This is a genomic window from uncultured Fibrobacter sp., assembly GCF_947166265.1.
GTDB lineage: Bacteria > Fibrobacterota > Fibrobacteria > Fibrobacterales > Fibrobacteraceae > Fibrobacter.
On record NZ_CAMVDO010000007.1, the window covers coordinates 57,672 to 115,175 of the forward strand.

The window sequence follows — 57,504 nt, forward strand, 5'->3', positions numbered from 1 at the left end:
CTTGGCCGTTAATTCTTTTCTTGGTTGGCACACTACTGCTGCTATAGCATTATCTGATTATGATGTAAAAATGAAAGGCCCTTATCTTGGCCCCTATACGATTTCGTTGAATGTTGATCCGCTTGGTCCAGGTAGTTTTGATGTTGATATTATGGAAAAAGATCCGCTTGCTGATTCACGAGAACAGGCTAACTATACAAGAAATATTGGAAAGCATCTTTATAGTGAAAGTGACTTTATGCAAAATCTGAATTATGGAAAAAATGGGGAATCTTATCCAAAGAAACCAAATGGAGATAATCTTGAAATTGTGCCACTGTATTCGGGGAATACTAAAGTCGTTGTCTCTGCAGCCCTAGAATCTATTGCTGAAAATTTGAAAATTTCCTGTCCTGAATTAGACGATGACGATTCAAAGGCTGCATGTGTATCCCTTGAATCGTATCTAGAATCAAAATCGAGTGATTATGAAAGTTTAGTGTATAGCACAGTCGATATTGACGATGTTGATTTGGATATGGATTTGGTAAGTATTTTAAATAGCTTGGTAAATGATTGGCTTGCAAATAGTGATTTAATTGTGGAATCAAATAGTCAAAAGTATGAAAGCGCAGAATTGGGGATAACTAGCAGTACCATACCTGAGCTGAAAGTGCCTCGCAAATTTGAATTCCATGATGCGTTGGCTCCATGGGAAACGGTCACTCATCTGGATTTGAAAATGGGCGAAATGGCTGCGTCTGCTCGACAGGGACTAGATATTGCTTGTGCATTGCATCTATATTGTGATGAATTACTTGCTGAAAGGGCTGGTGTAGAATTGATATATTTGGAAGATGGTTCCGTTGGCTTGGCTGGAGATTTTGATTTGTCTCCATTCTATCTTACCGTTGGTAAACAAGGTTCTCGTGTTTCTGATGGTGTTAACTATTTGGAAGCTGTATATGAACATGGCGTGGGTTCCTATATAAATTACACTGATGCAAAAGGAAATTTACAGCATGACGTGGTGTTGTCATCCGACATTGCGACCAACCCGCGTCTTCAGAGGAAAGGGTCTGTTTTTACAGTTAGCTTTGATAATCAATCTGGCAAGACATTCTTTAAAGACTATTTTATGCCTAATATGTCATCGCAAATATCCTTCTCCATTATTGCCGATGAAGGTGCTGTGCTGCCAAAGGTCATTGTTGGCTCAGGTACTGCTAGCAATTTGAATTCTCAAGTTGCTCCTGTTTCACCAACCGCTTGGAAAAAAAATAAAGATGTATTTATCATGCATCGCGAAGCACGTAGTGGGTATGAATCTAATACATCAAGACCTAGAATACTTGTGGCTAATTCAACAGATAAGGATATTATGGGTTTCAAGGTTGCTTATTATTTTACGGCGGATCCTGCAAGGAATCCTGAGGTTGAGGTTGATTATCCGAAAATTCCTGTTGTTTTGGAAAATCTTGGTGGAGACCAATGGCGTTTTGTTCTGGATGCAACTGATTCTGTATTGAAGGCTAAGTCTGTATTTCCAAGTTTGGATGGATGGCAAATCCGTGTACATTATAACGATTGGACAGACTTTGACCATCTTGATGATTGGTCTGCGGATTATAATATTGGCTTCCCCCAAAACAATAAGAAAATTGTTGTCTATGACGTAAGTGGTCATATTTTATGGGGACAAGAACCTCCAATGTTCAAAAGTAGAGATGATGGTGTAATTGCGTCACCGAAGGGTATCTTATCTTGGAGAGATTCTGCTCCATGGGAAAATAATGCGTTTAAACCTCAAGTCACTGTTAAGAATACGGGGACTGTAGCTTTGAATAATTACCATGCTAAACTTTGGTTTCGCGTTCCCGAAGAAAAGTCACTTTACGTTCCAACTGATGATTGGTTTACGCCTGTGTCTAAGCCAAGCCTTAAGAACGTAGATAAAAATGTTTGGGAATTAGATATGTTTTTTGATACATACATGCTTTACCCGAATAAGTCTGTTGTCGAAGGGAATATTGGTCTTCATTTGACCGATTGGAGTTCTTTTGACAAAATTGTTTGTGGAATCGCATTGCTTGATTCTCAAGAAAATATAATCTTTGGAAAAATCCCTTCTGTCGAAGAGTGTATGACATATGAATTTTCTGATTTCTTGAATATTCAATATGTATGGAACTTCTAATATGAAAAAAATATTCATCCTTTTTATTGTCATAATTTTATTTGCTTGTTCCGATGAGCCTTCTGTGACTCGCTCTTCTGGTACACATAATGAAGATCCGGATTTTGGCTGGCGTAAGGGTGATTTCATTCCGGAGTTACATGACTCTAAGATGTATGGAGGTTTGAAGTCTATTTATCATGTTAATGATAGAATTGTTCTGGTAGACAACTACTGGTCTAGCAATCAGTATTCTTCACTGGGTTCTGTTACTTACACCCCAAGGGTCTTTGCTTCGAAGATTGGGTCAACTCATTGGGATACGCTTGTCAGTTCCGAATGGATTCGTTACGTGTATGGCGATTCCACGGGGCTTTATGCGGGAACCCAGCTTAGTGGCAAGGTCCTGAAATACGACTTTGAACGTTGCTCATGGAACGAGATTTATGCGTTGCCGTTCGATTCAATCGGTTATTATAATGTATACGGAATTGCCATTTATCAGGGGCGTCCCGTTGTCTGTTTTGCCGGGTACGAGGATAGCACTGATAGGCGTAGCGAAGTCATAAAGATTGCGTTCAAAATGCAAACAGATGCTGGATGGGTGGATGTTACCTACGATTATGATTCTTCTAAGGAATACCCTATGCAGTTCCATAAAGGTGTGGAACTAAACGGCAAATTATATACCATTAGCGGAGATCGTGGAATGTGGCGCTATGATGGTAGCTGGAAAAGAATGGCGAAAATTCCAATTCCAAGTTGGGCGACTTGGGTTCCTGTTTATGACACAAGCGACATTGCGTTGGATATTGTAGTTCATAAGGGAAAAATATATGTGATTGGCGAAAAAACTTCGTCTAATGTACTGGAATATGACGAAACTCTTGATCTTTGGAATCCTATAGACAGTGTTATTGAAACCTATGACGAGACAATTGATACGACAGACCCTTATGCTGACCCATATCGCGGACACATGACTTATCACAATACACCGTTCAAGCGTTTTTCCTTAGCGTCGGACGGAAAACATCTCTTTATTGCGGGAAGTGATCCCTGGCCTAGTGTTTACATGGGAGACTATGGAACTCCTTATAAAAATGAAGAAAAGGGTTGGCGAAAAGTCTATGGCAACTTTTGCCCCAATTATATTTGTCTATCTCATGGTTCATCTTATGATATGGTTACAATAGGGGATACTCTATATGTGGCGAATGAAACGGCTCTTTTGAAATTTCCTTTAAAGGATTTGGATAGTGTTATTTCAGATCAGGAATCCTATCCGACGGTTGAATGAAAAAATCTAACGAGGCTTTCTTCTACGAGGAACTTAAAAAGATTATGAAAAAAATGGCTATATGTGCAATAACGTTGTTTGTAAATTGTATTTATGCATCAGTGTCCTTCGGTGGCATTGGTGTGTTGATTTATCAGGTACGCGATGGTGTTAAGGTTGCTGAGGTTGTCCCCGGCACACCGGCTGCGGAAACGAAGTTGCAAGCAAATGATGTTGTCATTGCGATCGATGGAGAATCGCTCAAAGGCAAGTTTCTCGAATACCAAATGGTTAAGGTCGAGGCTGGTGGAACTTTGAAGATTGGTCCCGGTGAAATGAAAATAGGCGTGATTCAATTAGAATCGGGAAGCTCTATTGAATTTACAAATCCAGGTCAAGGAACTATAATTTGGACTAATGGTAAAACATTGTGGAAAACTTCCATTGTGAATGAAAACCAGGAACTTGTTGCAAGAGACTTTAAGCTCATACAACTAAGTGATAAGGATATGTTTATTGAAGGAGACTGGGCAGGGACAATTCATGCAGCTAAGGCTGATTTGATAATGGGGCAAACAAATAAGTTGATGTATGGTCGATTTGTTGGGAAAATGTAACATTCCATCAAAATTCAAGAGTATACCGAGTAGATTTTGATCCGATTGTTCCTGTATTGGATGTTGTTCTAAAATAAGGAGTAACATATGAATAGACTTCTATTTTTGTTTGCTTTGGTTTCTTTTATTTATGCTGCGGAGTGGTCTCAATGGAGAACTTCGACGGTGTTGCAATTTGAATCAGGATATTTGAATTTCCATCGAGATAGAGTATGCAGTAATGATTCGCTGAAGAAATTTCTTCACTGTGCGAAGGATTCTTCAATTGCTTATTATTCTTTTCTTGACACAGATTATGTTGTATATGTATTTAAAAATGGCGTTGGAATTTGGGGAATCCATGATGAAGTCGAGGAAAGCTACCAGTATAAAGAGCGTTTGACCAATGTTATGGAATATGAGTTTATGAATTTGCAAAAATGGAATATACTGGATATTTCGATGGATAGCGCATCGCATTTAATAAATAGGGTGCTTTCTGAAATGTCCTGTGTTCCAGATTCGAGCCTACGAAAGGGAAGTATAATAGGTGTTGAATTTACTCATAAATTTGAGATGGATAAGGACTCTGTACTTTATTGTTCTGCTGGGGGAGAAGATGGTGGATCGATACCAGCTCCAGCGCAGTTGTTTGAATTGTTGCCCGAACTACTTCAAAAGGCTAGTTTGCATGTGATACCATTTTCCTCTGCAATGAGGGCTTGCAAGATAGGAATGAAAACATTCTATATCAACGATATAAAAAACTCTGAGTCTTTTATGCTTTATGACTTGAATGGAGTTCTTTTGAATCGAGGTCTCATTAAGAATGGGATTGTAAGCGTGAAGAAAATACCGGCAATTCTAGAAATTTCTAATAAAAGATTTTTGTTAAAATAGGGTGGAATGTATGAAAAGTAAATATGGTTTATTTGTTTTTGAAGTCGCATTATTTGCATCTCCACTTTTTGCTTCCGAATCCTTCGGTGGCATTGGTGTGTCAATTTATCAAGTGCGCGATGGTGTTAAGGTTGTTGAGGTAATCCCAGGTACACCAGCTGCGGAAACAAAGTTGCAACCAAATGATGTTATCATTGCGGTAGATGGAGAATCGCTCAAAGGAATATCTATCGAAGAGTCGAAGGCGAAACTTCGCGGTCAGAAAAACAAGCCGCTTGAGATTACCTTTGTAAGTGGCGTTGATACGCTGTCGGCGACTCTTCGTCGCGCTCAAATTACGGTAAAGGACTTGGAAAGCGAACGTGTCGAATCTTGGTATGGTGACAAGTCCGAATTCAATGCTCAGGAACTTGAAACCTACGCAAGTGCGACAGAAAATAACAAGCAACTTGTAGCCGTACTACAAAACGGAACTTTGGTGAAATCTGAGTCGCAGGTTTCCGCTAAGTCACTGAACGGAATCTATGTCGAAAAAGCGGACGAGTTTGCACCCAAGATAAAGCAACCTAATTTGAACAAAAACGCTTCTGCAACATTGAAGGGGCTTAGCCGAACATCCGTTGGCTTTGAACTGAAATCCGCTGGTAGGGCTGTAATCACCATTATGGATGCAGATGGTGCTGTGGTTGCAACGCTTGTCAGCGAGAATGCCCAACCCGGTTACAATTCCCTGAAATGGAATTCCGAAAATGTTCCGAGTGGTCGCTACATGGTGACTATCGAACACAACGGTTTTGTTAGTGGACGAAATGCTTTGCTGAAATAATTAAAAAGTTAATTGAAGGATGGTTGGTGTGGGAGTAGTAGGCTACACTTGGTAAGATGTAGTTCGTTTATTGGCTCAACGAAGTCGATGTTTTGAATGTGAAAATATTGCACTTATCTAATATCATATGGAGGTATATAATATGTACAAATTTGAAGGAAAATATCGGTACAAAAAGAAAATGGGCCAAATTGAAGAAGAATGGGCTATCTATAGTCATTATGGGAAAGATGACTTGAATGAATGCCTTCGTTTAGATTATGAGAAAATGAGAGTGCAGAAATTAGTTGACAAGGATTATATGGACTTGCCTGTTGTAAAACCGAGTTGGTGTAATTGTCCTTAAATTCTTATCTGACTCTCTGGATGAACCCGTTGTAGTGCGTGGAGGGGGCGTTGACATGCAGGAATCGTTTAGAAATGCTACAGGCCAAAGGTGCGTAAGAATATCTGGAGCTTTTTGAAGCATCTGCGGTTGCCCCAACGCCCCAAAAGCCTATTTTGGCGGTTGGCACGGTATTTGCAAAAGAAAATTACATTTAACAATGAGAGGAGTCTTATGTCTGATCAAAAAATGTCCACGCCAAAGCTTCTATCCCTATCGGGAGGTGGATTCCGAGGTTTCTTTCAAGCAAACGTCCTTTCCTATATGGAATCTGAACTTGGCATGCCTTTAGCTCGCCGTTTCGCTTTGATCGCAGGAACTTCTATTGGGGGAATTAATGCTTTATGCCTTGCCTCAGAAATTCCTACAGAAAAAATGGTCAACTTCTATAAGGATTGGGGACCTAAGATTTTCCCAAAGATAAGGTGGCCGTTGGGCCTTATAAGGCAGAAATTTTCTGACAAACAGTTGAGGGCTGCTTTGGAGCAACTCTTAGAGGATCGGACTATTGAGGACTTGAAGCATAAGGTGTTGATACCGGCTGTTAATCTTTCTACGGGTATGCCGCAGGTTTTCAAGACACCTCATCATGATAGTTTGAAAATGGATAAGGAATATCGTCTGGTTGATGTTGCCTTGGCAACTAGTGCCGCTCCGACCTATTTCCCTATACATAAGATGGAAAAACTTTATGGATGGTATATGGTTGATGGGGGCTTGGTTGCGAACCATCCGGGATTGTATGCGTGCATAGAGGCCGAACGGTTCTTGAATATGGATTCTCAATCCTACAAGCTGTTGCATATAGGAACGATGAGTTCCGGCATCACGGATGTATGTAAAACGGTTAATTCTGGATTTCTGACTCGTTGGCGAGGCAAATTGTTTGATTTGTCTATTTCCGCACAAGAGGCCGCAACGGAGAATATCCTGAAATTTAAACTTGGGCCGGACCGTTATATGAAAATAGATGTAACCCCACCAAAGGAGCAGGTGAAGTTCATTGCACTAGATAAGGCGAACCCAAAGGCCCAGCAAATACTTTCACAACAAGCGCGTTCCGCCTACCAAAATGCGCGCACTGCATTGCAGAAATATATGGCGGAGGGAGAATAGAGTATGGAATGCAAGTGCTTGAATGATTGCTTCCGTGGATACCTTAAGGAGATAGATGTCTCGCAAGAGGTCAGGGATATATTAGAAGATGCTCGATTGAAGGTAAAGCGAGCGTTAGCTGAAGGGATTGGAGAACGGACGGCACAAGAAGGAAACCGAATTGTGCCGCGTTTTATGAGACAGGGGTCTGCTGGTTATAAAACGCAAAACATGCCTTGTTGTCCACCGGCGCAACAGGTTGATTTTGATTATGGGTGCTATCTTCCGTTGTCGTATCATGAAGATGAATCGGAACCTAGAGAAGCCGCAAACGATTTCTTTGATATGGTCGATTCCATACTTAAGCCTTTGGCTAAAGCAAATGGGTGGACCGCTGAGAAGGGGAAAAAGTCGTATTGTCTAACTCTTTCTGATGAGATTCATTTTGATGTTCCCTTGTATTCGGTGCCTGATAAGGAATTTCAAAAAATTCGGGATATGCGCCCTGTCAATGAAAGTGCGCAAGGGAGCACTTTTGCTGCTTGTGATGAACAAGAAGAAAGGGATTTGGATTGGGATGATTTGCCCACAAAGTCCATAATGCTTGCTTATCGCGAAGATAACGGTCTGTATTCCTGGAAAAAATCGGATCCACGCTTGCTGAACCTGTATTTCATGAATAAGGACGATGACGACCGCGCTATTTATAGGATTCTAAAAGGATGGCGCGATTTCAATTTCCAAGATGGAAAGGGGCCTTCGTCCATATTCCTGATGAGCCTTGCGGAAAAGGCCAATGCAGGAAAATCATTTACCGATGATATTTCGGCAGAACTTTTGAAGGTCTTGAAATTTATCAAGTCAATGTCCTTGCCCGATGATGATGAGGTCTCTGTAGAGAATCCGGCTGATCCAAGGGAAGGTATCAAGTGCCCGACGGAAAAGTTCAAAGTGCTACAGAGTCGGGCGGGAGGCTTAGCTTCTGCCATTGCTGGCAATATGGACCCCTCTGATGCGGCGCGGTCGCAGGCTGTGCAACGTCACCTTGGAAAGAGATTCCCCGTGATAAAGGATTCGGTACAGATAAACCGTAGAGGAGCACTGCCGTCTGTGAGAGCCGGCTGATATGAAAGACAGTCCCTGGGAAAATCTTAAGGATGCTCTCGCTGCATGGAACTTTATTCCTTGCAGTGGGAGTCTTTCTGCCGAATTTGAAGGGCCGATAGAATCGAGTACCTTTGGAACAGTAATTGTAAAGTTATTGTTTGATAATCAGTGCTGTACTGAATTTCCCAGGGCTTGCTTGGCTCGGCAATATGATGACCTTTGTTTTAGAAAGGTTCCCCATGTAGAGAAGGATGGCGGATTATGCTATCTTCAAAAGGGAGAATTGGTCTTTGACGCATATAGACCATACGATATGGTTGGAGTAGTTGTTGACCAAATAAAGGAATGTATTCTCGATTTACCCAAGGAAAAATATGGGGAAGAATTTTCTAAGGAGATGGCCTCGTATTGGCCGTGTGACTATAGTGCTGGAATAAAGGATGTTGGCAAAACATCCTTGAAGATTGTTGAGGGTGATTCGTCTTCGCCTAGTTATTCGTGTCCTATTTATCCATTATCTGGCTCTGCTGACATTTCGGCTATAGGATTTCCCTTTGGTTCAATGAATGACCTGCTCCTGTTTGGCAAGGCTTCTATGGGAAAACGAGCCTTCAAACGTTACCGGAAGACTGTTTTATGGGGATGCTATTCTTCCAAGAATTTTGCTGTCGCCTTTAGAAAAAATGCTACTATCTTGGGATTGATTGTGTCGCCGTCTCGCAGCGGAAATCTTAATTGTCGGTATTTTGCGGAAGAAACCGACAATAAAATATTTTCAAGGAATGTTTTTATGGGTAATAACGCACCTTTGATGGATAAGAAGATTCTGGTTGTCGGGTGTGGCACGTTAGGGAGTAATTTGCTTCCGATGTTGGTAAAGTCCGGTGCCGGGTTTAAAAATCCATTGACTATTGTTGACCCTGATAAGTATGCGGAAGAGAATTTTTCCAGACATTATCTCGGCCTTGAATGTTTGGGAGTGAACAAGGCCCTCGCCATGAAAGCGGTTTTGGAAAACCATGTGAAAAATGAGCCAAGCAAACGCTTTAAGAATTTTAGGATTGAGTCTATCGAAAAAACGTTTGAAAATGCGTTTAAACCGGGGATGGATTTTCCTTTTGACATTGTGCTTGATACTACTGGTGATGAGTCGTTCTCGGAGTACTTGAACCGGTTCCTTGCGCAATTACCAAAAATGCCTCTCTATATTTGTGGATATATATACGGGCGGAGTAAGGCTGTGTGCGCATCTGTTATAAGCAACTCTAAAAAGGCTTGCCTGCGTTGTGAAAAGAAGTATTTGGTAGATAATGCGGTGTTGCCTAAATTGGGTGAAGAAGATCAAACTAGGGGGACTTGCAATGCTGTTTATATTCCGTTCCCTATAACGGCATCAGTTTCTGCGGCAAACTTGATAATGACGGCCTTGTTCAAATCCCTTGATAGAATTGGTGAAGAAGAGTCTTTATTTTGGTTCCAAGCTTGTGTGAATAATGTCTGGAATGCGATGGAGTGCGTTACTATACCCAAGGATGGTTCATGTCCAGCTTGTTGCAGAATATAGAACCAATAATGTATTTGCCTATAAAACAAGGTGAATCGTTCAAAGTCGTTTTCTCGAATTGGATGATGAAGAGAATTGCTCGAATACAGAAATCTGTGTTGACCAATTATGAAAGTGGAGGGATGCTGTTCGGCGTGATTCGACCGGGTGAGTTGACGATTTCTTTTGCGACTCCTGCCTACCCAGATGATAAACGGTCAAAAACAGAATTTGTTCGCCGAGACAAAAGACACCTGAAAGTCTTAGACTCTGTGTGGCATCGTTTTGGAGGAACAATCGGGTATTTGGGTGAGTGGCATTCTCACCCAGAATGTGATCCACATCCGTCCGGTGTAGATAAAAAAGGGTGGAATGCAGTTGAAAAGAAATCTGGCAAGCCGATTGTATTCTTGATTATAGGAAGCGAGCAAGTTTATTTAGAGGGAAGAATTTGATTTTTTTATATTAAGTGTAGTGGATGTACAAGGCTTATTTTGTTCTCCCCAACATAATAAGTTTTCTTTCATTTTAGGGGAAAAAGGAGCTCTAATGAATACTTTAGAAGTGTTTGTTACGGAAGTTATCATTGAAGACGTTGTAACAAAGGCAAAAATGGAAATTGGTCACTACGGGCCTCAACCGAAGGAATCTGATATTCATATAATTTTTGTTGCATCTTCGCCTAAAAAAAGTGTATTGTCTGTTTTAATGGGGGCTTATACGAAATGGCATAAGTCTTGCCCGAATCGTGTGTTTAGACTAGTTCAGGATTGTCGCTTTACAAATAAAGACAATATCATTGCCGTAGAGACTGTTTGACATTGTTGTAAAATTTTATCCAAAGCCCAATTAGAACTGAATTAGTTGGGCATTGGATAAAAAATGAGTCATCTTTTAGATAGGTTGTTGTGTAAGAATTTCTGAAATATTTGCATTGAATATTCTAACTTTAGTGCTATATGTCTGTTGGATAGAATCAATCATATTTGAAACATATTCAAAAATATTTATAGAACTGAAAGGTGTTTAAAATTCACTTTATTTTCCTTTGTTCTGTTTTTTTGGACGCAAAGATAGAAAAATTTGTTTTACATTTGTTGTTGATTTTTGTTTTTTAAGGAAAAAGAAGTAGTCTTTTATCTTAAATAATGTTATTTCTATTTTATCGGTATTGAATATGGTTGATCGTGTGATTGCCTCTCTCAAGGGTTTTATTTTTGCAGCCCTTTCGGCTATTTGCTATGGCACGAATCCGCTGGGGGCGCTCCACTTGTATGCGCAGAACTATTCGCCCGAAACTGTGCTTTTTTACCGATTCTTTACGGCGGCATTGTTGCTGATGGTCGTCATGCTTTCCAAGGGCTCGCACTTTAAAATTTCGTTTCGCGAGTTCCGTGCGCTAGTCGCTTTCGGCTTCTTGTTTGCCGCGAGTTCACTCGCGTATTACGCCTCGTTCAAGTACATGGACGCGGGCCTTGCCTCGACGCTCTTGTTCCTTTATCCGCTCGAAGTCTCGGTGCTCATGGCGGTTTTCTTCAAGGAAAAAATCAGGATTTGGACGGTTGTATCTATTGCGGTTTCTATGGCGGGCATAGCTCTTTTGTACCGCGGGGGAGATGGCGCAACGCTCAGCACGGTGGGTTGCCTGCTCGTGTTCTTGTCGTCCATCAGTTACGCCATTTATATGGTGATGGCAAACCGCATCAACTTGCAGATGGGTTCGGTGAAGATGACTTTTTATGCCATCTGCTTTTGCCTCGTGTTCTTGTTACTCTATTCTGTAACGCTTGGTTCTGGGCTTCCGCCGGTGCTTACCGAAGCTACTTCATGGGGCTGGGGCTTTATGCTTGGCCTTGTGCCGACGGTGCTTTCACTGATTTTTATGGTGAAGGCTGTAAAAAGCATAGGGTCTACTCCGACGGCAATTTTGGGAGCTTTGGAACCCGTGACGGCAGTGAGCATTGGTGTACTTGTCTTTGGTGAAATTCTCACTAGCCGCCTGATTGCAGGAATTATTTTAATTCTCGGCTCTGTGGTGCTGATTGCTGTTAAGAAGAAGTAATGGTTTGCTATATTGTAGTCATGCTTCGTTTGTTCTTGATTACTTTGTTGTCGTTTGTCGCGGTGGTGCTTTCCTCGTGCGATAGCGGAACCTTGAATCCGCCTCCGGAGGGGTACGATCCCGATGGCAGGTGCAGTGCCGGCAAAACTCAAATTTTGCCAGAGGAAGAGTGGGACTCTTTGCAGGCCCGTTGCGATACGGTCTTTATTCGCGATACGGTGATTGTCTATGGCGATACCGCTTATGAAGATACGGTGGTTAGAAGACACGACTATATCGGATTCAAGTATTTTGACAGGTATACCGAAAACTTCGATACGCTTGTGGGAATCCGCGTTGATGAACCACCTAGCCTTGCTTCTTATCATTGCGGCAACCGCCCTGTTTATTGTGAGTTGGATTCCACGCAAAAGACGTTTAGTTGCCAAACAGGCATATTTTGCTATAGCATCGTGTATTCAGCTGAACTCTCTCAATCACAAGTGGTGGCGCTCCCGAATCCACCGGTTGTTTATGTTCCTGAAGGGCATGCGATGGGCTCGATGATGTGCCGTCGCTCCGGTTTTAAGTGCGTACATGACCGGGTTTATCGCGATACGATGTATTTGCCGACACTCTATAAGGACGTTTACGATACGACCTTCCTGAATTATGGCCCTAATGCCTGGACGGACTATATTCCTGCCGTCAATGCGCCTCCCTTCGACACCTTGGCATTCCGCAAGGCGCTCGACACGTTGGATACCCGAAAACCGATTTTTGGAATGGACTCCTTGTTTACGGGATACTTTATTACGGTAGAAGGCTTGCCTGAATGGGCGGAAAAAGGCCACCGGAGCCATTGTTCAAAACAAGGGGACAAGACCGTGTGTACAACAGCCGTGGAGGCGGTTGGGTCTCTTTTAGGCAGCTATCCGACTGTTTATGAGAAATACCCTTTCTTCCTTGAAAATAAATTGGAATCGCCGCTTGAAAAAGATACCGTAATCACCTGGGTGTTACGGTACAATTATCTCGGAGGCTGGTTCGAGGGTGATAGCGATTCGCTAACCATTACGACCCTGTTTAAGGGAAGATAGATTTCGGTGGCTAGACTCAGAACAACGTCATTGCGAGGAACGTAGCAGAGTCTTCCACGAGCTATGTGTGGTGGCGGTAATCTTGCTATGAATTATTTTTACTAAATTAATGTTATGCAGTGCACATGCTCCGTTTGCAACAAGGAATTTAACGACAAGGTCGGGATGTCCCCGATGGAAAGCAACCTTGCTATCCGATACCGCAACAAGGTGGGGAACATTTGCCCCGATTGCCAGGCTGAAATTGCCTCGACAAAACGGGGAAGATGGCGACTCTTCTTCTGGAACCTGAAAGTCGCGCTTTACTGCCTGCGATTCCTCTCGATTTTCGCAATCCCGTTTATCGCTTTTATTATTTTGCTTGCGTTGTATGTTTTATAGGTATACCATGGAATTTATCAAACTCGCCCAGAATCGTTACAGCTGCCGCAAGTTCAGCGACAAGGTTGTAGAACCCGAAAAACTTTCCCTCGTGCTCGAAGCGGGACGCCTTTCTCCGACGGCCGTGAATGGCCAGCCGGTGACGGTGAAGGTACTCAAGTCCGAGGCCGCCATCGCCAAACTTCGCGGCATTACCCGCATGGCCTACAATGCCCCCGTGGTGCTCATGGTCTGCTATGACAAGGACAAGTGCTATTCTCCCGTGACCTATCACGACGACTTTGTAAGTGGCGACATGGATTCAAGCATCGTGACGACCTCGATGATGATGCAGGCGACCGACTTAGGTCTTGCGACCTTGTGGGCCCGTGGCTTCAACGCCTCTGAAATCGAGAAGGCTTTTGAGTTCCCGGCAAACCTCAAGCTGGCCTGCTTCTTGGATGTGGGTTACGCCGACCCTGCCGAAGGCGGTCCTTCGCCGAGACACCCCGTGCGCAAGCCCATGAGCGAATTCGCCGAAGAAATTTAAAATAGAGTGTCATCCTGAGCGGAGCCCTGTCATTCTGGAGCCGAAGGCGATAGAATCGGGCGAAGTCGAAGGATCTCTAGAGAAATTATACATAAAGGATTTTTATGCGTTTACTTGTTCTTGCTCTTGCCCTAGCCTCTGCTGTTCATGCGATAAATTGCACCGATGCGATTTTATCGTATTACAAAGGGTGGTATGGCATATATTTTGATTTTGATGACGCTGTTTTGGACGGTTCCTATAAACAGCATCAGGAAAACTACGTAACAATGAAGCTTATAAGAGATGAAAAATCTATTAAAGTAGTTTATTCCGAATTCTGGGATGGCGAGTTTCGTTTAGACACAAATTATATCGGTGTTGTTAGCGATCTTTCTGCATCGATTGATTCCGGCGTGGTGTATCAGAAAAGTTATTTAGGAGACACCTTATTTGTCGAGGCTATTATTAAAGAATATGTTCCCAAAAAAGAAGGTGTTCGAACTACAAACATGACAATGAAGATTCTTAAGGATTGGTTGCTTCTTGTTGAAGAGGAACATGAGCCGTGGAAGGAAGACATTTCGTCTGTGGGGTATATCGAACTATTTGTGAAAAATGATACCTTGTTCAGAATTCATTATGGTTCTAATGATGGGACCTCTTTTGATACAACAAAATTTCAATTTGATTATGCTTCGGAAACGGATGATCATGTTTGCCGAAACTTTTCTAAGGAGTATAGTTGCAGTGGATATTGTACCGATGAACATGGAAATGCGATTCATAATGGGGATGTGCAACAATTGGCCGATTGGACCGTCATCGAAAATGATTCCGGTTTTGTGGTTGGATACGGGGACGACGATGATTTAATGCAGTTTTTCATGGTATATCGGGATGGAAAGCCTACATCGATTGCGAAGCCGTTGGTCAAGCGTCCGAATTCCGTGCGCCATACGCCGTACTTTGACCCCAAGGGCCGCAAACATTCCAAGACTCTACCTTATAGGGTGATGTTTTAAGGCGAAACCGGGTTTTAGGGGCTCCGCCCCTAGGCGATGGGGTAGCGTATGCCGTTTCGGCAGAAGCGAGGGGGAAACCTACCCCTCTTTTTTATTGATTATCACTCGTCTCTCGTCTCTCGTCTTTCGCCTTTTGCTATATTATCGGCGGAAAATTTTAAAAAGGAATAAAAATGCGTTCTTTTAAATTTGTTTCTCGCGGTATCTTGACGGTCGCTTTGGCTGCTGGTATCGCTTCTGCTCAGTTGTTGAACTCCAAGAGCCTGGACGTGATTCGCGTCGAAAAGACGGGTATTTCTGCCGGCAAGATTGATAGCCTCGCCAGAATGCTCGGCGAACAACAGTTCCGTGGCAAGAAAATTGATGACCAGATGATGACTCAGCTCCGTTATGCGGTAATCGACAACCTCGTGGGCCAGGAACTCATCAAGCTCGAAGCCAAGAAACTCGGCATCAAGGTGACCAAGGGCAAGGTCGACAGTCTGACCGCTCTCTTCAAGTCGCAGTTCCCGAGCGAAGATGCCTTCCAGAAGGAACTCAAGAAGTCCAATACGACCATGGCTCAGTTCAAGGAAAAGATTGAAGATCAGCTGAAGAGCGAAGCCATTCTCGAACAGAAGGTGCCGTATCCGAAGGATCCGACCGAAAAGCAGAAGGAAGCTTTCTGGGAACTCAACAAGGGTAAGGTCCAGATCAACGATTCCATTAGCGGTGCCCGCATCGTGATTTACACCAAGGGCAAGTCCAAGCAGGAAATTGAAGACGCCAAGGACATGCTGAAGGGCCTCGCTGCCCAGGTACGCTCCAAGAAGGCTACGTTTGCCCAGCTTGCCGCTATGTACAGCGACGACCAGACCGCCAAGAAGACTGGTGGCGTGATGAGCAAGTTCGTGGCAAAGACCAAGGGTGATGCCTTCGTGAAGGCCGTGAACAAGATCAAGGTGGGCGAAATGACCGAACCTTACACCGATAAGGACGGTATCGCTATCTTCATGCTGACCGAACGTAACGACGGCAAGTACGAAAGCTACAAGCACCAGATTGACTACATTCTGCGTGTGCAGGCCGAACAGGACCGTCAGGCTCAGCTCAAGGCTTACCTCGATGGCCTCGGAAAGGTCTACAAGGTGCAGTACCTCGATGCGAAGTACACTCCGCCGCAGGCTATCGGAGCTGCTAAGTAATGGCTTTCCAAACTACACACACCGGGCTGATTGACTTGCGTGCGCGCATCGATAAGCTCTGGGGGTATCTTTGACTTAGAGGCAAAGACCGAAGAACTTTACGTGCTCGAAAAGGACTCCGCCGACCCGAACCTGTGGAATGACCAGGACAAGGCGCAGTCCATGATGAAAAAAATCGGCAATCTGCGTGCCCTGCTGGACTCGTGGAAAGAAGTCTCGCAGACTTGCGATGACCTCGCCGAACTTTATGAAATGAGCAAAGCGGAAGAATCCGCCGACTTGACTTCCTCGATTGAATCGGATGTGGCTGCCCTCAAGGCCCGCATCGAAGAAATGGAATTCAAGAAGATGCTGAACGGCCCCGATGATGCCTGCAGCTGCCTGATGTCGATTCACCCGGGCGCTGGCGGCACCGAGTCGCAGGACTGGGCGCTGATGCTCTTCCGCATGTACACGCATTTCTTTGAACGCGAAAATATGGACTTTAAGGTCGTCGACTTCCAGGAAGCGGAAGACGCCGGTCTCAAGAGTGCGACCATCGAAGTCACTTGCGAAAACGCTTACGGCCTGCTCCGTTCGGAAATCGGTGTGCACCGTCTGGTACGTATCAGCCCCTTCGACGCGAATGCCCGCCGTCACACGAGCTTTACCGCCGTATACCTGTACCCGGAACACGAAGACGTGGAATTCGACTTGGACATGGCCGACGTGCGTGTGGATACCTACCGCAGTAGCGGTGCCGGTGGTCAGTACATCAACAAGACGGACTCCGCCGTTCGTATGACCCATTTGCCGACAGGTATCATGGCGAGCTGCCAGACCGAACGTAGCCAGATCCAGAACCGCGAAACCTGCTACAAGATGCTCAAGACCATGGTCGCTGAACATTACCGCCTGGAAGAAGAAGCCAAGCGCGATGCCCGTATGGCCGAAAAGAAAAAGGTCGAATGGGGGAGCCAGATTCGTAGCTACGTGCTGCAGCCTTATCAGCTTGTGAAGGACCTACGCACCGGTGTCGAAACCTCGGATACTGCAGGCGTACTCGACGGTAAAATTAAGCCGTTTATCAACGCTTATCTGCTCAGTACCAGCGAAGGCACGAAGTAGTTCGTTAAGGTCCCTGAGCTTGCCGAAGGGCCGCTAATCAAAAGTCATCCTAGCGTATTGTGACGGGATCAAGCTTTGGAATTTCTAAATTATAGGCATGAATATTGAAGACTGGCGAAACCGTATCGACGAACTGAATGGTGAAATTATCGACCTTCTGAACAAGAGGGCAGGCTATGCGACCGAAATCGGCAAAATCAAGAAAGAAAAGGGCTTGCCCGTTTTTGACGAGGCTCGTGAACAGGCCGTTCTCGAAAAGGTCGCGCTCCTCACGAAGGGGCCGCTTTCGCCGGAATCCATCAAGAACATTTTTAGAACCATCATGCAAGAAACCCGCAGGGTGGAGGAATAATGCAACGCCTGACTTTGGTGGGCTTTGGCCTTCTGGCGAGTTCCATTGCCGCTGCGATTAAGCAGGCGGGCAAGTCTACGGTCGTACGTGCGGTGAGTAGTCCCAATACTCTCGAACGCGCTCGCGAACTGAAACTGGCCGACGAATTCTTTACCTACGACGAAATCGAAAAGTGGGTGCCGGGTTCCAGCATGATTTTGCTGTGCGCTCCGATTCTCCATATCTTAAAGACAATCGATGCTCTTTCTCGCGTGAACCAGCCGTCGTCCGCTCCCATTCTGGTGAGCGATATCGGTAGCACCAAGGTTGAAATTTGCAAGGTCGGTTCAAAACTTCCGCAGCCGTTCGTGTTCGTGGGGAGCCATCCGATGGCGGGTTCCGAAAAGCGGACTCTCGAATATAACGATCCTTCGATTTTTGAGAATGCCTACTGGTTCGTGTGTCCACCCGAAGGGGTAGAAGAATCGGCCTACAGGCCTCTGCTTGACCTCATTGATTTTGTCGGTGCCCATGCGGTGGTCTTTCCGCCGGAACACCACGACCGTACCATGGCGTGGGTTTCGCACATGCCGCAGATGCTTTCGTCCACGTTGGCGGGGGCGCTTCCTGAACGCCTGCTCAAGTTCAACTACCAGCATTATGCAGGCCGTGCATTTAGGGATATGACCCGTATTGCCGCTTCGGGCTGGAACATGTGGCACGATATTGCGGTTACCAACCGCGACCAGACGGTGCTTGCGTTGCGGGAAGTGCGCGAAGGCCTCGACAAGACGATTGCCGCGATGGAACATTTGCAGGTCGTGAACGATGGAACTCCCGCAGCCGAAGATTGTTCCGCTGATTTGGAAACGGTTTTCAAGGCCGGAAACGAGGGCCGTGCAAGTCTGTTTGCTCCGGGGCGCAATGCGGCCGCAGCCTTCTCCGAAATTACGGTTCCACTCAAGGATGTTCCGGGGGCGCTTTTGCAGGTGCTTTCTCCGCTAGCGGAAAATCATTTGAACATCCGCGACATTGAACTTATGAAAGTTCGTGAAAATATTGCAGGCACCTTGCTGCTTGCGTTCAAGACTCCCGAAGAAGCTCGCCGTGCCGTCGAAATTCTACAGAAGCTCGACTACGATGTAAAGGAACGCTGATGGAATTTGTTGTAAACCCCGATCGCGAACGCATGGAACTTGCGCTGACGATGGCGTTGCTCGTAAACGGGCGCACCGTGTTCGAGGATTTTTCGTTTGCTGCGGGCGTAGAACCGTTTGCCGAGGCGCTTAAGGAATTTGGCCTGAATTACGTGCAGCAGGGGCATCAGTTGGTGCTCGAAGGCAAAGGGTTCCAGTATGCACTCCCTAGCTTATTGCCGATTCACATGAATGAGACGCGTTCCGTGATGCTCTGGACGCTTGCGTCGAAGGATGTGGAGCAGGTTTACACCTTCGCGGCCGAAGAAGACGAAGCGGGCCTCGCTGCGGTTGCGGGCGCGAAGGATTTACTGCAGAAGTATTTCAAGGTGAAGCCCGTCGCCGATGAATCGGCGAAGTTTACGTTTACCTTTGCTGCCGAAGATTTACCAGTCAAGAAAGATTCCCTCGGGAACATTCCGTACCTGATGCGTAACCGCCTGTTGCTTAGGACTCTTGTTCGTAGCGACTACCTCTCTTTTGAAGAAAAGGGAACGGTGCATGACCAGTGGACCAAGATGCTGATGTACTTTGGCGTGAACCTGAAGTACGAAAGCCGCGGTATGGAACAGCTTACGGAACTGGAACGTCGCATGATGATTGCTCGCGGGCAAAAGATCGAGCGTACCCAATTTACGGAAATATCGGAAACGCAGGTGATTACGGGGCGCGACTATTACATTCCGGGCGATACCACCGAGGCGATGGCCCTTGCGCTTTTGACGACGATTGCTGGGATTCCGAAGAATACCGAAGTCTGCCTGAAGAATGTCGACTTGAATAGTAGCCGCGCGGGGGCACTCACATGCCTCAAGCGTATGGGTGGAAACTTTGAAACGGTGAGCCGCCGCGAACGTTTTGGTGATGTCTATGGCGATGTGATGGTTTACCCGCTTGCCGCAGGCAAGCGGTTGCAGGGCCGCCGCTTTTCCGAAGATACTATAGCGACTGGCCTCGAAGAATATCCGTTCCTTGCCGTGGCGGCCTGCTTCGCCGAAGGCGAAACCATCCTTAGGATTCCCAAAGAAATCCGTAAGGAAATGCGCACTACGAACGAGGCCTTGGCCGAGAATTTGCGTAAGACCGGAGCCGAAGTCGGCGTCTACGACGATGGCCTTGTGATTCGTGGTCTTGAAACGATCGTGAACGGAAGCGACTTCGACGGGGGAGAAGTGCCACAGAATGGCCTTGCTCTTTCGGTCCTTTCGCTTGCGCTTGAAAACGACGAACCCGTCGCGGATGCGGAGCTAGTCGAACGTACCTATCCTGGAATTTTGCAGAAAATGAATCAGCTGATTGAATTGGCGAACGCAAAGCAGGAGGAAGCATGAGTGCGGTAGAAAAGAAGGACTCTCAGGGCGGTTTTGCCAAAATCGGTATCGTGGGTTGGAAAGACAAGAGTGCAGACCTTGCTCTTGCCCTTGAAAAGATTGCGCAGTGGGGGGCGACCCATCCGCAGGTGACTTTCTGCGTTCTCGATAACTTGAAGGAACTTGCCAAAAAGCCGATCAAGGTTGTCAAGGAATCGGCGCTTTGCAAGGTGAACCTGTTGCTTGCCATCGGTGGCGACGGCACCGTGCTTTCGGCGGCGCATATCGCTCTTGGGCATAACATCCCGATTCTCGGCGTGAACGCCGGTCGCGTGGGTTTCTTGGCCGAAACTCGCGTGGAAAGCCTGACGCAAACGCTGGACAGCTTGATTGAAGGCGACTATTCTACCCGCGAACGCATGATGATCGATGCTGCCGTATATCGCGGAAAAAAGAAGATCTGTTCGCAGACGGTCCTGAACGAGGTTCACATTCGCGCCCACGCTCCCGAACGTATGGTGAACGTGTCCGTGGAATACAATGGAACCGCACTGACGGATTACTGGGCCGATTCTGTTCTCGTTTCGACTCCGACAGGCTCGACAGCGTACAACCTTGCTGCAGGTGGCCCCATCATTCATCCGGCGACTCCTGCCGTGGTGCTGACGCCCGTTGCTCCGGGAAGCCTTTCGGTGCGTCCGCTGGTGCTTTCGCTTTCTTCCAAGAAACTGCAGATGAAGTCTGCCGTGGAAAAGACATTGGATCTCGTTTTCGATGGTCGTACGACGGTGGAACTTTTGCCGGGTGACGAAGTGTGCCTTGCCGAAAGCAAGTCGGTCACGACGTTTATCCGTATGCGCCATACCGGATTCGTGGGGGCGCTCCGCGAAAAGCTCGGCTGGACCGGAAAACCGAAACTGGCCTAGTTTTTGGCGCTTTTTCGGCCTTTTTTCATATTCTTGACTTTTTTCGGTTCCACCTTAGTCTTTTTAGTATAGATTAAGGGTATGTTGGAACTGAACGTATTCTATCGCTTGGCGGCAGCCGTTGGAATCGGTTTGATTATCGGCATGCAGCGCGAGCATACCTATTTTGACCAGTCGGATCGGCATCCGGCCGGTGTACGTTCGTTTACCTTGGTCGCGCTCGGTGGCGCAATGACCGCTTTCCTTTCGGACCTGATGGGGGGAGTTGCTCCCTTTGTGACAGGTTTTATTGTCGTGGGCATGCTCCTGATGGCATCCCATGTGGCCTTTGCGATCGGGCATCGTCCGCAAGACGGCTCCGGTCCCGTTGTCGGTAACGACGGCATTACGACAAGTATCGCCGTGTTGGTTGTCTATCTGTTGGGGGCGCTTTCGTGGTACGGGCGGTTGCTGGAATCCTGCGTGATTGTGGTGGTGATGCTCTGGGTGCTATCGGCAAAGCAACAGCTGCACGATTTTGCGAAAAAACTTTCCAAGGAAGATATTCTTGCGACGGTCAAGTTTGCGGTGATTTCTATCCTGATTTTGCCGTTCTTGCCGAATCAGGCTTACGGTCCGCCCGGTCTTGAGGTGCTGAATCCTCACACGATTTGGCTTTTCGTAGTGTTTATCTCGGGCATTGGTTTTGTAGGCTATGTGCTTATCAAGCTGGTGGGGCCCGGCAAGGGAATCTGGCTTACGGGCCTGTTGGGCGGCCTTGCAAGCAGCACGGCGCTCACGTTAAACCTGGCTGGGCGAAGCCGCGAAAACGAAGATTACGCATCGGACTTTACGCTCGGGATCGTGCTCAGTTGGGCGGTGATGTATGTTCGCTTGTACCTGATTTGCGTTTTCCTGAGCAATTCCCTGGCGGCTCCCTTGGCTTTGCCTCTGCTTGCTCCGGTCGTTCCGACGCTAGCGTACGCGTTCTACCTCAAGGTGAAGGAATCGCGTGATCACCGTTCCAGGAATTCCGATTTTTCGAACCCGTTCAAGTTGCTTCCGGCAATCAAGTTCGGCGTCGTTTTCACTTGCGTGATGTTTGTCGCGAATGCGGCCCGCGTTTACCTTGGTGCCGGAGCGCTCCTTGCCTGTAGTTTTTTGGGCGGTGCCGCCGAAATGGATGCGGTGGCGTTCTCGGTTATTGACATGAACCTCAAGGCGGGACTCCCTGTGCGGGAACTCGTTCTCGCTTTCCTGTTCGCAAGCCTTGCGAATACGCTGACTAAAGGTGGCCTTGTGCTTTTCCTGGGGGCAAAATCCATGCGTCGCCCCATCATGCCTGCGGTTGCACTCATTTGTGCGGTGACGGGCGGGCTTATCGCCTATTACGTGCTTTGATTTATAGCTTGCTTCCGTAGAGCTTCTGCCCTTCCTTAAGGGGCGCTCCCGGTTTCAGCTTGTTGATGCGGCAGAGGGATTCGATTGAAATGTTGAACCAGTTGGCGACATCTCCCTGCGAATCGCCCCTTTTCACGATATAGTAGTTTTGGCTTTTCAGTTTGGTTTGAAGTTTTCGGTGAGCCACTGTTGCCTTTTTCATCGAGAATTTTTCAACACCGTCCTTTAGGCTCCAGTGCGGGAAATCTATGACGGAGGTGGGGTCGATGTTCACTTCGCCGTAGCGGATTTCAAAGTGCAAGTGCGCCGATGATGACCTGCCCGAATTGCCTGCAAGCCCTACGATATCGCCCGGGAAAACTTCGTCTCCGACCTTCAGGAGTCGCTTGGAAAGGTGGGCGTAAAGTGTCTGGAGTCCGTTGGGGTGCTTAATCAAGATGTAGTTGCCGTAGCCGCCCTTGTTGTAGCGAGACATTGTGACAACACCCGGATAGGCGGCGACTACAGGTTCATCCTTGATGACGTTTACGTCTACGCCCCGGTGCAGGCGGTGGCTGCGGATTCCGTAGGGTGAACCTATGAGAGCTTCGTGTGTAATCGGAGGAAGAATTGTAGAAAAGTCGAAGAATTCTCCAATCTCGACGGGCTCACTATTCGTTGTTTCTTGTGGAGAACTCTTTTCCGTCTTAGACGACTCCGTTTCTTCGCTTGGAAGCTCGTTGACCGGCTCCTTTGAGTCCGTTGAATCTTTTGGCGTGGCTTCTTGCTCTTGCGATGGAGTTTCGGCTATCGTTTCCTGTAAGGATTCCTGTTTTTTGGTGGACTTGGCTTTTTTCTTTTTAGATTCTACGATCTCGTATTCGACCCCTTCCTTGTCATAAAGGAGCGCCTTGGTGAATGCCTTCGGGTCGTCTTCGCTGATCTTTATTTTTTTAGCGGACTTTTCTTTTGTCGAAGTTTTTTTCGCCTTTTCCTTCTTGTCGGATTTTTTTGTGGACTTCTTTGTCGAAGTTTTTTTCTTCGATGTCTGTTCGGTTGTTTCTTTGTCCGATTTCTTGGTGGTCGATGCCTTGGCGTTGGCCGGGGTACACACGCAAGCGATTGCCACGATTATCGCGACAAGAATTCCGCTCCACTTGTGAAATCCCGAAAGCGTCATGAAGCTTATTTAAGGAAGGCGAAGAAAACGGCGGCGACGATAAGAACGAAGGCGACAATGTGATTCCATTGCAACGCTTCGTTGTTGAAAACGGTCGTTGCAATAACCGTGAATACCGTCAGGGAAACCGCTTCCTGGATAATCTTGAGTTGCATCAGTGTAAAAGGTCCGCCGTTGATTCGGCTTCCGATGATGTTCGCTGGAACGGCGATGCAGTATTCTAGGAATGCGACACCCCAAGAGGCAACAATCACCAGAAACAGAGGCCAGTCGGTGCTGATGTGCATTTCCTTGAGCTTGAGGTTGCCGTACCAGGCAAATGTCATGAACACATTGGAACAGCAAAGAAGGAGAATTGTGAAGATGCCGGATTTCATAGTTGCTTAATGGTTGGTGCGGAGACGGTAAGGTTTCCCGGTGCTGAGTTGGTAGGCGAGGCGTGCGCGCACCTGTTCCAGGTACAGGATGTATTTTTCGCTTTGGTAGTCGCGGTAGGTCCAGTCGAAGGCATGAAAGTGCCCGTCCTGAAAGTACAGCGTGGGTTCCACGAAAATGCCTCGCTGCATGTAGACGCGCTGGCGCTGGTCCTTGGTGGTAGCCAAGAAAAATTGTCCGAGCGTCATGTAGCCTGGGTCCAGGTTCACGGGGCGAAGACCGGGCGTGCCGTTCTGTTTTGCAATTTCCAGTTCGACATCGTTGCTCCAAAGCTTGATGTCTACAATCGTTTCTCGATCGACTAGAGGCTCGTAGCTGAAAAAGGCCCGCACGGGGGCATTCCCGATTTCTTCTTTATAGTAGTTGGTGAAGGTAAACGGGAATGGCGGGAGCGCAAGCTCCTCTTCGCCAAAGCGGTTGCGGAGCGTTTCGCGCACAGCTTCTACCGCCAGGGAATCTTTCGCGAGAATTCCTACGATTATCTTGACTTTGGCTGGTGTCCTGAGTTCGCCCATGGGTGAAAAAATAGAAAAAAAGACGAGAGAACCGACCTTCGGTCCTACAGACGAAAGACGAAAGAATTATTTTTGGAAAAAAGATCTGAACTATGATTATTAAGTATCTTTCATTCTCCATTCTTCTCATCTCGTCTCTCGTCTTTAGTCTCTCGTCTAAATCCTATGCCGAGGCTCCGCGTGTCGTTCCAGAAATCCTGGATTCGGTGCCGCATGAAAAGTCCCATTTTACGCAGGGTTTGTTCTTTGACGGTAACGAACTTATCGAAACGACAGGACTGTACAGACAATCGGGGATGTACCGTCGTACCCTCGAGGGCAAAATTCTTGATTCCATCCGAATTGAGGATCGTTATTTTGGTGAAGGTTCTATTGCCGTTGGTGATGACATCTTTTACTTGACGTGGAAATCCAAGAAGGCTTTCATTTATAGCCGCAAGCCCTTTGCATATAAAGGCGAGTTTCGCATTCCGACAGAAGGCTGGGGATTGACTTATTGGAAAAACGCTCTCCTTATGAGTAACGGTTCGAGCGATCTATTGCAGATAGGGCTCGGCGGTTTCGATATTGTGGGAGTGATTCGAGTAACGGATGGTGGTCGCCCCCTTAAGCTGCTGAATGAACTTGAAATAGTGGGTGATACCTTGTATGCAAATATTTGGCAGACAGGGGCGATTGCTGTAATCGAACTTCCGAGCGGTCGTGTCGTGCGCTACCTAGATTTAAGCCGCAAGGTGGCTGAACTTAAGCGCAAGTATCCAGAAATGGATGTGCTCAACGGAATTGCCTACGACGGCAAGAATCTCTGGATCACGGGCAAGAACTGGTCGTGGATCTATAAAATCAAGTAGCGGATTCCATCTACATCGCTGAAATCGAGAAAATCCTTGTGAAGGAATAGTCCTTCTTAAGAACATCAAATATCTATGTCGGAATCGAAAACATATTGGAATTTTCCGTTTTTGACTTTGCCGGATCCGCTTTCCCAACTTTCTCTTATAAAGTCTGTTTCGAACTTTAGGCCGTCTGCCGCCATTTTTTCGAGTACCTTGACGGGCGGCATGTCGCTGGTTTGGAAACTCGCTTGACCGCTTAGAATTTCCCGTAGGTCAAGGCCATCATCCTCAATACCCATTGCTTCGGTTACGGTTCCCCAGTTCTCCGTCCGCCAATTGGAGCGCATACAAGTGTTTTCGTACCAATCAGGACAGTCTCCGCTGAACATTTCTTCAGTCCACTCTTTAGACTCGGGGACAACGAGCGACAGCGAAAACTTGCCGCTGCCTTCGCCGTAGAGGTTGATGAATTTATGGATGTTCTCTTCGTTCATCCAGATGGTGGTGGTGACTGTGGTATTCATGGTAGGTTACATCTTTTTCACAGGTGATTTTGCGTAAACACGGATTTGTAAAAGAACTGTTTTTCCCGTCTTGACGATTGCCGTCAAACGGTGTTGTCCGTTCCAGAGCCGACCGGTATCAAAAACTTCGATGGGCGGGTTTGGCGACCATTCGCCCGATTGAATCTTTTCGCAAAACCTGACAACATGCTCTTCCGAAATTCGACGATTGTGCGGATTGTCCGAAAGCCACCGCAACGCCATTTCGGGTGTCACGGTGACGGTATCGGATGAAAGCCTTTTAAGTGTGCTCTTTACTTTATTTTCAATTTCTTGCGCCATTTTTCTTCGGCGGTCTTGGTCAAGCAATCATTTTTCATGTCGCTGCAAGGGACCGGGTAATATACATAGCCGTTCTCGTCTTTTTCACTGTGGTCAAAATCGGATAGGCTTTTAATTTTGTTCCCTTTTTTATCGAGGAGGAAAACATCGTCTGAATCGCCTGAGTAACGAAGATAGTCGGAATACTCGATGTCACCACCCCAATCTTCCATTTCGTAAACGCTTCTAAAATAAGAGGGAATTTTATAAGCATTATCTGCACAACAATCTAATTCGGAACCCGTTTCCAGTATTTTCTTTACAGGAACTATTAGGAAGTCATTGTCATAAACAAGAACACGCGATGTGTCGATTTCGCAGTTGTTCCCATATTCGTCAACATGGTTGACAAAAGCGCAATCTCGCGGATCCCATTCTTCATCGGTTAACTCTCTATACCGTTCTGCGGTTTCGTTAAAGTCTATGCAATGCCAGAATTTTCCGTCTTTTGCTTTGCCCCTGCCGATTCCCAAATCGGCTACGTCTTCGGCTTCCCAATATATATCGAATTCAAGACCGTCTGCGGCCATCTTTTCAAATATTTTGATAGGCAGATTCCAGGCTGTTTGAAAATTTAGGTCTCCGCACAAAATGTCGTGCAAGGCAAGTCCGTCTCCGTAATCCATGGCATCGGTTTTAGTACCCCAATTTTCTATACGCCACTCGTACCAGCCCTCGTTACTGCTGTTCTTTTTCGCCGTCGATTTTTTCTCCACAGAAGCAGTTTTCTTGGCAGAAGACTTGGCGGCCTTTTCTTTTTCGTAATCAGGTTCGGGGATAACGAGTGACAGCGAAAAATCGCCATTGCCTTCGCCATACAGCTTGATGAACTTTTCAATATTCTTCTTGTCCATCGTGATAGTAGTTGTTACTGACATCATAAAATAATCCTCCAAACAAAACTATATTAACATGTTCTTGGTGTAATCGGGTACATATTCCCCACCAAAAAAATCTTCTTTCGGCTTATACCATTTAGGGATTTTGCCCATTTTTTCTAGAGCAGAATCCATGAAGGCATCCTCCATGTCCGTCCCATCGGACACCTTCCACTTGTTTAGGTCTCCAGTGAACTGAGATCCAGAAAACATGCCCCACATATTGGTCACCTTGGATACATTCCATTTGCTGATATCACCATTAAATTGAGAATTTTCGAACATACGGGACATGTCAGCAACTCTCGATACATCCCATTGACTGATATCACCGGCGAATTGTGAAAGATCCTCATCAGAAAACAAATCACTCATATCTGTAATTTTAGATACATCGATGAAATTCAAGTCACAATTTGTACCATTCTGTTTTATGGCTGCTAAAATTTTTTCCTTAAATCATCTTTATTTTTTGCAACAACCATTTTTTGTTCAGTGGTCTTTTTAACTACAGTCCCCTTTGGGGATTCTTCAGCTTTTTGAGATTTAGAGTACTTCTTATAGGCATTTTTCTTAAGGTGATATTTCCCTTCGTCGTCTTCAATCAAGTCATCTTCAGGGAATGCACAATAGTTTTTGAACTTGGAATGATCAAAGTCCTTCAATACTTTTAGGGGCTTGTCGTTTTTGTCGAAAAGAGGAATTTGATTGCCATTCCCGTCATCAAGAAAAAGATAGTCGTTGCCGTAAGCCGATTCATTGAACTTGAACCCTTTTTTCAGAACGAGAGCCTTGAGGTAAGGAGGGTTCTTGTAAATGGTAGATTGCCAATAGCCAACACCCTCATCATCTTCGTCTATCATATCTGCTACAGGCAAAATCTTAAAGTCAACATTGTCGCCAAGAACCTGGACAGTCGGATAGTTATACATTTCTATTAGGCATTCCTGTCCATATTCATCCGTAAAGGGATAGGTCTCGCAGCCAAAGCCATCTTCGTCTTCTTCGAGTTCTTCAATGCATTCTTCCACGATTTTATAACCATCAAATTTGGGCTTTTTAGCAGATACAGGCTTCGCAGTCTTTGTAGCTTTTTTAGGTTTTGCAGCATCTTCACTCTCGGAATTTTCTCCATACCACTTTGGTGGATTATCAGCCAAGGGAGAACCGTCAAACATGCCAAAATCCAAAGTCAACTTAGACGTATCCCACTTGCAAATATCGCCTTTAAAACGAGAATTAGAAAACATACAGAACATATTTGTAACGTTGGACACATTCCACTTGCTGATATTTCCATTAAATTGCGAATCACTAAACATGCTCTGCATATTTACAACATTCGAAACATTCCACTTACTGACATCTCGTGTGAATCGCGAATTCTGGAACATCATAACCATGTTCTTTACTTTAGATACATTCCATTGACTTATATCGCCATTAAATTGAGAATCAGCGAACATGTTTTGCATATTTGTAACATTTGACACATCCCAATGGCTTATATCGCCATTAAATTGGGAATCAGTGAACATGTAGGACATATTTGTCACATTCGACACATCCCATTTGCTTATATCACCATTAAACGGAGAACCATAGAACAAGCCGTCCATATTCGTAACTTGAGTAACATCAATGAAATTCAAATCACAATCTTCACCATTCGTTTTAATGGTGTCTTTTATCAACTTTTTTAAATCATCTATATCTTTCACGACAACCATATTGGCGTTAGCCTTTGCTAGCTTAGCGGTAGTTGGCTTTTTAGCAGACTTTGTTGCAAATTTCTTGGCTACAGCCTTTGACGGCTTGGTAGCTACAGGCTTCTTTGATGCAGGCTTTTTGGCTACAGTTTTCTTAGTTGCAGTTTTCTTTGTCTTTGCCATAATAAGGCTTCCTTGAGGTTATTTCTTTTTTAAGATAGCGGACATTTTTCTTAGCCGCTATCTATCGTTGTATCTTAACTACTTTAAAGCAATGGGTTTGAATCATCATCCGAATCTTCGCCAGAAGATTCTCCTCCATCACTTGAACCACCCTTCACTCTGCCGATGATATCGATAATGTGGAGTATAGCCAGGAGACCGCATATGGAACATATTGCTATGTTGACGGAATCCATCGTGAAACTGATTGCATAATAAATGCCCAAAGCAGCGGCGATGATCAACCCGACAAACGGAAGTGTCAATATCCATGCTATGACAAATGGAACGAAAAGAAGAAGCTTGTCCAAATTAGATGGAGCATGGATGTGTTCGGAAAGCCAACTATGAATCGCCCTAATCATTTTTTACCTCGTTATGATAATGAAATAGTTTATAGCCTAGCTCAAATGGTTGCATACAGTTGTATGGGCTGTTGTACAACAACAAGTTTCTTTTTTGTAATCAGTTTCGGGAACAAGGAGCTACTGCGAAAAATCACCATTGTCTTCGCCATAAAACTTGATGAATTTTTGGATGTTTCCTTCATCCATTGTGATTGTTGTGGTTTCTGTCATCATGGTGAGTTTTTCCTTTCGTTAAAGTTTAGGAAATCTTCCCGCCTAAGCGCCTAAGCTCCATCTGCCTAAGTTTATCAAGTTCCCACCGCCTACAAGATTTCCTACATTCGCAATGCGAAAGAGAAACACAAAGCAATGGCACTACTGTCAGAATTACACTGAGTATAGAAAAAGGAACTACGAAAGTTTCTGTAAAAAAAATGTTTGCCAAAAATGCCAAGCAGGCGGGACCAAGTATGCCGCCAGCCGCAATCGCTGCAGCAAAATCAGATAGAAACTCATAATAATTGTCAAGCGTCGCACATATAATTACACCAATGCCTGATATTAGACCTAATGTCAGGCCGGTGGAATTGTCGGGCAAGAGATAACAATATGCTACTATTGACAAAAGTGTAAATAGGATTCCTATAAAAATATTAATAAGACGTCCTTTATTTTGTTCTTTATCTTTTTGTTCCAGACTTTCTCTTTTTTCTTGTTCTTTTTTTATTAGAGTTTGTTCACTGATGCAGCGGATGGAATTCGCTTTTTTGCCTAAGGTGCTTTTGGGAATAACGCGTGAATCTTCCATTAAACGAAAAACTTCATTATCTCCTGCTTTTGTAGAACTCCAAAACATGGTTAGTTTACCTATGCCATAATAGTCTCCACTAGAATCTCTAGAGCCTGCAGGCAATGCTGAAAAACCAAAAGTATCCCATCCACCCCACCACTCTTCAGCACCTAAGACCATTCTCACAGTATACTCCTTACCACGTAAGGAGGAACTCATGTAGTACTTTTGAGCTTCGACAAAAGATGCAAGTTCTTCCCACTCTTCACTAGTTGGCAGAAACCAACCTGGTGGACAGGCTTCCTTTGCAGCCTTCCATGTGTATAGCCTACCATATTTTTTTTCATTCGATTCATCGTTGTCATATGCGTAGCTTCCGCCGTTTTTAGTGCGGAATCTCAAGTTCTCGGCCATCCAAATCTGGTCGCCAATCTTGCATGTCTTATAAACCTCGCCATCTCGCGGGTCGGTAAAAGTACCTATAACAGCCATATAAAACTCTAAAAAAAGGGTGATTTTTCAATCGGTTACAGCAACGGATTTGATTCGTCGTCTAAACCATCATCCTAGGCATCATCGCCGCCGCTTGAACCGCCCTTTACCATGCCGATGATATCGATAATGTGGAGTATAGCCAGGAGACCGCATATGGAACATATTGCTATGTTGACGGAATCCATCGTGAAACTGATTGCATAATAAATGCCCAAAGCAGCGGCGATGATCAACCCGACAAACGGAAGTGTCAATATCCATGCTATGACAAATGGAACGAAAAGAAGAAGTTTGTCCAAATTGGTAGGAACGTGGATGTGTTCGGAAAGCCAACCATGAATTGCTCTAATCATTTTTACCTCGTTAATTATAAACTGGTCCGGTTTATGTGTTGCTGCTGTATGGGCCGTTATACAACTGCAAGTTTTTTGTTTTTTACAATTTCGTTTTCGCCTTTGCTTCCTCGACCACAACACGGTTCATGTGCGATGCGGCACAGAAATGCTTTGCCACCTTGGTGTAGTCTCCGCCACTTTCGTTAAAATTGCGGACAAGGCATGGCGAACAATACTGACGATCTTCACAATCGTAGCACTGCGGGATTGCAGACTTTGTCAATTTGCGTAACTTATTCAGTTGCGGAGACTTTTCCCAGATGTCCTTAATCGGTTGTTCACGGACATTGCCGCAAGGCATTCCCTGCCAACCGCTACACGGATAAACAATTCCGTTTGCCGCGATACACATCTTATCAAGGCCAACACCACAAAAAGCTTGTTTTCCCCATTCTTCACGGGACGGCTGCGGAACAGGAGTTTCCTTAACACGCTTAATGTAATCCTGGTCAAACTTGACTATATCCTTCAACAATTCTTCCGTTTCAGCTATGGTCAGGCGTTCAGTAAGATTGTCCGAGGAAAAATCAAAACGAGCCATCATCACAAAGTCTGTTTGAGCCTTGCAATTACGCTCATGAGCATATTCCAAAACCTTCTTATAAGATTTGAAATTAGTATGCATCACTGGGCAACTGATTTGCACAGGAATATTCGCAGCAATCAAAGCTTCGATAGAAGCCTTTGTCTTTTCACAACTCCCCTTAAGCTGCGTAATGTGGTCATGTTCTTCGGGATAAACACTGTACAAGGATGTTTGCACAAGTCCAGGATTAATCTCTTTTAACACATCTATCATATGCGGAGTCAGCAATGTAATATTGGACAATATGGTTACCGAAAAATCCAATTCACGGGCCCTACGCAAAATTCTTTCAGCATCCGGATGACAGAAAAATTCTCCACCTGAAAGTGTCAAATCCAGGGTACCCGCTTCATGGAGCTGTTCCATCACGTTTGCCAACAACTCGTATGGCATACGGTCATTCTTGAGTTCGTGGGGAATGTAGCAATGGATGCACCGTTCATTACAATGGTTGTTTACCTCAATCTGACAATCATGAATGGCAGGTTTCTTTAAGTATTCGTCAAACAGATATTCTTGAGAATCCCTATATTTTTTGTTATCATCGGGGTTCTGCATAGCGTTATAGGTAAACGACGTCTTAGGATTTTCAGCGTAACTGAAGTAGGTATCCTTAGAAGCACATTCTTCTGCAGTCTTACCAGAAACTAGGTAACTATCTGCCACCAAGGAATCCATAATTTCCTTGAAATCATCTTGAATATCCTGCGGAGTTGCCCCATCAAATTGGGAACAAGCTTTGGATACAAGAGAATCAAGGCTTTGCGGCTCACGGGTAAGCGTATTCAAGAAAATACGACCGGAATCAGTGTAAGTGCGGTCATGTTTCGTGAGTTGGCTATAGATATAGCCAAATTCTCCGATAGAACGGACAAATGAATCGCGTGAAAGACGGTAGTAAGGCATGATCAGACCTTGATGTATTTTTTGTACGCTTGAAGTTTGCTGTTGAACAATTTGTCTATTTTTTTCAAAATAACATCTGTATCTATATCAGTACCTTGTTCCTTTGTCCTGTATTCGTCTACAAGTTGTTTAAAATCATCCCCTAAAACGTAAATTTTGTCCAAAAGAGCATCCCTACGTTCTTCATAATTGTCTAGTTTTCCATTGCTTATTCTTCCTACTTCCATGCACTCTATAAAACATGCTTGTAAAAATTGTATTTTAACAGTTGTTCGTGCAATCCAAATTGTTATAACAATGGCGATGATTGATAATACGAGAGAACATATTCCGATAACAAAGGAAGCGATTTCCATTATTTTATTCTCCTAGTAATAGGTTTTCATGTATTCTTTAATTTCTTTCAACTTACTTGTTGCTTGCGATTGCTTTTGATCATTATTAAAATCAGCATACCAAGCCTTGTGCAGAATAAAGTAGTCTTCAATCAAATCATACAAAGTTTTATCTTTACCTTTAATCTGTTGCAACATCTCATTGGGAGAAACCCATGATTCGTCTGTTGTTAATTCAATTCTCTGATATATCGCTATCACAAAATTCTGAAAATAACTTTCAGGAGCAATCAGTGCCTTCATCACATCAACATCTTGAAAATTAATAGACATTCGTTCAAATCCTTTATTACAAATTCAAAAAAACGGTAACTGCGGCTATTACACCGCAATCACCATTGTTATTTCTATTAGCGACTCAATTCGCAGGTCGAACAGCCCTTTCCGTTGCGATCTTTGGTCGGGCAACCAGCAGCGAAGCTACCAGTCGGATTGTTCTTTGCCACGAGCTGCGGCTTTGTGTACTTCTTCATAATATACCTCATGAGGTTTATGTTTTTTGCTCCGTTTTGTTGAATGCACCAACTGGAGCCTTGCTGGCACATTTTTCATAATCCTACTTATACCAAGATGGTGGAGTATCTCCCCAACCGAAGTAATTGATGTATTTGATATTTGGATATTTTGACCGCAATATTTTTTCAGCTGCAGTCCGGTTTAGGCCGCCCATTTCAATGCAGTCAAGCGCATATCCTGGAACGTGGTCAATGCAGAAATGAAACCAGTGTTTCATGTTTAACTCCTTGTTGTATTGTTGAAAAACTTTTGTGCGTTCGACCACGACACGCTACACCATGCACCATCAGTGATTTTCTCGCTCATCGTAATGCGGTTCCGCAAGTATCTTGGTAATGAGCTCTTGATATTCCGCCCCGGAATCGGAGTATCCGTTCCAAACAGAATCCTATCCGCAAATCCGTTTTGGATAAGAATCTGCAAATGTTCGTGTGGCATAAAGGCTGTATCAACAAAAGCATTTGGGCAATGTCGCAAGACATCAATCGTCTGGTTTAGTGGACGACCATGAGCCAAAATGACCTTGACCTTGGGATGCTTCTTGATAACCGGTTCATACATTCCGGCAAAGCACTCGTCTTTCTCACCTGTATGAAGCATAAGCGCCAGGTTGCGTTCGTTTGCGACATCAAAAACTCGTGCAAGCGATTTACCATCTAGTTTCCACTTTTCAGAAACTCCGTGAACTTTCAACCCCTTGATTTTATCATCAAGATACAGCGACAAGTCGCGCGACTTTCTCAACATGGAATGAGTCACCCACAAGAACGGAACAGCCCTTCCTTCGGACAACTCATGCATGGCATCGCGTTCCTCCCGCATAAAAGCCGGATCATCCGTCACCACGTTCGATGTGCTAGAATACGCAAAATGGGTAATCCCAGCCAACCTCAATGTTCGCAGGATTCGTGGGGGCGTATAGTAGTCGTCGAAATACTGCCCCATGTGCACATGCACATCGAACAGGCCGATGGTGGCGTTTTCGCTAGCAACCTTATTTTGTAAACTAGAATTTACACGGGGGGGGGGGTAACAGGTTTAACGGCTCCCTGAGGTCGGCAGCCGCATTGAATAATGTTTCCATGTTACCAAATACTTTCATGTAAACAAATGTAATTCATTTTCGGAGAAAGTGGAATGAAAAAAAAGAATTTTGCAAAAAATAGTACAGAAGCCCCGATATGTATACTGTTGGTTTTAAAAATTGTGATTCCTTTTGGTTGCGTGTACTCGGTTCGAAAATGAGACAAAAACTGTCGCAACAATGGAAAATTTGTGAAAGTAATTTTACATCTTGTTAAAAACAAGGCGGCCTTTCGACCGCCTGCAGGTTTCTTGAGAAATTTTCCCTTTAAGGTGTGCTATTTCTGTGCTAGGGCTTCTGAGATGATTTCTTCGGAAATTCCCTTTGCACGGAGGAAGTCGGCCATCTGCTGACGACCTTCCACAACGCCTTCCGCATGACCCTCCGCACGACCTTTTGCACGAGCATGTTTTTTTTCTACATAGAGTTCGTATTCACGGTCGCTCATCTTCATAGCCTCACTTACAAGAAAGTCTGCCGTAAATTTACTCAATTTTGCGCGTTCTTGCAACAGGGCGAACTGCGAATCCTGCGGGACCTTTATTCCGACGAAGCCAACGAAATTTCCGAAGCTGTCCTTGGTTTCTAATCCAAACTTTTTATCATTAAATTGTCGCATTGACTGCCAAGGCGAGCGGGCGACCGCGCTTGCGCGGGCATTTGCGAGCCGCAGTAGTCAAGTGATTCTGTTATTTATCATAACAGAATCACAAATTTCTGCGAGCATGCGTTCGTGCGTGCAGACTTCAGGTGATACGCCCTCAATCGTTCCTGTGCTGTAAAAAGAAGTGCAGGCGCATTCGTGTGCGCAACAGCGGTAGCGTATGTCGCAGCCTTCGCATTCTTTTTTGTCGTTGTCCAGGAACTGTCTAATTTGTTTGCAGGCGTCTTCGTTGAATCCGGTAAAGACGTTACCTTGTAAGTAAGGCGGGTTCTCGTTCGAGGTAATGAACCTGGTGCACGGGAACATATTGCCATTGGTAGCGACGCCAATGGCTCCGTTGTATACATGGCAGGAATATTGCCTATACCGTAAATTCGCAAGGTATAACTTTATTTTGTCTTGAATCGTGCCGAGGAACATCTTGTCACCTTTTTCGCGACACTCCTTCCAGTACAAGGCCATCTTCTGGTATTGTAGGGCGAGCCTGTCAAAATCTTCGCCGGTCCACTTGCCGTCAAAGTCGACGCTTGTGGTAAGGCTCCTGAATCCCTGCTCATGCAGCCACTTGACGCTGTCGGCAAGCGTTTCTATGTGGGCTCGCGTCACGGTGCTTAGGGCGACTGCGCCTTGCTTTACGAATCGCGGAATGTTCTTTTCGATTTCCTTGAAACTTCCGCAGCCATTTACGGTACGGCGAGCAATGTCGTGGTGGTACTCCGGGCCATCGAGTGAAAGGTAAATGCGAAAATGCTCGCGTTCGCAAAATTCAAAAAAAGAATCGTCAAAGAGCGTGCCGTTGGTGTTGACGGCAAAGTTGAGCTTGAAGTTGCTTGGCGCTTCGCCCTTGTCTATGGCCTCAGCAACGAAAGCTTTGGCGATGTTTACGCCCTTAAAAATGGAGTCTTTGCGCAGCAAGGGTTCGCCACCGAAAAAGGTAATGTTCAAATAAGTCTGCTTGAAAAACAGGCTGCGCTCTAGCCCCACGCGAATCGCCTGCTCGAGCGTTTTGTCATCCATCACGTTATGGCGTGCGGATTGCGTGTCCTTGTAATAACAATAGGAACAGCGCAAGTTGCACTGTTCCGTAAGGCATAGAACTAAGTTCATCCGGCGATGTCGCTGCGTTCGTAAGTGGAAACCATGCTTGCGGCCATGCAACCGTCTTCGTTGTTACACATGTGAACCTGGATGCACCACGGGTCGTTGTCCGGGCATACTTCATGTATATCGACGGACGAACTGGAGGGCTGTTCTGCTTCGCTTGAAGAGCTTTCTTCTACAATGGGATCGCCTGCGAGCGGTACCGGTTCTTCAGCGGAGCTGCTTTGTGCTTCCGCTTCGGAAGAAGAACTGGAGTTCGGACCGTAAATGTCTTCGTCGGTGGGTGCGGCGATGGTACCCGCTTCAGGGGGTGGATACGGTTCTTCAAACGATGAACTGCTCAAAGGTTCTGCTGCAGACGACAGCGCTTCAACGGCCGAACTGCTAAGAGCCTCGTGGCTCAGGGGAATATCGACAACGCTTGAACTGCTCGGAGTTTCGTTTTCGGGAGCCCCAGTTTCAGGATTCTGAGCGGGGGACGCGGCGGTGGCGCTTTCTTCGCAAGCTGTCAATGCGACTGCAGCAATACCGAACGAGGCTGCAATGGCGCTTTTGGCGGCAATGCTTAGCTTCGCGCTGTTTTTGACGATTTTCTTCTCGATTTTCATGGCAGAACTCCTCCTTTCTGGTTAAAATATATATAAACTGGCTCCCGATTTCTACAAGAAAATCCAATCTGCGAAAACCTGTGACCAGATACAAGAAAATCCGCCCTTTCGGAGCGGATTTCCTGAAATCTTGGCGTGAGAGCCGAACGGTGATAAAATCGAGCGGTCTTTTTTTTCCGCTACGTCTGTTCTTCACCACGCAACATGATAACCTTACCCGTGCGAATATATTCGACGATTTCGAACTTCTGCAACAGGCTCTTGAGCGTGTCAACCTTCTGGCTGTTTCCGGTGATCTGGATAATCATCGAAGTTGCGGTCATGTCCACGGTATTGGCGTGGAAGTGGTCGCAAAGCTGCAGAATTTCGGTACGCTGGTCCGGAGTGCAACGCACCTTGATAAGTGCGAGTTCCTTTTCGACGGCGTCGGTATCGGTATGGTCCTTGGCCTGCACCACGTCCACGAGCTTTTCGAGCTGCTTGATAATCTGCATCAAGATCTCGGGATTGCCGTGAGCGATGATGTTCATGCGGCTAAAGTTCGGGTCGAGCGTGGGGGAGACCACCAGGGAATCGATGTTGTAACCACGGCGGGAGAACACGAGGGCGATGCGCACGAGCACGCCCGGGCGGTTTGCAACCAACAAACTAATAGAATGTGCTTTATCCTTTAACATGGCTTTTCTCCTTAGGTCGATCCCGTGGGCTTTTCAAGTTGAGTCTTCGGCTGTTCGGTAATCATGCTCGTAATCGGAGCACCGGCCGGAATCATCGGGAACACGTTGTCTTCCTTTTCGCATTCGCAGTGGATGAGCACCGGGCCTTCGTTGTATTCAAGAGCCTTCTGAATCACACGTTCGGCGTCGGCGCTGCGCTTGATGCGCAGCCCCAGGATGCCGTAGGCTTCAGCGAGCTTCACGAAGTCGGGGTTGCCCTTCATGTCCACGCAGCTGTAACGCTTGTCGTAGAACATGTCCTGCCACTGGCGCACCATGCCCAGGTACTTGTTGTCCATCACGAAAATCTTGATGGGGAGCTTGTGAATAGCGGCCGTTGCAAGTTCAGCTTCGGTCATCTGGAAACCGCCGTCACCGCAGAAGGTAATCACGGGCCAACCGGTGGTATTGCCGAATGCGGCACCAATGCATGATGGAAGGCCAAAGCCCATGGTTCCTGCACCGCCACTGGAGTGGAGCTGGCGCGGATAGTTGGTGTGGAAGAACTGTGCCACCCACATCTGGTGCTGGCCCACGTCGGTCGTGACAATAGCCTTGCCCTGCGTGAGGTCGCTCACCGTCTGGATCACATGCTGCATACGGAGACCGCCCTGCTTCGGGTAGGTCAGCGGGAAGCGCTTCTTCCAGGAGAGGCAGGTCTTCACCCATTCGGCGGAGTCAAGCTTACCCACGAGCGGAATGAGCTGTTCCAGAACGAGCTTGGCGTCACCGCACATGAACACATCCGGCTGCAACACCTTGCCTTCTTCGGCGGGGTCGATGTCGATGTGCATCTTGATGGCGTCCTTACAGAACACTTCAAGCTTACCGGTAATGCGGTCGTCCCAGCGGCTACCGATAGAAAGGATCAGGTCGCAGTCAAGCACGGCCTTGTTGGCGTACACGGTGCCGTGCATGCCGAGCATGCCGAGTGAAAGTTCATGATCGGTCGGGAAGGTGCCGAGGCCGAGCAGGGTGCATGCCACCGGGGCGTTCAGCTTTTCGGCGAGTTCCTTCACCTGACGGGCTGCACCAGAAATCATGGCGCCGTGGCCCACGAGCAGGAGCGGCTTTTTGGACTTCTTCAGGTATTCAGCGGCTTTCTCCACGCTTTCTGCAGTGGCGTGGGTCGGAATCTTGTAACCCGGAAGGTCCATCTTGTCGGTGAACGGAGCGGTGCAGGGGCCTGCAGTCACATCCTTCGGCAAGTCAATGAGCACGGGGCCCGGACGGCCGCTGCGTGCGATGTGGAAAGCTTCCTTCATGATACGCGGAAGATCGTTGGAATCCTTCACCAAGTAAGAATGCTTCACGGCAGCAAAAGTCATACCGCTGGTGTCGCATTCCTGGAAGGCGTCCTTACCCAAGTTCGGGGTAGTCGTCTGGGCGGCAAGAACCACGATCGGGCTAGAATCCATAAGGGCGGTGTAGATACCGGTAAAGGTGTTGGTTGCGCCCGGACCAGAAGTCACGAGGGCGACGCCGACCTTGCCGGTCTGGCGAGCGTAGCCGTCAGCCATGTGGGTGGCACCCTGTTCGTGGCGGGTCAACACTACTTTAATATTAGAATCCAGAATGGCGTCGAACATCGGGATGGCCGATCCACCGGGATAACCGAAAATGGTATCAATTCCTTCGCGCTTGAGGCATTCGATAATCACCTCTGCGCCACTTAATGGAGAATTTGCCATATATTTTCCTGTTTAATTTTGGTTGATATTTTAAAAATATGCGGGAAATATAGAACGAACACCCCTTAGTGGCAAGAGATTCGAACTTAAAAAATGAAAAATTCTTGAAATTTTGAATAAATAATTGGATTTTATGTTGGCTTTTGCTTAAAAAGACTCTGTTTTTGTTGAAATTTCTTTTTTGAAACTCGTTTCTACATTGAAATCTTGTGCTTTTTTAGAGAAATTGTCTAAAAAATAGATTTTGGACAAACTAAAACTTGCGTTGCGCGATCCATCATAGCTTTTCTACCTGGATCCCGTCGCTGCGCTCCAGGATGACTGCTAATGCCCTGTCCCCTGATACCTGTAACCAGCCCCCTCACCACTAACCATTTCTTAGTGTCTACTACTTACTACCTCGTTTTTCTCATTTTTTTCAAAACTTACGTATATAAAGAATAGACACTTTAAAAAAGGACTCTGTATATATGTATAACCAATTTGTTCCTGTCCTTCAGGCTACCAGTCAAAATGATATCGCCTCTTCTCCTGAAACGAGGGCTTTGCTTCCCCGTGAAAAAATAGAGCGGCTAGGGGCATCTGCCATGACTAACGAAGAACTCTTGGCTCTTATTCTCGGAAGTGGGTGCCAGGACTGCGATGTCTTTGAACTTTCTAGGCATTTGGCAGATTTCTTGTCGAAGGAAACGCAGGTTCCGACTCTCCAGCAGCTTCGCGGTATTCGGGGGCTGGGCCGTGTCAAGGCGACCCAGGTGCTTGCCTGTCTTGAACTTTCGGGGCGTTATATTTTGAGCAATAAGTCCCTGACGGTACTTTCTCCCGAAGAAGTCGTATCCCGGCTTTCGTTTATGAAGTATGCCGAACAGGAGCATTTTGTATTGGTGACGCTCAATGCCGCCAATAACGTTTTGCATGTCCACGAACTGACGAAGGGACTGGTGAACAAGACGCCTATTCATCCGCGCGAGGCTTTTGTAAAGGCAATCGAAGACCGTGCCGTTTCCGTTATTTTCGCGCATAACCATCCGTCAGGCTCGACTACGCCGAGCGACGACGATATTAGTGTGACAAGGGTTCTTTGCGCCTCGGCTCGTATTTTGCAGATTCATGTTCTCGACCATATTATTATAGGTAAATGCGGCCATACGAGTCTTTGTCGCGTGTATCCAGAATATTTTGAAGGGACTTTTTGTACCGCAAATGAGTAAAAAACGGTAAAAAATCGCCATTTTAGGCATTCGTTGTTGATTACTCATTACTTTTTGGACACATTTTAATCTTACAAAAGTTGTTTTTTCTATTAAAAAGTTATATTTAGGGTAGTTGAATCGGGTTGCTTTGTTTGGTAGGCTTCCCAATATAAGGAGATTCTATGAGAAAAGTAGCGATGGGTTTAGCCCTTGCTTTGGCGACATCCGCCTTTGCTGGGCATCCCCAGACTATCAACAAGGAAGGCTTCGTGGGTGTGAACAAGACGCAGTCTGCTCAATCCCTTGGCCACTCCAAGCTAGTGTTTACTCTTTTGGGCGATGGAACCTTCGGTAACGACATGTTCCCGAACAAAGAAGGTGTCGAAGGCGAACCGGGTGGCTACGCCTTGACAGAACTTGATTACCAGAATGAAGGCATCAAGAATGCCAGTGTTGCAGACTTCGTTGCTGGAAGCGCTTATATCGGCTTTGCCATCGGCATTTGGCATTATTTTGACTTGGGCGTTACGTTGCCGGTTTATTATGACCAGCTTAATGCCGACGACCTGAATGGTAGGGGTGAAATTCCCGCCACCAAGATGGGCTATATCGGTAACCTCAAGGCCGACTTGAAGATCCGTTTCCCGCTTCCCGAAGATCAGGTGATGGATGTGGCCGTGTTCGGTGGTGTCGCTGCCGGAACGGCGAATGCGACCAAGCAGGGCCTTTGGATTCGTGAACCGGAATACATCAACAAGAAGACCGGTGCTGCAATGCCTTTCGGTACCAAGAATACGACCCTGAAGGGCGGTCTTGCCTTGACGATGGACCTGAGCAAGATGGATGGCGGTGAAGGTTTCCCGTTCCTTCTGCACTTGAACGGTGGTTACCGCTATACGACTAATTCCGAATACATGTCGCTCCCGTTCATGAGTGCCGCTGCCGAAGTTTACTTCATGGACTTCATGTCGTTGTTCGTTGAATATTACTGGGATATTCAGATGAACGACTTCGAAAAGTGTGGCACGGATGAAAACGGTGCCGAATATTGCTTTGCCAACGGTGATGGCAAGCTCGACATGAAGCAGCTGACCGGCGCTCTCGTCTTCCATCTGCCGGTGGGTGTCGATATCCATTTGGGTGCTTCTTACTACCTGGGTGGAAAGAAGTTCTTGAGCAATGTGCCTGTTCTTCAGAATGCCGACCGTACGAACGACGGTACCGCAAAGCAGGCTGTCTTTGCCGACCGCATCCGCGTGAACCCGCAGTACACGGTTTATGGCGGTCTGACCTGGAGCGGCTTTTTGCTTGCTCAGGACCGTGACGGTGATGGTGTGACCGATGACGAAGATAAATGCCCGGACGATGTCGGACATCGTTTGAACCAGGGATGTCCGCTTGGCAATCCTGATGCCGACGAAGACGGTGTCTGCGATTCCTGGGTTGCTGAAAAGGGTTTCGAATCTGAATTCTCCGAAGTTTGCGAAGGCATCGACCAGTGCCCGAACGAAGCAGGTGAAGGTGATGACGGTTGCCCGCTCGATGACCCCGACCCGGATAAGGACGGCGTCTGCGATCCGTGGGTTTCTCAGAAGAAGATGCTCAAGAAGTTCAAGGATGTTTGCGATGGCATCGATGAATGCCCGTCTCAGGCTGGCTCTCCGAACTTCAATGGTTGCCCGACCAAGCAGCCGGACCCGGATAACGACGGTCTTTGCTCTCCGTGGGTAACTGACGAAGGCGTGATGAATGAATTCGCCGATATCTGTAAGGGTTACGACATGTGTCCGGGTGAAGCCGGTTCTGCAGCCAACAAGGGTTGCGCCTGGGATGATCCGGATGCCGATAATGACGGCCTTTGCGATCCGTGGGTGACCGAAAAGAAGATGGGCTTCTACTTCGAAAAGGCAGCTGAAGACGAAGCGATGGCGAAGGAATGGTTCATCGACAAGTCTTGTAAGGGTATCGACAAGTGCCCGACCGAATTTGGCCCGATGAACAACGAAGGTTGCCCGCTCGGCAATCCGGATACCGACCAGGATGGCTTCTGCGATCCGTGGGTGACCGAGAAGAATATGCTCGAACAGTACGATGGAATCTGCCAGGGCGTTGACAAGTGCCCGACCGAAGCCGGCGAAGCGTTTGCCCAGGGTTGCCCGAAGGAAAGCCCGGACCCGGATGGCGACTCCCTCTGCTCTCCGTGGGTCACGAAGGAAAAGGCCCTTGAACAGTTCAAGGATATGTGCCACGGCTACGACCGTTGCGAACTCGAAGCCGGTCCTGAATGGAACAAGGGCTGCCCGATTGACGATGATCCGGACCCGGATAAGGACGGCGTCTGCTCTGAATGGGTGTCCACGAAGAAGCTCCAGAAGGAATTCGAAAGCGTTTGTACCGGTATCGACCGCTGCCCGGATGAACCGGGTGACGACGGCCATGGCTGCCCGAAGAAGGCTGTCGAAAAGCTCGATGGCGTGACCTTCAAGAGCGGTAAGGCAACGCTTGAATCGAACGCCAAGAAGATCCTCCAGAATGTGGCCAAGAAGCTCGTGAACGACGACAGCTACAAGGATCTGAAGATTGTGATCCAGGGTCACACCGACAACGTGGGTAAGGAAAAGTCCAACCAGAAGCTTTCCGAAAACCGCGCCAAGGAAGTGATGAAGGTGCTCACCAAGGCGGGCGTCAAGAAGGATCGCATCAAGGCTATCGGTATGGGTTCCAGCTGCCCGGTGGATGACAACAGCACCGCCGAAGGCCGCGAAATGAACCGCCGTATCGAAATGCACTTCGTAACGCCGGATAACGACGGTACCCAGTGCGAAAGCAACTTGGTTCAGTAATCTTCGCTAACCTTTGAATAAAGTCCCCGGCGTACTGCTGGGGACTTTTTCTAATTTAAAGACTGACACAGGTGGATGTAACTATGACTAAACTCGACGAAATTCTTCAATCCCTTAATGCATCGAATCACGATCTCGTGGAGATGCTTCCTGTAAACCTGAACCATAAGATGGTGCAGAAGGCTCGCCTCGGCAAGAAGCCTGTCCCGAAACATACGCAGGATCTGATTCTGCAGGCGCTGAACAAGTATCTGGTGCAGAATGCCGTTACCGAAGACAAGAAGGTGAAACAGTACAAGCGCGTGGAGATATTTGAAGAAGTAGACAGTAAACAGTAGGCAGTAGACAGGGATGGTTAGGCGACTTCGCCGCAATTAAGACCCTTCAACGACTAGTCACTGTAAACTTCCTACTTCCAACTTCCTACTTCCTACTTTTTTTATTAAATTAGAAACATGCAACAATACCTAGACCTGCTCAAAGATATTTTGGACAATGGCGTAGACCGCTCCGACCGTACTGGTACGGGAACGCGCTCCGTTTTTGGACGCCAATGTCGCTACGACCTTTCCAAGGGTTTCCCTTGCCTGACGACAAAAAAACTTCACCTTCGCTCGATTATCCATGAACTGCTGTGGTTTTTGAAGGGCGATACGAACATCAAGTATCTTCACGATAACAAGGTGACTATCTGGGATGAATGGGCCGATGAAAATGGCGACCTGGGGCCGGTCTACGGCCATCAGTGGCGTAGCTGGCCGACTCCCGATGGTGGACACATCGATCAGATCAAGAATCTGGTGAACAGTCTCAAGAATAACCCGGATTCGCGCCGTCACCTGGTGTGCGCCTGGAATGTGGCTGAAGTCGACAAGATGGCTTTGCCGCCGTGTCACTGCCTGTTCCAGTTCTACGTGGGTGGTGTAGGGGTTTCGGGTAAGCGTAAGCTCAGCTGCCAACTGTACCAGCGCAGTGCCGATACTTTCCTCGGGGTGCCGTTCAACATAGCCTCTTATGCTCTCTTGACCTTGATGCTTGCTCAAGTTTGTGATTACGAACCGGGTGAATTCATCCATACTCTGGGGGATACGCACCTTTACTCGAACCACTTTGAACAGGCCCGCGAACAATTGACCCGTACGCCTCGTAAGCTCCCGACCATGAAGTTGAATCCGGAAATTAAGGACCTTTTTGAATTCAAGTTCGAGGACTTTGAACTCGTCGATTACGATCCGTGGCCGACCATCAAGGCTCCCATTGCGGTTTAAGTTCGAATTTCGGAATTCAGAATTCGGAGTGTCTTATGTTGATTTCTGCAATAGTCGCAATTTCTCAGAACAACGTCATCGGGCGTGACGGACACTTGCCGTGGCACCTGTCCGCCGATCTCAAGCGATTCAAGGCGATTACGACGGGGCATTCGATTGTGCTTGGCCGTAAGAATTATGACGATATCGGACGGCCACTCCCGAACCGCACCAATTACGTGCTGACGCGCAATGCGGCGTTCGAGGCTCCGGGCTGCATCGTGTGTGGCAATCTTTCGCAGGCGATTGAATCTGCCCGCGCCGCCCACGAGACGGAATGCTTTATCATTGGCGGCGCGGCGGTCTACCGCGAGGCGATGCCTCTGGTGCAGAAACTTTATGTGACGCGAGTCCTCGCCGATGTCGAAGGTGACGTGCTGTTCCCCGAATGGGGCGACGGCTGGCATAAGGTGAGCGAAGAAAAATTTGACGCCGACGAAAAGAACGATTATCCGACGATTTTCGAGGTATGGGAGCGTTAGTTTGGCTGAACAGAGAAATAAACATCGGCAACATGGAGCTGTAACGACCTTACTTGTCGTTGGGCTTTTGTTCCTGTTTGTTGTTTTTCTGCTGCAGCTTCGCTCCAATGGTGTTGCCTCTGATATGGTGCGGCTCGATAAGGGCTGGTCCATTACATACAAAGGTGAAACCTCTTCGGTCGAAAATTTGATCGACTATACGTACCCCAAGAATCTTGCTTCGTTTGATTCGCTTGTATTTGAAGGCGATTTCCTCGGAGAAACTTCAAAGCACACCTTACTTCGTTTCCGAACATATCATTGTCTCGTTTCGGTTTATGAGGATGGTCATAAGATTTACTCTTATGGAGTGGAGCAGACGGGCACCTATTTTGTAGGGAGCGGGTACCATTATGTGTATCTGGAGCCTGGTGCAAATAAGCATCTTAGGATTGTCCTGACGGAGTTGGTTGATGGTCGCAAGTTGACGGTTGCCGGTGTTGAAGTTTTACCGATTGAGTATGCGTTAAGTGACTATTCGGCACGTCACATATTTGCCTTGATGGTGGGAATTTTCTTGGTGCTGTTCGGCGTCCTTGCGATGCTGATTAGCCTTGCGACTCATTTTTTCAGCATCAACAATTTCCGCCTGCTGATGATAGGTCTTCTGTCGTTTTTGCTTGGTACATGGACGTTGTGCTATACGAAACTGATACAGATTGTTTCGTTTAATTTCTTTGTCAATACGACTCTGGAATACTTCTGTCTTTATTTTGCGCCGCTTCCATTTACGCTGATGCTTTGGGATATGCATCGCGGGCAACTTTCCCGCTGGAAAAGGAATTGCTTTATAGGCTTGATTGCCTACGAAATCATTTTCTTGCTTACAACATTGACTCTTCATTTAAAGGGAATTGTTTTTTATCCGAATACGCTTCTGGGTTTCCATGCGAGCGCCCTGCTTTGTTTTGCTTTCTTTATTTTCGGAGGATTCTTCTATAATAGGAAGATGAACCGTTCGGAAAGGATTCTGGCCCGTGGTGTTGTCGTTTTCGTTGTAGCGGTAGTTTTGGATGTGGTTCGTTTCAATTTAGACCGATTTATTTCGGTGGATTCGCCTATTCTTGAAACTACGCTGATTCCTTTTGGTACGCTCATTTTTGTATTGCTTCTAGTTCAGAGCTACTTGGTATATCTGTTCTTTATTTTGGAAGACCGCGCCGAAAAGGGCGCCCTTGCGGTGATGGCCTATAAGGATGCCTTGACTGGGCTTTATAACCGAGCCAAGTGTCAGCAGATATTTGAAGTGCTCGACAAGGGCTATAGCGATTATGCAATCGTCAGTATCGACCTGAATGGACTTAAGCTTGCTAATGATAACCACGGACACAATGCCGGAGATGCGCTTATTAAAACTTTTGCGATTGTGCTCAAGGACGCTTTTGCTGGAATTGGAACCGCGATTCGCGTCGGTGGTGACGAATTTTTGGCGATTGTCCGGAGCGAGCATGTTTCCGAAGTGGATGCTTCGCTTGCCAAGATGGCGGAACTCCAGAAAACACGCAGCTTGGGCTTGCCGGTTCCTCTGGAAGCCGCTTACGGTATTGCTTACAGGCATGAACTGCTTAAAGACGATTTTAACGAATCCGAAGAAAATAGAATCGATGCTGAAAAAGTCTACCATTTGGCGGATGAACGCATGTACGCGATGAAGGCTTCGATGAAGTCGAACCTTGTTCGCAAATAGCGATTCGTTTTGAACTTTAGCTAACTATAGATTAAACCTATCTCATTTCGCATAATTTTTTCTAAATTTATGCGTATGAGTGATTTTTTGCATAAAAATAGCGTTGGTCCCGTTGTTCCCCAGACTTTTACAAAAGATTATGGCGAACAGGGCTTCAAGCTGGAAAGCGGCAAGACCCTTCCGGCTCTTGAAATACGCTATGAGACGTACGGCACCTTGAACGCCGAACGCAACAATGTCATCTGGGTTTGTTCCCCCTTGACGGCCGATGCACATGTGGCCGGCTATTATACCGTTGAAGATCGTAAACCCGGCTGGTGGGATGCCTTGATTGGTCCTGGTAAACCGGTCGATACGGACAAGTTTTTTGTCGTATGCAGCAACATTCTCGGTGGCTGCAAGGGAACGACTGGCCCCGCAAGCATCAATCCGCGGACAGGCAAACCCTACGGTAGTACTTTCCCGACAATCACCATCGGCGATATGGTGAATGCCCAGCGAGAACTCGCCAAGGGGCTCGGCATTGATCAGCTCTGCTGTGTCATCGGTGGTTCGATGGGTGGTTTCCAGGCCATGAAGTGGGCCATTTATTATCCAGACCTTGTTCGTCGCTGTGTCGTGATAGCAAGTTCGCCTCGCTTCAGCAGTCAGGCGCTCGGCTTTGAAATTGTCGCCCGTGACATCATCACGCAAGACCCGAATTATAATGGGGGAGACTACTACGAGTCCGCCCATCCGGATGTCGGTCTTTCGAATGCCCGCAAGTTGGCGCACATTACTTACCTCAGCGCCGTGGGTATGGAACAGAAGTTCAAGCGTGCGCAGGACCAGGAAAGCAGAAGTCATGCGGTGACTTACAGCACTCCGTTTGACTTGGATCTTCCGCTTGAAAGTTACCTGCGTTACCAGGGCGCGAAGTTCGTAGACCGTTTTGATGCGAACAGCTACCTGCATATTGCGCATGCCACCGACAGCTTTGATCTTGAAACGGAATACGGTTCCCTGGAAAATGCATTCAAGGGAGTGAAGGCTGAATTCCTGAATGTGAACCTGAGTACTGACTGGCTTTTCCCGCCGCATGAATCGCGCCGAATTACAAGTGCACTTTTGAATGCGGGTAAAACGGTGACGAGCCTTGAACTCGATACGCAGTTCGGTCACGATGGATTCCTCATCGAAGTCGGCGACCTCGGAAAGGCCGTGGGCCGTTTCCTGGATTCCAAGATTATTCCGACAGCGACTGATACGCAGGTGATGCCGGTGTTCCACGATACCGAAGACTTCGACTACATCGGAAGCCTTGTCAAAGAAAACAGCAAGGTGCTCGACCTCGGCTGCGGTAACGGCGAACTGCTCGATTACCTGAACAAGAAAAAGCATGTCGAAGTGCTCGGAATCGAACGTAACTTCAAGAGCATCATGGACTGCCTTGAAAACGATGTCCCCGTGATTCAGCGTGACCTCGACGAAAGTGGCGTCCGTGACTTTAAGGATGGAAGTTTCGACTATGCCATTATCAACCGCACCATTCAAGAGATTCGTGACCCGGTGGCGTTGTTGAACGAACTCTTGCGTGTGGCCAAGCGAGCCATTGTGACCTTCCCGAATTTCGGTCACTGGACAACCCGTGGAAGCCTGATGCTGCGTGGACGCATGCCGAAGTCCAAGGAACTGCCTTATGAATGGTATGACACGCCGAACATCCGCGTGCTCACGCTCAAAGATTTCTATACTCTTTGTGAAAAGGAAGGCTTGAAAGTCGAAACCATTCATTACCAGAACGAACACAAGTTCAGCAAGATCCTGACGGCCATCGGCCTCACGACCTTTGGTGCTGAACACGTGATAGCTATGGTGAGCAAAAAGTCGCAAGCATGAAGCTGCGACGATTGCGAGAGTGTGCGATGAAAGAGCGAACGGTCATATAGGTGAGCAAAAAGTAGTTGCGACGTCATCGCGAGGAGCGTAGCGACGTGGCGATCTCTAGTAGAATGTAAAGGAATGAATATGGCAATCTTATCGATGACGGGTTTTGGGAAGAGTGAATCAATGTACCAGGGTGCAAGCTGCGTGATTGAAGTCCGCAGCGTGAACAACCGTTTCCTGGATATCTCGTGCAAGTTGCCGAAGAACTTGGCCTACCTCGAAAACAGTTTCAAGAATCAAATCAAGGAAAAGCTGGTTCGCGGTTCGGTGATCTTTAGCATTACGCTTGGTGCAGGCACCGGCGGCAACATCCCCGTTTCTTACAATGAAGCGGCCATCGAAAAGTTTGTCGAAATTACGCATGCCATGCAGCTCAAGTATCATGTCGCAGGAGTGATTTCCTTGGAGCATATTCTTGCTCTTCCTGAAGTCTTGCAATTCACCGATGCCGACGCCGATTCCGAGGCTCTTGAAAAACATCTTGCTGCCGAACTCGACAAGGCGCTTGACCAGGTGAACGAGATGCGAGCCAAGGAAGGAGCGAATCTTGCTGCCGATCTCGAAATTCGCGTCAACCATCTGAATAACGTCCTCGACAAGATCGAAGTTCTTGATCCGCAACGAATCGAGGTCTGGAAAGACAAGTTCAAGGAACGCATCAATGTGCTCTTGAAGGATTCTGAAATCGACGAAGTCCGCCTGTTGCAAGAAGCCTGCATCATGGCCGACAAGCTCGACATCCACGAAGAGATTACGCGTTTCCGCAGCCATAACAAGCTTTTCCTGAACGCCCTCAAAGAAGGCGGTGCGCAGGGTAAGAACCTCGGTTTCATTCTGCAGGAAATGGGCCGCGAGGCGAATACGCTCGGTACCAAGTGCCAAAGCGCAGATATTGCCGCTCTTGCTATCGAACTCAAGAACGAGGTCGAATGCATCCGCGAACAGAGTCTTAACATCGCATAAGTATTCATGTCGATGCGCATCTTTCTGGCATTCTTAATTTCGGCGGTATTCTCGATGACCGCCTATGCCGAAGATGCGCAAAATTCCTTGGTTACCACCGCTGTTGAAACGGGGGCGGCAAACAAGTCCGATGCTACGCAGGATTCTATTGTTCCTGCAGATCCTCTGCAGAAGGGAAAGACGGGCATTGTTGCAATCGATACGCTTACGGTGAACGAATGGGACATTCCTACGGAACGCAATTCTTTACCGCTTACAATGCTGTTTGCCATTTTCCCTGGCGGTGGTCAGATTTACACGGAACACTATGTCCGTGGCGGATTCATTTCGGCGATTGAACTATTGCTGCTTTACGAGGTAACTTCGAACAAGAGCTACCAGAACCGTCGTGTCAAGGAACAGGCGGAACCTTTCCAGGATTCCGTTTCTTACTACACCAAGATGCTGATTGACCATGCCTCTGACCGTGACAGTCTTCAGTTCTATCACGAAAAACGTGCTGAATTTGTGGGCCGCGTTCACGAAAAGAGCGACAAGAAAATGGAACAAGAGGACCTGCGAAAAGCTGAAATTGCCTGGATGTACGGCCTTTACCTATACAGCTTTTTCGATGCGTTTGGAATCTGGTACAACAACAATTATCGAAGCACCGAACTTAGAAGTATGAAAACGGCCCTGCTGTGGTCCATTATCCCCGGATTTGGGCAGATGTACAACCGTGAATTCGGAAAGATGGGCCTTTTGTACATGGCCATCATCGGTGCGTCGACCAGTATCTGGACTTCGCAGAATATGGTGGAATACTATTTGGACCGTAAGCACTTTGTGGAAAAGGAAAGTGAAACTTCCGAAGAATACGAACGTGTTGTAGAACGTGTGACGTATTACCGCAAGAACCGTAACCAATATATATGGGCGCTTGCCCTGATATATCTTTATTCCATTGGCGATGCCGCTGTCGATGCGTTATTGAGCGATTTTGATAGCCCGATGCATTTGGCTGTACTTCCGCGGCTTGAAGGTGGCGTACAGGCTTTAATGTCATTTGATTTTTAATAAGGTTTGATTTTATCCAATCTTTAAGGGCGGCATCGGAATTCCATCGTGGATTTTTTTGAACGTCCCATGGAAGTGTCCGTCGGCATCCCTAGAAAATTCAAAGCGCGTCACCATGGCATAGCTGAACGCCCCTTCCACGAACTGGTTGTCGGGGAGTCCACAGGCAAAGTGCTGGAGGGCTGCAATCACGCCGGCATGCGTAATCCATAAAAATTCGCCATTGTCATCGAGCGTGTCCAGCAGGGACTGAACACGTCGGTCAATATCGTGGAAACTTTCTCCATCTTTGAATCGGTAGCCGCGCAGGTCTCGCATCCAGGCTTGCATTTCCTCTCGTGGGACGACCGTAAGCTTTTGACCTTCCCAGGAACCAAAGTTCATCTCGATAATCTCGTCGCGCTTTTCCATAGAAAGCCCGGTCACTTTTTCGGCTTTTTCTGCTAGTCTTAGGCAACGGAGGAGTGGACTTGTAAACATCCGCGTCGGTTTTGCTCCTGCATTGACCAATGCTTCAAGAGCGCCGTCACTTTCACCTTCAAATGTGGGGGATACATCAAAATCAAGCCTGCCGTAGCAGACATCGTTTGGATTGTAGGGCTTTGTGTGGCGGATTGTCCAAAGTATCATCTTGTTGTGTCATCCTGAGCTTGCGAAGGATCCAAATTAAAAAAGCAACCTTGGGGGTTGCAAAAAAATCCTAGGCGACCTGAGCACATAAAAATTCACAAGTCCGTTGCTGCTTTCGCCCTGGCGAGTTGCCCGCAAATAGTCATTGCGCAGGGCCTAGGACTTCTAAATATAGAAAAAATTCGTGATATTTGTCAAATAAAAAAACATTATTGACTTTTTATCAATAAAAAAGCCTTTAAATGTGAAAAAAAAGTAACCTTTGTAAAGAATATTATTTATTTTTTATGGTGGAGTGCAAGAACCTGTTTCTGCAGGGGGATATTATGAAAAAAGGATTTCTTTTGTTTAGAATCATGTTGAGTTCGCTGGCGGTTGCGCTTGGTGTGCTGCCTGCTGCTGCTCAAGAAGATGAACCGGCGGTCGAACGCGACACAGTCTTGATGAGTCCGCTTTATTTCGTAGTGGACGATGCAGTCGTCACTGATGAAAATGAAAACCAGCGCCTCTGGAACGAACTGATGAAGTATAAGCTCTGGGGAACCGATTCTGTAATCTTTAATAAAGGGGATTTTAGAATCGCAGAAACGAGCGGCTATACTGGAACAGCTTTAGAAAAAGTGTATTTCCGTAATGGAAAACATACGCTTGGAGGTCCGATTGTTTCGGGTGGCGATATCGAAATCAGCTATCCGGGAATGGGCGCTGAAAACGACACTTTGTTAAAGGGACCTGTCCGTGCGGGTTGGCTTGTTCTTCCCAATTGGTATAGCTATACCAATGTAAAATACGAAGGCACCTATTGTTTTGAACATCAAATCTATTTTGAAACGCCAAGTCGATCCGACGATCTTTTAAATTCTGCTAAAATAGCAAATACCTTTATTGAAAATGTTCATAAATCAGGTGGTAAAGTCTATGCTGACTGGGATAAGGATACCGATGGCTTTCCTGGTCTGTCTGGGCTGAACCTTGATGGTTCTTTTGCGGATTGTCCCAGTGATGTTCCTACGCCAGAAAAGGGTCTTTCTGTCCCAAAACTCGATTTAACCGGAATTACATGGGAACCCGCCGTTGATATGACGATTCCTTACGAAGAAACGCAATTTATTCAAGTCCCGCCGATTACCGCAGCGGATTTAAGTCAGTCGCCTAAGCATGTGTGGTTTGACAAGTATGTGGAAGATATTAAGGTTTCTAGTCATACGGGTAAGGAACTCTATGTTTTGATGCCCTCGAAAACGCAAAACGCAAATGGCAAAACAGGTCGTTTGACTCGCGTATTCTCTAGAGATGGTTTCCATTTTGATAATTCTGCGAACGATATGAAAATCAAGGTGGCGTATGTTAATGACGAGGCTACATGGAATGATGAAACTAATTCCTGGGACAATGTTGATGTGTCTAAAATAACAGTAGTTGCAGATACTGATTATGCTGGTAATCTTTTGTTCTACACAACGGCTGATGTGGAATGGAAGCCTTTTAAAGCTTCTGGTGGCGATGCCGGTGTTGGTGCGGACTTCCAGGGAACGTTCATGACATCGGGTTCCTTTAAGATTTATGATCACCTTAGCATTGCGGGTCAGCTGATTGCAGGTGAATGGCTGTGGTTCGAATCAGAATTTAAGGGAGAATTCCACTATGTTCCGTTCAATTCTCCTGAAATCAAACCCGATATTTTCTTGAATAAGGAATTTATAGAAAATAATGAGAAGTGGTATGATATGGACTTCTACCTGACGGATACCGCTCGTGTTGAAGTTTCGTTCGATTATTGTTTCGCATTCTTTGGAATCGACGTGGATACGACTGATGGCGCTTATTCCGAATACAAGAGCGAAAAAGGAAATTTTGCAGAACCTGCTGATTTGGGTCTTGATGATGATTCTTATAAAATGCCGCTCTGCAAGGACGGTGAGACTGGTCATGTTATCATCAAGAAGGGTTCTCGTAAACCTTCGTCTCAATCGACTGCTCATTTAAAGGTTCTTGAAGACGGGCTTGTCGAAAGTGATGAGTATATGTTGTTTAGAATTACGAATTTGAGTGGTGCCGTGATTACGGGTAACCAATTTGATGGGGATTTCTTAATTAGGCTTATTGATTATGATAATAACGCCCCTTACTTCGTAAATCCGTCGCAGAAACTCTCTGTTCCTGAAAATGAGACAAAGGCTGTAGTGGGAACAATTAAAGCCAAGGACAACGAAGGGGATACCTTCAAGTACGCCATTACGGGGGGGACGGGTAAATCTCTATTTAATATCAATGCGACTTCGGGCGTTGTTTCAATGAAGAAGACTGTGGACGCGTTTGACTATGAAGCCTGGATGGATGCTGGTGGCAAGGTTTACACAATCACGGTTGAAGTTTGCGATATCAAGGCAACTTCATTTGACGAAAAGCTGTGTTCCAAAAATACATTCAAAATCAATGTGACCGATGTCAATGAAAAACCGTACTTCACCTATACGGATTCCGACAAAAAAGAATTGCGAATTGCCGAGAACAAAACAGTTGCCATGGATACGGCTAAGTTTACCGATACGGATAGGTTCAATACGAACACTCTGTTTACCAATAATGAAGTTATCGCCATTGGTGGAGATACGGCGGTCTTTGACGTAACCAAGGATGGCGTCGTCTTTACAAAGAATGGCGTTGTGCTTGACTACGAAACCAAGAATACTTACGAAATTACGTTGAAGGTTCGTGACGCAACAACGGATTCTAAGGGCAATTTGGTTTATCCGGATCTTTATGACGAAATGGCGTTTACCATTGTTGTTGTTGATGTAGATGACGGTCCCAAGTTCACTTATGATGTTTACAATGGATCGATTGACGAACTTATCGTAGGGGAGAAACCTGTCGATATGGATTATCCTATTCTTGCGACAACAACGCAGGCTGGAGCGGAAATTACTTATAGCTTGGAAGATCCTGCAGAAATGTTCACGATTGACCCGGTTACGGGCGTGATTTCTTTGGCGAAGGATTCTGTCTTAGACTATGAAGTGAAGAACACTTATACAGTGAAGGTGATTGCCTCTGATGCCACTGGCGATCCTGCACAAAAGGTTCAGTCCGATACTGCCGATGTGATCATTCGGGTCAATGACATAAATGAATTGCCCATTATTATTCATACGTATCCGGATCCAGTCGTCCTTGAAAATATGGAGGTTGGAACTGTAGTCGATACGGTTAAGTGGAATGATTTGGATACGGCAATCAAGTTCCGTAACGATATTTTTGCCGCTGTTGGAGGTGATGTCACTTATTTCGAAATTACTCCTGATGGTATTATTCTGACAAGACAAATGTTCGATTATGAAATGAAGGAATTTCTGAATAAGGATACTACTTATAAGTTGATAATCTCTTTGTCGGACAAGGATGATCCTACTTTAGTTGCCTTTGACACTGTGACAATTCACATCAAGAATGTGAATGAAAATCCTGTTATTACGACGACAACAGTGGAGGTTAAGGAAAATTCGAAAGAAGGTACCGAAGTTGATAAAATTAAGGCAAGTGATGTCGATTTCGACGATCCGGATTCCGTGCTGATCTTTACGTTGATTGAAGATCGGAGCGGCTGTTTTGATGTTGCTGCAAATGGCGTGATTACGGTCAAGAGCTGCAAAGAACTCGATTACGAAAAGAATAAGCTATTGAACATTACCGTTAAGGTGGAAGATTCAAATGGCGGAAGTTCTACCAAGACGATTCAAGTGAACATTATTGACATTCCGTCTCCGTCCATCGAAATCACGAAGGCTGTAAATACGGATACCACCTGGGTTAAGCCGGACACCGTTTATACAAATATCCGTGACCTAGACATCTATTGTTCGCTCAACAATGCTTCCGAAGAACACTGCCTTGATACAATTCTGAAACCGGGCAAAAATATCATCGTAAAGCGCATTTGCGATATCGCCGGCTTTGAAGGATGTGCAGCCGATTCGGTCACTGTGTTCTTTAGCGATGCCGCGCCGATTGTGAAGGTGTCTGCAAATCCCGATGAAAACAAGGCTACGAACATTTACACGATTGTCGAAAAGACCGATCCGGATGACGAAAATATCTATGTGAATCGTACCAAAAACGAAGTGTACGTGAAGGTGAAAGACCCTGCAAGCGGAAGAGATTCCTCGTTCAAGGTGACTCTTAACCTCGATACGCTTTCGATTCCGAAATCAACCTACGATAATATGGCATCGGTGGTGAAGTCTAGCATCGCCTTGGATATTAATCCTTCTGAGGGCGTGACGCGTACGCCTGTTAATGGAACCGAAGTTAAGGTGTCCTACACAAAGAAGGTGTACGGTGTGCCGGTGGAAGTAAGCTATATGACCGACAATGACGGTGAAATCATTAAGCGAGCCGTAGTCAACGACAAGGGAAAAGTGGATTCCATTGAAGTGATAACGGTTTCTTATGAAACGGTCATCAACGGTAAGGTGGTAACTATTTCCTACGAAGCTGATGCTGTAACGGGTGCTAAGCTTGTGAAGGATCCTTCGGGCAAGTTGATGACGGAAACGGCAGCAAGCAAGTTGAAGACCACTCCGGCGTCTTACTCTGTAACCTACGATTATAAGGATGCAACGGGCAACTATGTGGTTGTTACGTATTCAGTCGATGAGAACGGCACTTTGGTCAAGAATGCCGAAGGGGATATTGCCTACAAGGTGTCCTATACTTATGTCAACAAGTATGGCAACTCCGCAACGCAGTCGGTGTCTATTGTGCTAGACCGTACCCTTCCGAAGGTGCAAATCCTTTCTCCGGAAAAGGGTGAGGTTATCAGGTCGAACTTTGTTGAAGTGAAGTGGACTGTCAATGGAGTTGAACAGGATTCCTTGACGCTCCAGGGACTTGAAAAGGGACAGAATACGATTGTACGCTTCTATCGCGATAAGGCGGGTAACGAAGCCTATGATTCTGTAACGGTGTTTATGAAGGACGGCAAGGATGTCGACATCTCTGTGGAGCAGCCGGTGACGGTTGTTACAAGGGATATGGTCGAAGAATACTATGCCGAAAACAAGCCTAAGGATGGCCAGACCTTTGCCGTAAGCATCTTGAACCCTGAAACGGGCAAGGAAGTGGAAACCTTGATTGGCGGTACATTTGAAACGACTTCCGGCTCGGGCGAAGAACCTTACCCCAATGTCGAGGGGCCGAGTCACTTGGGACCGACTCTTGTTATGGATGTAAAGGTTCCTGTGGTGAGTGGTGTCAGCGGCCTTGCAACTTTGGATGACTTGATTTCGTCGGATGGCAGAATTTCGTCGGCAGGCGTCGATGTCGATGAAGAAGCTGCAAAGGAAGCCGGACTTGAGTACCAGAAGTACACCGTCGAGGAATATGTCGCGAACTTCTGCGAAGAAGACGTCGTCGTTGGTAGTGACTATAGCCGGGTAAACCTGTACGATTCTGAACTGAAGGTTCAAATCTGGGTCTATACGACATTGGGTAATTTTGTGGGCTATCAGAGCTTTACCCAGGAACTGAACAATCCTGATTATGCCAACAAGGTGGGCATGCTCCAGCTGTTCTATGAAATGAAACCGGATAAGGATGGTTATGTCCGCGCCGAAAACGAGAAGATGCTTGCAACGGGTGCATACCTTTACAAGGTGGATGCCACCATCAAGAATCATCTGCGCTGCTCGATTCCTCCGTTTGATGGTGCGTCACCCAAGAAGAAGGGTGACATGACGAAGTCGAACGATAACCTCCTTAAGGGCTTCGGTTACAAGCGTCCGGAAAAATAAAGCCAATGGCGTAATACATTTAAAGAAAGGAATGCCGCGAGGTATTCCTTTTTTAAATTTGTAACCCCGTATAAACCTTCCCCTGCATCAGGGTGAATGCCTCGAGACCGTCATCCTGCATGACCGAAGGGAATGCGGGATCCAGGGAATTTCAATAAGACCGTCCGCTTAGTTATTACAATTTGTGTAAAAGAAACATGCTGTGTTTACACATTATGTAATGTATTTCATTTTTCGAAATCTTTAATTTTTTGTAAAATCGCCGTTTTTCGCTAATTT

Annotated in this window: 57 protein-coding genes and 1 other RNA gene (1 of these 58 cut by a window edge); 34 read left to right on the forward strand and 24 right to left on the reverse strand. The window is 46.4% G+C overall.

Annotated features, from left to right (window positions below; genetic code table 11):
* The 23 genes from Q0W37_RS05390 to Q0W37_RS05500 form a co-directional block, all read left to right on the forward strand.
* A protein-coding gene (locus Q0W37_RS05390) for a hypothetical protein (RefSeq protein WP_297699509.1) crosses the window boundary here: on the forward strand, positions 1-2,176 show its 3' portion. It extends 1,457 nt beyond the left edge of the window; the window shows 2,176 of its 3,633 coding nt (coding positions 1,458-3,633); the start codon falls outside the window, past its left edge; the stop codon is at positions 2,174-2,176.
* Between the two features lies 1 nt (position 2,177).
* Positions 2,178-3,455 carry a hypothetical protein gene (locus Q0W37_RS05395; RefSeq protein ID WP_297699512.1) on the forward strand — a complete coding sequence of 426 codons (1,278 nt, stop codon included), beginning with the start codon at positions 2,178-2,180 and terminating at the stop codon, positions 3,453-3,455.
* Positions 3,452-4,051 (forward strand): PDZ domain-containing protein, encoded by a 600-nt coding sequence (locus tag Q0W37_RS05400; protein WP_297699514.1) that lies wholly within the window; start codon positions 3,452-3,454, stop codon positions 4,049-4,051. The genes Q0W37_RS05395 and Q0W37_RS05400 overlap by 4 nt, the downstream gene beginning before the upstream one ends.
* 87 nt (positions 4,052-4,138) lie before the next feature.
* Positions 4,139-4,930, forward strand: coding sequence for a hypothetical protein (locus tag Q0W37_RS05405; protein ID WP_297699516.1), 792 nt, complete (start codon positions 4,139-4,141; stop codon positions 4,928-4,930).
* 10 nt (positions 4,931-4,940) lie between these two features.
* Positions 4,941-5,756 (forward strand): PDZ domain-containing protein, encoded by an 816-nt coding sequence (locus Q0W37_RS05410; RefSeq protein WP_297699518.1) that lies wholly within the window; start codon positions 4,941-4,943, stop codon positions 5,754-5,756.
* A gap of 142 nt (positions 5,757-5,898) precedes the next feature.
* Positions 5,899-6,102, forward strand: coding sequence for a hypothetical protein (locus tag Q0W37_RS05415; RefSeq protein WP_297699519.1), 204 nt, complete (start codon positions 5,899-5,901; stop codon positions 6,100-6,102).
* Between the two features lie 213 nt (positions 6,103-6,315).
* Entirely contained in the window at positions 6,316-7,257 is a 942-nt protein-coding gene (locus Q0W37_RS05420; RefSeq protein ID WP_297699521.1) for a CBASS cGAMP-activated phospholipase, read from the forward strand.
* Between the two features lie 3 nt (positions 7,258-7,260).
* The gene (locus Q0W37_RS05425) at positions 7,261-8,361 is read left to right on the forward strand and encodes a CBASS cGAMP synthase (RefSeq protein WP_297699522.1); all 1,101 of its coding nucleotides are present in this window, start codon (positions 7,261-7,263) and stop codon (positions 8,359-8,361) included.
* Between the two features lies 1 nt (position 8,362).
* A complete protein-coding gene (locus Q0W37_RS05430) occupies positions 8,363-9,907 on the forward strand; it encodes a ThiF family adenylyltransferase (protein WP_297699524.1) in 1,545 nt (514 codons plus the stop codon).
* Positions 9,883-10,341, forward strand: coding sequence for a Mov34/MPN/PAD-1 family protein (locus Q0W37_RS05435; RefSeq protein ID WP_297699526.1), 459 nt, complete (start codon positions 9,883-9,885; stop codon positions 10,339-10,341). The genes Q0W37_RS05430 and Q0W37_RS05435 overlap by 25 nt, the downstream gene beginning before the upstream one ends.
* Before the next feature lie 94 nt (positions 10,342-10,435).
* Complete coding sequence (locus Q0W37_RS05440) at positions 10,436-10,705, forward strand: hypothetical protein (protein WP_297699528.1); 270 nt, start codon at positions 10,436-10,438, stop codon at positions 10,703-10,705.
* A gap of 358 nt (positions 10,706-11,063) precedes the next feature.
* Complete coding sequence (locus Q0W37_RS05445) at positions 11,064-11,948, forward strand: DMT family transporter (RefSeq protein ID WP_297699529.1); 885 nt, start codon at positions 11,064-11,066, stop codon at positions 11,946-11,948.
* Positions 11,949-11,968: 20 nt separating this feature from the next.
* The gene (locus Q0W37_RS05450) at positions 11,969-13,027 is read left to right on the forward strand and encodes a hypothetical protein (protein ID WP_297699531.1); all 1,059 of its coding nucleotides are present in this window, start codon (positions 11,969-11,971) and stop codon (positions 13,025-13,027) included.
* Between the two features lie 114 nt (positions 13,028-13,141).
* The gene (locus tag Q0W37_RS05455; RefSeq protein ID WP_297699533.1) at positions 13,142-13,408 is read left to right on the forward strand and encodes a hypothetical protein; all 267 of its coding nucleotides are present in this window, start codon (positions 13,142-13,144) and stop codon (positions 13,406-13,408) included.
* 7 nt (positions 13,409-13,415) lie between these two features.
* A complete protein-coding gene (locus Q0W37_RS05460) occupies positions 13,416-13,937 on the forward strand; it encodes a nitroreductase family protein (RefSeq protein ID WP_297699535.1) in 522 nt (173 codons plus the stop codon).
* Positions 13,938-14,041: 104 nt separating this feature from the next.
* On the forward strand, positions 14,042-14,941 hold the full coding sequence (locus Q0W37_RS05465) for a hypothetical protein (protein ID WP_297699537.1): 900 nt from the start codon (positions 14,042-14,044) through the stop codon (positions 14,939-14,941).
* A gap of 173 nt (positions 14,942-15,114) precedes the next feature.
* A complete protein-coding gene (locus tag Q0W37_RS05470) occupies positions 15,115-16,125 on the forward strand; it encodes a peptidylprolyl isomerase (protein ID WP_297699539.1) in 1,011 nt (336 codons plus the stop codon).
* Positions 16,125-17,232, forward strand: a protein-coding gene (prfB, locus tag Q0W37_RS05475; RefSeq protein ID WP_297699541.1) for a peptide chain release factor 2 whose coding sequence is annotated in 2 segments (ribosomal slippage) — positions 16,125-16,196 and positions 16,198-17,232 — 1,107 coding nt in all. Because the reading frame shifts where the segments join, the coding sequence is not laid out codon by codon here. Before Q0W37_RS05470 ends, prfB begins: the two co-directional genes overlap by 1 nt.
* A gap of 97 nt (positions 17,233-17,329) precedes the next feature.
* Entirely contained in the window at positions 17,330-17,584 is a 255-nt protein-coding gene (locus Q0W37_RS05480; RefSeq protein WP_297699543.1) for a chorismate mutase, read from the forward strand.
* Positions 17,584-18,720: a prephenate dehydrogenase/arogenate dehydrogenase family protein gene (locus tag Q0W37_RS05485; protein ID WP_297699545.1), complete on the forward strand. Its 1,137-nt coding sequence runs from the start codon at positions 17,584-17,586 to the stop codon at positions 18,718-18,720. The genes Q0W37_RS05480 and Q0W37_RS05485 overlap by 1 nt, the downstream gene beginning before the upstream one ends.
* Complete coding sequence (locus Q0W37_RS05490; protein WP_297699547.1) at positions 18,720-20,090, forward strand: 3-phosphoshikimate 1-carboxyvinyltransferase; 1,371 nt, start codon at positions 18,720-18,722, stop codon at positions 20,088-20,090. Before Q0W37_RS05485 ends, Q0W37_RS05490 begins: the two co-directional genes overlap by 1 nt.
* A complete protein-coding gene (locus Q0W37_RS05495; protein ID WP_297699548.1) occupies positions 20,087-20,995 on the forward strand; it encodes an NAD(+)/NADH kinase in 909 nt (302 codons plus the stop codon). Before Q0W37_RS05490 ends, Q0W37_RS05495 begins: the two co-directional genes overlap by 4 nt.
* A gap of 81 nt (positions 20,996-21,076) precedes the next feature.
* Entirely contained in the window at positions 21,077-22,375 is a 1,299-nt protein-coding gene (locus tag Q0W37_RS05500; RefSeq protein WP_297699550.1) for an MgtC/SapB family protein, read from the forward strand.
* Between the two features lies 1 nt (position 22,376).
* Here the strand turns inward: Q0W37_RS05500 and Q0W37_RS05505 are convergent, their stop codons facing one another.
* The 3 genes from Q0W37_RS05505 to Q0W37_RS05515 are packed head-to-tail and all read right to left on the reverse strand — an operon-like array spanning position 22,377 to position 24,484.
* Positions 22,377-23,534: a M23 family metallopeptidase gene (locus tag Q0W37_RS05505; protein ID WP_297699552.1), complete on the reverse strand. Its 1,158-nt coding sequence runs from the start codon at positions 23,532-23,534 to the stop codon at positions 22,377-22,379.
* Positions 23,535-23,539: 5 nt separating this feature from the next.
* On the reverse strand, positions 23,540-23,911 hold the full coding sequence (locus Q0W37_RS05510) for a DMT family protein (RefSeq protein ID WP_297699554.1): 372 nt from the start codon (positions 23,909-23,911) through the stop codon (positions 23,540-23,542).
* A gap of 6 nt (positions 23,912-23,917) precedes the next feature.
* A complete protein-coding gene (locus tag Q0W37_RS05515; protein WP_297699555.1) occupies positions 23,918-24,484 on the reverse strand; it encodes a DUF4416 family protein in 567 nt (188 codons plus the stop codon).
* 92 nt (positions 24,485-24,576) lie between these two features.
* Here Q0W37_RS05515 and Q0W37_RS05520 point away from each other — a divergent pair, with 92 nt between their 5' ends.
* The gene (locus tag Q0W37_RS05520; protein WP_297699557.1) at positions 24,577-25,335 is read left to right on the forward strand and encodes a glutaminyl-peptide cyclotransferase; all 759 of its coding nucleotides are present in this window, start codon (positions 24,577-24,579) and stop codon (positions 25,333-25,335) included.
* 65 nt (positions 25,336-25,400) lie between these two features.
* Here Q0W37_RS05520 and Q0W37_RS05525 read toward each other — a convergent pair whose 3' ends face one another.
* The 19 genes from Q0W37_RS05525 to ilvB form a co-directional block, all read right to left on the reverse strand.
* The gene (locus tag Q0W37_RS05525; RefSeq protein WP_297699559.1) at positions 25,401-25,844 is read right to left on the reverse strand and encodes a hypothetical protein; all 444 of its coding nucleotides are present in this window, start codon (positions 25,842-25,844) and stop codon (positions 25,401-25,403) included.
* A gap of 6 nt (positions 25,845-25,850) precedes the next feature.
* The gene (locus Q0W37_RS05530) at positions 25,851-26,165 is read right to left on the reverse strand and encodes a hypothetical protein (protein ID WP_295057036.1); all 315 of its coding nucleotides are present in this window, start codon (positions 26,163-26,165) and stop codon (positions 25,851-25,853) included.
* Positions 26,138-27,085 carry a hypothetical protein gene (locus Q0W37_RS05535; protein ID WP_297699561.1) on the reverse strand — a complete coding sequence of 316 codons (948 nt, stop codon included), beginning with the start codon at positions 27,083-27,085 and terminating at the stop codon, positions 26,138-26,140. The genes Q0W37_RS05530 and Q0W37_RS05535 overlap by 28 nt, the downstream gene beginning before the upstream one ends.
* A 21-nt stretch (positions 27,086-27,106) precedes the next feature.
* The gene (locus Q0W37_RS05540; protein WP_297699563.1) at positions 27,107-27,457 is read right to left on the reverse strand and encodes a BspA family leucine-rich repeat surface protein; all 351 of its coding nucleotides are present in this window, start codon (positions 27,455-27,457) and stop codon (positions 27,107-27,109) included.
* Positions 27,458-27,522: 65 nt separating this feature from the next.
* Positions 27,523-28,974: a BspA family leucine-rich repeat surface protein gene (locus Q0W37_RS05545; RefSeq protein ID WP_297699564.1), complete on the reverse strand. Its 1,452-nt coding sequence runs from the start codon at positions 28,972-28,974 to the stop codon at positions 27,523-27,525.
* Between the two features lie 83 nt (positions 28,975-29,057).
* A complete protein-coding gene (locus tag Q0W37_RS05550) occupies positions 29,058-29,378 on the reverse strand; it encodes a hypothetical protein (RefSeq protein WP_297699566.1) in 321 nt (106 codons plus the stop codon).
* Positions 29,379-29,619: 241 nt separating this feature from the next.
* On the reverse strand, positions 29,620-30,642 hold the full coding sequence (locus Q0W37_RS05555) for a fibrobacter succinogenes major paralogous domain-containing protein (protein WP_297699567.1): 1,023 nt from the start codon (positions 30,640-30,642) through the stop codon (positions 29,620-29,622).
* A 74-nt stretch (positions 30,643-30,716) separates the two neighbouring features.
* Positions 30,717-30,998, reverse strand: a complete 282-nt coding sequence (locus Q0W37_RS05560) for a hypothetical protein (protein WP_297699569.1) — start codon at positions 30,996-30,998, stop codon at positions 30,717-30,719.
* An 82-nt stretch (positions 30,999-31,080) separates the two neighbouring features.
* On the reverse strand, positions 31,081-32,532 hold the full coding sequence (locus Q0W37_RS05565) for a radical SAM protein (RefSeq protein WP_297699571.1): 1,452 nt from the start codon (positions 32,530-32,532) through the stop codon (positions 31,081-31,083).
* Positions 32,533-32,534: 2 nt separating this feature from the next.
* Positions 32,535-32,888: a hypothetical protein gene (locus Q0W37_RS05570; protein WP_297699573.1), complete on the reverse strand. Its 354-nt coding sequence runs from the start codon at positions 32,886-32,888 to the stop codon at positions 32,535-32,537.
* A gap of 12 nt (positions 32,889-32,900) precedes the next feature.
* Positions 32,901-33,200, reverse strand: coding sequence for a hypothetical protein (locus tag Q0W37_RS05575; RefSeq protein ID WP_295057050.1), 300 nt, complete (start codon positions 33,198-33,200; stop codon positions 32,901-32,903).
* A 77-nt stretch (positions 33,201-33,277) separates the two neighbouring features.
* Positions 33,278-33,400, reverse strand: coding sequence for a hypothetical protein (locus tag Q0W37_RS05580; RefSeq protein ID WP_295057052.1), 123 nt, complete (start codon positions 33,398-33,400; stop codon positions 33,278-33,280).
* Positions 33,401-33,483: 83 nt separating this feature from the next.
* Positions 33,484-33,660 (reverse strand): hypothetical protein, encoded by a 177-nt coding sequence (locus Q0W37_RS05585; protein ID WP_295057054.1) that lies wholly within the window; start codon positions 33,658-33,660, stop codon positions 33,484-33,486.
* A gap of 2 nt (positions 33,661-33,662) precedes the next feature.
* Complete coding sequence (locus tag Q0W37_RS05590; RefSeq protein WP_297699576.1) at positions 33,663-34,331, reverse strand: amidohydrolase family protein; 669 nt, start codon at positions 34,329-34,331, stop codon at positions 33,663-33,665.
* A 473-nt stretch (positions 34,332-34,804) separates the two neighbouring features.
* A complete protein-coding gene (locus tag Q0W37_RS05595) occupies positions 34,805-35,146 on the reverse strand; it encodes a hypothetical protein (RefSeq protein ID WP_297699578.1) in 342 nt (113 codons plus the stop codon).
* Between the two features lie 57 nt (positions 35,147-35,203).
* The gene (locus Q0W37_RS05600; protein WP_297699580.1) at positions 35,204-36,298 is read right to left on the reverse strand and encodes a radical SAM protein; all 1,095 of its coding nucleotides are present in this window, start codon (positions 36,296-36,298) and stop codon (positions 35,204-35,206) included.
* Complete coding sequence (locus tag Q0W37_RS05605; protein WP_297699582.1) at positions 36,295-36,900, reverse strand: hypothetical protein; 606 nt, start codon at positions 36,898-36,900, stop codon at positions 36,295-36,297. The genes Q0W37_RS05600 and Q0W37_RS05605 overlap by 4 nt, the downstream gene beginning before the upstream one ends.
* Before the next feature lie 179 nt (positions 36,901-37,079).
* Positions 37,080-37,577: an acetolactate synthase small subunit gene (gene ilvN / locus Q0W37_RS05610; RefSeq protein ID WP_072799415.1), complete on the reverse strand. Its 498-nt coding sequence runs from the start codon at positions 37,575-37,577 to the stop codon at positions 37,080-37,082.
* Positions 37,578-37,588: 11 nt separating this feature from the next.
* Positions 37,589-39,307, reverse strand: a complete 1,719-nt coding sequence (ilvB, locus tag Q0W37_RS05615; RefSeq protein ID WP_297699584.1) for a biosynthetic-type acetolactate synthase large subunit — start codon at positions 39,305-39,307, stop codon at positions 37,589-37,591.
* 470 nt (positions 39,308-39,777) lie between these two features.
* Between ilvB and radC the strand changes: the two genes are divergently transcribed.
* The 9 genes from radC to Q0W37_RS05660 all read left to right on the forward strand — a co-directional run bounded on the left by radC (position 39,778) and on the right by Q0W37_RS05660 (position 50,803).
* Complete coding sequence (gene radC / locus Q0W37_RS05620) at positions 39,778-40,518, forward strand: DNA repair protein RadC (protein WP_297699586.1); 741 nt, start codon at positions 39,778-39,780, stop codon at positions 40,516-40,518.
* 164 nt (positions 40,519-40,682) lie between these two features.
* A complete protein-coding gene (locus Q0W37_RS05625) occupies positions 40,683-43,343 on the forward strand; it encodes an OmpA family protein (RefSeq protein WP_297699587.1) in 2,661 nt (886 codons plus the stop codon).
* Positions 43,344-43,426: 83 nt separating this feature from the next.
* Positions 43,427-43,681 carry a hypothetical protein gene (locus tag Q0W37_RS05630; protein ID WP_297699589.1) on the forward strand — a complete coding sequence of 85 codons (255 nt, stop codon included), beginning with the start codon at positions 43,427-43,429 and terminating at the stop codon, positions 43,679-43,681.
* A gap of 117 nt (positions 43,682-43,798) precedes the next feature.
* The gene (locus Q0W37_RS05635; protein ID WP_297699591.1) at positions 43,799-44,611 is read left to right on the forward strand and encodes a thymidylate synthase; all 813 of its coding nucleotides are present in this window, start codon (positions 43,799-43,801) and stop codon (positions 44,609-44,611) included.
* A gap of 35 nt (positions 44,612-44,646) precedes the next feature.
* Entirely contained in the window at positions 44,647-45,132 is a 486-nt protein-coding gene (locus tag Q0W37_RS05640) for a dihydrofolate reductase (RefSeq protein WP_173352966.1), read from the forward strand.
* Position 45,133: 1 nt separating this feature from the next.
* Positions 45,134-46,858: a GGDEF domain-containing protein gene (locus Q0W37_RS05645; protein WP_297699594.1), complete on the forward strand. Its 1,725-nt coding sequence runs from the start codon at positions 45,134-45,136 to the stop codon at positions 46,856-46,858.
* 75 nt (positions 46,859-46,933) lie between these two features.
* Complete coding sequence (locus Q0W37_RS05650) at positions 46,934-48,736, forward strand: homoserine O-acetyltransferase (RefSeq protein ID WP_297699596.1); 1,803 nt, start codon at positions 46,934-46,936, stop codon at positions 48,734-48,736.
* A gap of 129 nt (positions 48,737-48,865) precedes the next feature.
* Positions 48,866-49,747 (forward strand): YicC/YloC family endoribonuclease, encoded by an 882-nt coding sequence (locus tag Q0W37_RS05655; protein WP_297699598.1) that lies wholly within the window; start codon positions 48,866-48,868, stop codon positions 49,745-49,747.
* A 12-nt stretch (positions 49,748-49,759) separates the two neighbouring features.
* Entirely contained in the window at positions 49,760-50,803 is a 1,044-nt protein-coding gene (locus tag Q0W37_RS05660) for a DUF5683 domain-containing protein (RefSeq protein WP_297699600.1), read from the forward strand.
* Between the two features lie 12 nt (positions 50,804-50,815).
* Here the strand turns inward: Q0W37_RS05660 and Q0W37_RS05665 are convergent, their stop codons facing one another.
* Positions 50,816-51,433 (reverse strand): histidine phosphatase family protein, encoded by a 618-nt coding sequence (locus Q0W37_RS05665; protein WP_297699601.1) that lies wholly within the window; start codon positions 51,431-51,433, stop codon positions 50,816-50,818.
* Positions 51,434-51,498: 65 nt separating this feature from the next.
* Positions 51,499-51,595, reverse strand: an RNA gene (gene ffs / locus Q0W37_RS05670) — signal recognition particle sRNA small type.
* 164 nt (positions 51,596-51,759) lie between these two features.
* Here ffs and Q0W37_RS05675 point away from each other — a divergent pair.
* The gene (locus Q0W37_RS05675) at positions 51,760-57,225 is read left to right on the forward strand and encodes a cadherin repeat domain-containing protein (protein WP_297699603.1); all 5,466 of its coding nucleotides are present in this window, start codon (positions 51,760-51,762) and stop codon (positions 57,223-57,225) included.
* Positions 57,226-57,504: the final 279 nt, after the last annotated feature.

Bases quoted from the DNA above. Each gene is read 5' to 3' on its own strand.
- Q0W37_RS05395 (WP_297699512.1), top strand. From the start codon at position 2,178: ATGAAAAAAATATTCATCCTTTTTATTGTCATAATTTTATTTGCTTGT.
- Q0W37_RS05400 (WP_297699514.1), top strand. From the start codon at position 3,452: ATGAAAAAATCTAACGAGGCTTTCTTCTACGAGGAACTTAAAAAGATT.
- Q0W37_RS05405 (WP_297699516.1), top strand. From the start codon at position 4,139: ATGAATAGACTTCTATTTTTGTTTGCTTTGGTTTCTTTTATTTATGCT.
- Q0W37_RS05410 (WP_297699518.1), top strand. From the start codon at position 4,941: ATGAAAAGTAAATATGGTTTATTTGTTTTTGAAGTCGCATTATTTGCA.
- Q0W37_RS05415 (WP_297699519.1), top strand. From the start codon at position 5,899: ATGTACAAATTTGAAGGAAAATATCGGTACAAAAAGAAAATGGGCCAA.
- Q0W37_RS05420 (WP_297699521.1), top strand. From the start codon at position 6,316: ATGTCTGATCAAAAAATGTCCACGCCAAAGCTTCTATCCCTATCGGGA.
- Q0W37_RS05425 (WP_297699522.1), top strand. From the start codon at position 7,261: ATGGAATGCAAGTGCTTGAATGATTGCTTCCGTGGATACCTTAAGGAG.
- Q0W37_RS05430 (WP_297699524.1), top strand. From the start codon at position 8,363: ATGAAAGACAGTCCCTGGGAAAATCTTAAGGATGCTCTCGCTGCATGG.
- Q0W37_RS05435 (WP_297699526.1), top strand. From the start codon at position 9,883: ATGTCCAGCTTGTTGCAGAATATAGAACCAATAATGTATTTGCCTATA.
- Q0W37_RS05440 (WP_297699528.1), top strand. From the start codon at position 10,436: ATGAATACTTTAGAAGTGTTTGTTACGGAAGTTATCATTGAAGACGTT.
- Q0W37_RS05445 (WP_297699529.1), top strand. From the start codon at position 11,064: ATGGTTGATCGTGTGATTGCCTCTCTCAAGGGTTTTATTTTTGCAGCC.
- Q0W37_RS05450 (WP_297699531.1), top strand. From the start codon at position 11,969: ATGCTTCGTTTGTTCTTGATTACTTTGTTGTCGTTTGTCGCGGTGGTG.
- Q0W37_RS05455 (WP_297699533.1), top strand. From the start codon at position 13,142: ATGCAGTGCACATGCTCCGTTTGCAACAAGGAATTTAACGACAAGGTC.
- Q0W37_RS05460 (WP_297699535.1), top strand. From the start codon at position 13,416: ATGGAATTTATCAAACTCGCCCAGAATCGTTACAGCTGCCGCAAGTTC.
- Q0W37_RS05465 (WP_297699537.1), top strand. From the start codon at position 14,042: ATGCGTTTACTTGTTCTTGCTCTTGCCCTAGCCTCTGCTGTTCATGCG.
- Q0W37_RS05470 (WP_297699539.1), top strand. From the start codon at position 15,115: ATGCGTTCTTTTAAATTTGTTTCTCGCGGTATCTTGACGGTCGCTTTG.
- Q0W37_RS05480 (WP_297699543.1), top strand. From the start codon at position 17,330: ATGAATATTGAAGACTGGCGAAACCGTATCGACGAACTGAATGGTGAA.
- Q0W37_RS05485 (WP_297699545.1), top strand. From the start codon at position 17,584: ATGCAACGCCTGACTTTGGTGGGCTTTGGCCTTCTGGCGAGTTCCATT.
- Q0W37_RS05490 (WP_297699547.1), top strand. From the start codon at position 18,720: ATGGAATTTGTTGTAAACCCCGATCGCGAACGCATGGAACTTGCGCTG.
- Q0W37_RS05495 (WP_297699548.1), top strand. From the start codon at position 20,087: ATGAGTGCGGTAGAAAAGAAGGACTCTCAGGGCGGTTTTGCCAAAATC.
- Q0W37_RS05500 (WP_297699550.1), top strand. From the start codon at position 21,077: ATGTTGGAACTGAACGTATTCTATCGCTTGGCGGCAGCCGTTGGAATC.
- Q0W37_RS05505 (WP_297699552.1), bottom strand. From the start codon at position 23,534: ATGACGCTTTCGGGATTTCACAAGTGGAGCGGAATTCTTGTCGCGATA.
- Q0W37_RS05510 (WP_297699554.1), bottom strand. From the start codon at position 23,911: ATGAAATCCGGCATCTTCACAATTCTCCTTCTTTGCTGTTCCAATGTG.
- Q0W37_RS05515 (WP_297699555.1), bottom strand. From the start codon at position 24,484: ATGGGCGAACTCAGGACACCAGCCAAAGTCAAGATAATCGTAGGAATT.
- Q0W37_RS05520 (WP_297699557.1), top strand. From the start codon at position 24,577: ATGATTATTAAGTATCTTTCATTCTCCATTCTTCTCATCTCGTCTCTC.
- Q0W37_RS05525 (WP_297699559.1), bottom strand. From the start codon at position 25,844: ATGAATACCACAGTCACCACCACCATCTGGATGAACGAAGAGAACATC.
- Q0W37_RS05530 (WP_295057036.1), bottom strand. From the start codon at position 26,165: ATGGCGCAAGAAATTGAAAATAAAGTAAAGAGCACACTTAAAAGGCTT.
- Q0W37_RS05535 (WP_297699561.1), bottom strand. From the start codon at position 27,085: ATGATGTCAGTAACAACTACTATCACGATGGACAAGAAGAATATTGAA.
- Q0W37_RS05540 (WP_297699563.1), bottom strand. From the start codon at position 27,457: ATGAGTGATTTGTTTTCTGATGAGGATCTTTCACAATTCGCCGGTGAT.
- Q0W37_RS05545 (WP_297699564.1), bottom strand. From the start codon at position 28,974: ATGGCAAAGACAAAGAAAACTGCAACTAAGAAAACTGTAGCCAAAAAG.
- Q0W37_RS05550 (WP_297699566.1), bottom strand. From the start codon at position 29,378: ATGATTAGGGCGATTCATAGTTGGCTTTCCGAACACATCCATGCTCCA.
- Q0W37_RS05555 (WP_297699567.1), bottom strand. From the start codon at position 30,642: ATGGCTGTTATAGGTACTTTTACCGACCCGCGAGATGGCGAGGTTTAT.
- Q0W37_RS05560 (WP_297699569.1), bottom strand. From the start codon at position 30,998: ATGATTAGAGCAATTCATGGTTGGCTTTCCGAACACATCCACGTTCCT.
- Q0W37_RS05565 (WP_297699571.1), bottom strand. From the start codon at position 32,532: ATGCCTTACTACCGTCTTTCACGCGATTCATTTGTCCGTTCTATCGGA.
- Q0W37_RS05570 (WP_297699573.1), bottom strand. From the start codon at position 32,888: ATGGAAATCGCTTCCTTTGTTATCGGAATATGTTCTCTCGTATTATCA.
- Q0W37_RS05575 (WP_295057050.1), bottom strand. From the start codon at position 33,200: ATGTCTATTAATTTTCAAGATGTTGATGTGATGAAGGCACTGATTGCT.
- Q0W37_RS05580 (WP_295057052.1), bottom strand. From the start codon at position 33,400: ATGAAGAAGTACACAAAGCCGCAGCTCGTGGCAAAGAACAATCCGACT.
- Q0W37_RS05585 (WP_295057054.1), bottom strand. From the start codon at position 33,660: ATGAAACACTGGTTTCATTTCTGCATTGACCACGTTCCAGGATATGCG.
- Q0W37_RS05595 (WP_297699578.1), bottom strand. From the start codon at position 35,146: ATGCGACAATTTAATGATAAAAAGTTTGGATTAGAAACCAAGGACAGC.
- Q0W37_RS05600 (WP_297699580.1), bottom strand. From the start codon at position 36,298: ATGAACTTAGTTCTATGCCTTACGGAACAGTGCAACTTGCGCTGTTCC.
- Q0W37_RS05605 (WP_297699582.1), bottom strand. From the start codon at position 36,900: ATGAAAATCGAGAAGAAAATCGTCAAAAACAGCGCGAAGCTAAGCATT.
- ilvN (WP_072799415.1), bottom strand. From the start codon at position 37,577: ATGTTAAAGGATAAAGCACATTCTATTAGTTTGTTGGTTGCAAACCGC.
- ilvB (WP_297699584.1), bottom strand. From the start codon at position 39,307: ATGGCAAATTCTCCATTAAGTGGCGCAGAGGTGATTATCGAATGCCTC.
- radC (WP_297699586.1), top strand. From the start codon at position 39,778: ATGTATAACCAATTTGTTCCTGTCCTTCAGGCTACCAGTCAAAATGAT.
- Q0W37_RS05625 (WP_297699587.1), top strand. From the start codon at position 40,683: ATGAGAAAAGTAGCGATGGGTTTAGCCCTTGCTTTGGCGACATCCGCC.
- Q0W37_RS05630 (WP_297699589.1), top strand. From the start codon at position 43,427: ATGACTAAACTCGACGAAATTCTTCAATCCCTTAATGCATCGAATCAC.
- Q0W37_RS05635 (WP_297699591.1), top strand. From the start codon at position 43,799: ATGCAACAATACCTAGACCTGCTCAAAGATATTTTGGACAATGGCGTA.
- Q0W37_RS05640 (WP_173352966.1), top strand. From the start codon at position 44,647: ATGTTGATTTCTGCAATAGTCGCAATTTCTCAGAACAACGTCATCGGG.
- Q0W37_RS05650 (WP_297699596.1), top strand. From the start codon at position 46,934: ATGAGTGATTTTTTGCATAAAAATAGCGTTGGTCCCGTTGTTCCCCAG.
- Q0W37_RS05655 (WP_297699598.1), top strand. From the start codon at position 48,866: ATGGCAATCTTATCGATGACGGGTTTTGGGAAGAGTGAATCAATGTAC.
- Q0W37_RS05660 (WP_297699600.1), top strand. From the start codon at position 49,760: ATGCGCATCTTTCTGGCATTCTTAATTTCGGCGGTATTCTCGATGACC.
- Q0W37_RS05665 (WP_297699601.1), bottom strand. From the start codon at position 51,433: ATGATACTTTGGACAATCCGCCACACAAAGCCCTACAATCCAAACGAT.
- Q0W37_RS05675 (WP_297699603.1), top strand. From the start codon at position 51,760: ATGAAAAAAGGATTTCTTTTGTTTAGAATCATGTTGAGTTCGCTGGCG.